The sequence below is a fragment of the Nocardioides guangzhouensis genome, from assembly GCF_004519545.1.
Classification (GTDB): Bacteria; Actinomycetota; Actinomycetes; order Propionibacteriales; family Nocardioidaceae; genus Nocardioides; species Nocardioides guangzhouensis.
Genome location: NZ_SDKM01000013.1, coordinates 57,672 through 112,381, shown reverse-complemented (window position 1 = coordinate 112,381; position 54,710 = coordinate 57,672). Strand labels below are relative to the sequence as shown.

Here is a 54,710-nt window from a genome sequence, read left to right as displayed (position 1 = left end):
ACCGCCGCGCTCGTGGGGCTGGGCACCGGGTGGACCTGGGCGCTGCTCTACCTGCTCTACCTGGTGCCGATCGGGGTCGCGCTGGCCTGGGTCGACTACCGGACCCGGCTGCTGCCGACCCGCATCATCGCGCCGTCGTACCTCGTCCTGGTCGTGCTGCTCCCGGTGTGCGCGCTGCTCGACCAGGACCTCGACGCCCTGCTGCGGGCGTTGCTCGGCTGGCTGGCGGCGGGCCTGGTGTTCTGGTTCCTGTGGCGGTTCACGCCGGGCATGGGGTACGGCGACGTCCGGCTCTCCGGGGTGCTCGGCCTGGCGCTCGGGTACCTCGGGTGGGCCGAGCTGGTCATCGGGATCTATGCCGGGTTCATCGTCGGCGTGGTCGGCTGGCTGCCGCTGCGGCTGCTGCGGATCACCGAGGACCGGCACTTCCCGTTCGGCCCGTTCATGCTGGTCGGCGCCGTCGTCGGCGTGGTGTGGGGGCCGGAGATCGCGGCCGGTCTCGGGTACGGGTCGGGCTGACGTTCGGCTGGTACGGGCGTGAAAGACTCTGCACCATGCTGCGCTGGCTCACTGCGGGCGAGTCCCACGGACCGTCCCTCGTCGCGATCCTCGAGGGTCTGCCCGCCCATGTCCGCGTGACCTCCGACGACATCGTCGAGTCCCTCGCCCGGCGCCGCCTCGGCTACGGCCGTGGTGCCCGGATGAAGTTCGAGCAGGACCAGGTCACGATCACCGGCGGTGTCCGCCACGGGGAGACCCTCGGCGGTCCGGTCGCGATCGAGGTCGGCAACACGGAGTGGCCGAAGTGGGAGAAGGTGATGTCGGCCGACCCGGTCGACCGCGCCGAGCTCGATGCGCTGGCCCGCAACGCGCCGCTCACCCGGCCCCGGCCGGGCCACGCGGACCTGGTCGGCATGCAGAAGTACGCCTTCGACGAGGCCCGGCCGATCCTCGAGCGTGCCTCGGCCCGCGAGACCGCCGCACGGGTGGCGCTCGGTCGGGTCGCCGCCAACTTCCTCGAGCAGGCGGTCGGTGCCCGCGTCGTCTCGCACGTGGTCGAGCTCGGCGGCGTGCCTGCGCCGTACGGCTCGGTCCCGGCGCCCGAGGACGTCTCGCGCCTCGACGCGGACCCGGTGCGCTGCCTGGACCCCGACGCGTCCAAGCAGATGGTCGCGGCGATCGACCAGGCGCACAAGGACGGCGACACGCTGGGCGGCGTCGTCGAGGTGGTCGTGCACGGCCTGCCGCCGGGCCTCGGCTCGCACGTGCACTGGGACCGCCGGCTCGACGCCCGGCTGGCCGGCGCGCTCATGGGCATCCAGGCGATCAAGGGCGTCGAGGTGGGCGACGGGTTCGCGCTGGCCGCCGACCCCGGCTCGAAGGCGCACGACGAGATCGTGCCGACCGAGGACGGCGTCCGCCGCACGTCGGGTCGCTCCGGCGGCACCGAGGGCGGGATGACCACCGGCGCGCTGCTCCGGGTGCGCGCGGCGATGAAGCCGATCGCGACGGTCCCGCGGGCGCTGCGCACGGTCGACGTCGCCACCGGCGAGGCCGCGGTCGCCCACCACCAGCGCTCCGACGTGTGCGCGGTCCCGGCGGCCGGCATCGTGGCCGAGGCGATGGTGGCGCTGGTGGTCGCCGACGCCGTCCTCGAGAAGTTCGGCGGCGACTCCGTGGCCGAGACCGCCCGCAACTGCGCGTCGTACCTCGCGACGCTCCACACGACATGATCACCCCGCGACGTTCCCCGGCTCCCCCGCTACGCTCCTCCGACGGACAACGCCGCGGGGGCCCCGAATGAATCCCCGCATCGTGCTGGTCGGACCGATGGGCGCCGGCAAGACCACCGTGGCCGGGCTGCTCGGCGAGGCCCTCGGCCTGGCCGTCCGCGACACCGACCGCGACGTGGAGGCGGCCGAGGGCCGCTCGATCGCCGACATCTTCGTGGACTCCGGCGAGGCGCACTTCCGCGCCCTCGAGCGGGATGCGGTGGCCGCCGCACTGGCCGGTCACGACGGCGTGCTCGCGCTGGGCGGCGGAGCGGTGCTCGACGATGACACCCGGGCCGCGCTCGCGGGCCGGCCGGTGGTGTTCCTCCGGGTCGGCCTCTCCGACGCCGTGAAGCGGGTCGGCCTCGGCTCCGCCCGGCCGCTGCTGCTCGGCAACGTCCGGGGCCGGATCAAGGCCCTTCTGGACGAGCGGACCCCGGTCTACGAGGCGGTGGCGCGGTGGACGGTGGACACCGACGGCCGGACCCCCGAGGACGTCGCTGCCGAGGTGGCGAAGGTGGTGGAGGCGTGACGACCGGAGCCTCCCCGGACACCGTGATCCCGGTCCGCGGCGCGTCGCCGTACGACGTGGTGGTGGGGCGCGGCCTGGCCGGCCGGCTGCCCGGGGCCCTGGGCGAGGGTGTCGAGCGGGTCGCGCTGCTGTTCGCCGAGGAGCTCGCGGCGCTGGCCCAGCCCGTGGTGGACCTGCTGGTCGGGCACTACGACGTGCTCGCGCTGGGGCTGCCCTCCGGCGAGTCGGCGAAGACCGCCGCGGTCGCCCACGACTGCTGGGAGGCGCTGGGGGAGCGCGGCTTCACCCGCTCCGACGCGGTGGTGACCTTCGGCGGGGGCGCGACCACCGACCTCGGCGGCTTCGTCGCCGCCACCTGGCTGCGCGGGGTGCGCGTCGTGCACGTGCCGACCACGCTGCTCGCGATGGTCGACGCCGCGGTGGGCGGCAAGACCGGCATCAACACCGGCGCCGGCAAGAACCTCGTCGGCTCCTTCCACGAGCCGGTCGGGGTGCTGTGCGACCTCGACCTGCTGGCCACCCTGCCGCCCGCGGAGCTCCGTGCCGGGCTCGGCGAGGTCGTGAAGTGCGGCTTCATCGCCGACCCGGAGATCCTGGCGCTGGTCGAGGGCGACCCGGCGGCGGCGCAGGACCCGGCCTCGCCGGTGCTGAGGGAGCTGGTCGAGCGTGCGGTGCGGGTCAAGGTCGACGTCGTGGTCGGCGACCTCCGCGAGACCGGCGGCCGCGACGGGCACCCGGGCCGGGAGGTGCTCAACTACGGGCACACGCTGGCGCACGCGGTGGAGCGGACCAGTGAGTACGCCGTGCGGCACGGCGAGGCGGTGGCGATCGGCTGCGTCTTCGTGGCCGAGCTGGCCCGCCGCTCCGGCCTGCTGTCCGACGACGTCGCCGACCGGCACGCCGCGGTGCTCGGGCTGGTCGGGCTGCCGACCACGTGGGACGGCGCGCCGTTCGACGAGCTGCTCGCGACCATGCGGGTGGACAAGAAGGCCCGCGGCTCGCAGCTGCGGTTCGTGGTGCTCAGCGGGCTGGCCGAGCCCCGGATCCTGGCCGGGCCGGACGAGGACCTGCTGCGATCGGCGTACGACGTGGTGAGGGGTGTGCGATGAAGGTGCTGGTACTGAACGGTCCGAACCTCGGCCGGCTGGGTCGCCGGCAGCCGGAGATCTACGGCCGGACCACCCACGCCGAGCTGGCCGACCTGTGCGTCGGTTGGGGCCGGGACCTCGGCCTCGAGGTGGAGGTGCGGCAGACCAACCACGAGGGCGTGCTGCTCGACTGGCTCAACGGGGCCGCCGACGACGGCAGCGCGGTGGTGCTCAACGCCGCCGCCTGGACGCACTACTCGTGGGCGATCTACGACGCCTGCGCGCAGCTGACCGCACCGCTGGTCGAGGTGCACATCTCCGACCCGACCCAGCGCCCCGAGGAGTTCCGGCACACCTCCGTGGTGACCCCGCACGCCGTCGCCGTCGTCGCCGGCAAGGGGATCGACGGGTACCGCGAGGCGCTGGAGCTCGTCGCCGCCCGCTGAGCTCACCGCGATGACCGGGCATGTCGCACGGTGTGGCTGGACCGCCCCCTTGGGCTCCAGGAACTCGACCAGAACGTGCGAAACGCCGGGACGGGTCAGGCGGGGGAGGCGGACTGGCTGCCCATCAGCGACTCGATTGCGGGGGCGCTGGCCTGCTGCGGCACGGGGACACGACGCAGCCTGGTCAGGCCGCGGTGCCGGGCGACCCGGACCGCGGTGGGGCTGATCCCGAGCGCCGTGGCGGTGGCGGTGACGTCGAGGCCCACCACCTCGGTGAGCGCGAGGACCTCGCCCTCGCGGCGGGGGAGGCGGGCGAGGGTACGGCGCACCCAGTCGGCCCCGTCGATCTCGCCGGCATGGGTCTCGAGCGTGCCCCAGAGCGGGTCCGCCTCGACCGGGTGCGGGTCGGTGGCCCGGCGACGGGCGCGACGGCGGGTGTTGCTGGCGAGGTTGCGGGCGATGCCGAACAGCCACCCGGCGAACTCGTCGGTGCCGCCGGAGAAATGGGCGACCCGCTGGGCCGCGACCAGCCAGGTCTCGGCGACCAGGTCCTCGGCGGAGACGGCGCAGTCGCCGCTGGGGCGGGTGCGGAGCCAGACCAGCAGCCGGCCGGTCAGGGACTCGTAGAGCTGACGCCAGGCGTCAGCGTCTCCGACGCGGGCACGTTCGACGAGGTCGACCTCGGCTGCCAACCGTTCACACCCCTTGCTCCGTGATGCGGCCCCCGCCGGGAGACAGTCTCACGCACGAACTGGCTCCACGTCGATGACCTGTCCAGCGTGTCGCCGGCGCGGGGTACCGCGGCCCACCACTGCAGGGTCTGCTCGCCCTCGTCCTGGTCGTCGGGGAACGGCCGGTCGGGCCCGGGAGCGGGGGTCGGCTCCTCGATCGCGGGCCCGGGCATCCGGCCGGCGTCCCCGGGGCCCTCGGACGGCTCGTCGCCCGGGGCGTCCCCGGGCGGCTGGTCGGTGGGCGGGTCGGTGGGCCGGTCGGACGGAGGACCGGTGGGGTGGTCGGTGGGGTGGTCGGTGGGCTGGCCGGTGGGGTGGCCGGTGGGGTGGCCGGTGGCGGGTTCGGCACCGCTGCGGGCCCCGTTCGACGGGGCCGACCCGGGCTCCTGCCCGGACCGGTCGCCGCGGGACCCGCCGCCGGCGGCCTCGGGGGCCGCCGGGTCGTGGTCGAGCGCCCGCTCGCCGCGACTGGCCGGGCTGTCGTCGTGGGAGGCGGACCCGTCGGTGCCGTCCCGGTCGACGAGGCGGACGGTGGCGGTGGCCGGGGCCGGCCGCTCCGCCGGGGGCGTCGCCGGCCGCGAGGGGGACGGGTCGGGAGCCACGACCTGGGCGGCGACGAACGCCCCGCCGGTGGCGATGGCGGCGACGCTGGCCGCGGCCAGCAGCATGCGCGGCGCGGACGCCGTACGCCGGCGCTCCCGCTCGGTGGCCGCACCTGCGACGGCGGCCAGACGTGCCATGAACGCCTCGTCGGACGCCACGCGCGGCGGTGCCACGCGCAGGTCCGGGTCGCGTTCGGGTGTCACGGCTCTCTCTCGTCTCGTCGTCGACCGAAGGATGCTCCGACGGGACCGCGGGGGTCGGTTCCCGCCGGAGCATCCGCTTCGGGTCGGGAGGATCGCCGCGGGGGAACAACAACCCTCCTGCCAAGCCTCATGTCACGACCCGGCCCGGGCGTTACACGGTCACCGAAACTTTCCGTCACCCGTCGATGCGGCGCCGTACCCCGCCCGGCACTAGACTCGGCCGCCGACCACGAACGACACCCACGACGAAGAGGCACGCGCGCACGATGGCTACCACCAACGACCTGAAGAACGGCATGGTTCTCAACCTCGACGGCCAGCTCTGGCAGGTCATCTGGTTCCAGCACCACAAGCCCGGCAAGGGCGGCGCGGTCGTGCGGACCAAGCTGAAGAACGTCGAGTCGGGCAAGACGGTGGACAAGACCTTCAACGCCGACGTGAAGGTCGACGTGGCGAACGTCGACAAGCGCACGATGCAGTACCTCTACAACGACGGCACGTCCTACGTCTTCATGGACACCGGCACCTACGACCAGATCGAGGTCGGGCCGGAGATCGTCGGCGACGCGAAGAACTTCATGCTGGAGAACCAGGAGGCGATCGTCGCCACCAACGACGGCCGCGTCCTCTACATCGAGCTCCCGGCGTCGGTCGAGCTCGAGATCACCTACACCGAGCCCGGCCTGCAAGGGGACCGCTCGACCGGCGGCACCAAGCCGGCCACGCTCGAGACCGGCCACACGATCAACGTGCCGCTGTTCATCACGACCGGTGAGCGGGTCAAGGTCGACACCCGCGACTCGTCGTACCTCGGCCGCGTCTCCTCCTGACGCCCCGCCGACCCGATCCGACCCCGGAGACAGCACACGACGATGGCCGCACGAACCAAGGCACGCAAGCGTGCGCTCGACCTGCTCTACGCCAGCGAGCTGCGGGGCGAGGACCCCGGGCAGGCGCTGGACCGGGCCATCGCCGAGGGCGAGGCGCCGACCAACGACTACACCGTGACCCTGGTGCGCGGCGTCGTCGCCGAGCGTGACGGCATCGACGAGCTGCTCGCGGGCGCCTCGGAGGGGTGGACGCTGGCGCGGATGCCGGCGGTCGACCGCAACGTCCTGCGGCTCGGCGTCTTCGAGATGCTGTACGTCGACGACGTGCCCGACGCGGTCGCGGTCTCGGAGGCGGTCGGCCTGGTCCGGGAGCTGTCCACCGACGAGTCGCCGGCGTTCGTCAACGGCGTGCTCGGCACCATCCTGCGCAACCGCCCGACCGCCTGAGGTCGCGCCCGCGGCGTCGGTCAGGACTGCCGGCTGTGGTCGGGGAGCTCCTGGAGCGCCCAGCGGTTGCCGTCGGGGTCCTCGAAGTAGACGAACCGGCCCCACGCCTGCTCGTCCACGCCCCGGCATTCGACGCCGCGGCCCTGGAGGTCGGCGAGCGCCGCATCGGCGTCCGCGACCACGGCCTGGACGAACTGGGACGAGCCCTCGGCCATCATCTGCAGCCCGGTGCCGAAGCAGATCGAGCAGGCGGAGCCCGGTGGGGTGACCTGGACGAAGCGGAGCTCCGAGGAGATGGTCTGGTCGTGGTCGACGTTCCAGCCGACCGTCTCGCCGTAGAACGCCTTGGCGCGGTCGACGTCGGTGACCGCCAGCGGCACGAGCTCGATCCTGAAGTCCATGACTGCATCCTCTCGGTGGGGTGTCCCCAGCGTAGGAAGCGTTGCGGTCAGATCCTGACCTCAATGACCTCGGGCCGGGGTGTGGCCGGCCGGCTGCCGACGTTCTGGAGCAGCACCAGCGCGAGGTCGTCCTCGAGCCGCCCGCGCGGGACGTGCCCGGCCACGTCCTCGAGGAGCTGGTCCAGCGCGCCGTCGAGCGTGCCCGCGTCCCGCAGGTGCGGCACCAGGGAGGTCAGCGCCATGAACCGTCCGGCCGCGTCCCGGGCCTCGCTCAGGCCGTCGGTGTACATCAGCATCCGGTCGCCGGGTCCCCAGTGGACGGTGGTCGAGGCGTACTCCGCCGGTCCGAGGCCGAGACCCAGCGGCGGCCCGGCCGGCAGCTCGACCAGCGTGCTGCCGCCTCCGGCCCGGACCAGCTGCGGCGGCGGGTGGCCGGCATCGAGCAGGGTCAGCTCGCCGGGACCGCTCACCTCCACCAGCAGGGCGGTGACGAACTCCTCGTCCCCGAAGAAGCCCGCGAGGTAGTCGTCCATCTCGTGCGCCACCTCGACCAGCGTCTCGCGCAGCGCGGCCGACTGGCGGAACGCCCGGATCACGCGGGCCGCCTGCTCGACACCGGCGATGCCCTTGCCCCGGACGTCGCCGATGAGCAGCCGGGTGTGTGCCTCGGAGTGGTAGCAGTCGTAGAGGTCCCCGCCGACCAGGGCGCCGTGCGCGGCGGAGCGGTAGCGGGAGGCGATCAGCACCTCGCCCGCCCGGTGCGGCAGGACCGGCAGGATCGCGCGCTGGGCGGCCTCGGCGATCGCCTCCACCTGCTCGAGGCGGTGCTCCCGGTGCACCCGGACCGCGGCGATGGTCACCGCGGCGGCGCTGACCAGCAGGACGTTGAGGACGCGGACGTTGTGCTGGGCTTCCCCGAAGGTGTCGTTCCACGAGCCCGACGCGACCGCCGCGGCGACAGCCAGGACCCCCACCGCTGCGGTCCCCGCCGGGGGCACCACCGCACAGGCGATCAGCGGGGCCAGCCCGTACATCGGGGTCAGGATCACCTTCTCGCCCGTCAGCGCGTCGATGCCCACGAGCAGCCCGAGCACCAGCACCGCCAGCACGGCACCGACCTCGGACGCGCGATCCCTCGTCATCACCGTCTCCCGTCTGGCAACCCGCACCCCCTGGGGAGAACCGTAGAACGAGGGCGCCGTCGGGCGCACCGATTCCGGTCATAGTCGCAGCCGCCGCTCGTGCAACGCGTCGTACGCCGGCCGGCAGGTCTCGGCGACCGCCGTGTCGTGCGGAGAGAGGTCGATCTCGCGGGGGCGCCACGGCTGGAAGCCGGTCGACTGCTGCACCGCGGCGTACCAGTACGGCGCCCACACGCCGTCGCTGTCGCGCGGCCCGGCCGGCCAGTGCAGCATCCGGTCGGTGAAGTCGATGTCGAGCCACCCGCACAGCCAGCGCAGGTGGGCCTCCGGGTCGTGCAGGAAGTCGCCGGCGTCGATGACCGGGGTGCCTTCGGGGAAGGCGTCCATCAGCCGCTCCTGCTGGAGCAGCCCGATGTCCTGGGGCTCGCACGACTCGCGGGATCGCACGTAGGAGGCGACCACCTCGGCCGGGTCCCGGATCAGCAGCACGTTGCGGAACCCGGTCACCCAGCCGAGGTCCATGTCGTCCGCGAGGTGGTGGGTCATGTGCTTGGCGTAGTGCACGGGGGAGCCCGTGGGCGCCTGCAGCGCCGCCACCACCGCCTCCGCGTCCGTCGGCTGGGAGGCGACCACCGCGTCGCGCCCGGGGTGGTCGAGACCGGTCCGGACGAGGTACGCCGCGTAGAACGGCTCGTCCACCACCGTGCAGTCCGGGCGGTTCTCCCAGGCCCGCATCATCGCCGTGGAGATGTTGCGCGGACCCGACCACATCGCCACGCGGACGGTCATGACCGGCTCCCTCCGGTGATGCCCGAGGCAGGGCTCCGCCCCGCGACGTCCGCCCGCACGTGCTCGGCGTACAGGCCCTGGAGCCGCTCCACCACCGGCCCCCGGTGACCGGTGCCGATGGTGCGCCCGTCCACCGCCCGGACCGGCACCACGCCGGCGAAGGTCCCGGTCACGAACGCCTCCGAGGCGCTGTAGACGTCGGTCAGACTGAACGTCGTCTCCCGGGCCGGGATGTCGCTGGCCCGGCACACCTCCAGCACGTTGCCGCGGGTGATCCCGCCGAGGCAGAACCGCCCGTCGGAGGTCCAGACCTCTCCGTCACGGGTGACGATGAAGAAGTGGGTGCTGTTGCAGGTCGCCACGAACCCGTGCGGGTCCAGCATCAGCGCCTCGTCCGCGCCGGCCGTGTAGGCCTGGATGCATGCGGTGATGTCGTTGAGCTTGCTGTGCGCGTTGAGCTTCGGGTCCAGGGTGTCCGGGGTGGCGCGGCGCACGTGCGTCGTGAACAGCGTGATGCCCTCGGTGACCGTGGCCGGCATCGGCTCCTTGTGCTCGGCGATGATCACCACTGTCGCGGGACCCACGGTGACCCGGGGGTCCTGGTACGGCGTGGACTTCACGCCCCGCGTGACCATCAGCCGCACGTGCACGCCGTCGGACATCCGGTTGGCCGACAGCGTGTCGTAGATCGCCGTGGTCAGCGCGTCCCGGGACATGCCGAGGTCCATCATGATCGCCCGGGCGCCCTCCTCGAGCCGGTCGAGGTGCTTCTCGAGGAACGCCGGATGACCGCCGCTGACCCGCAGCCCCTCCCAGACGCCGTCACCGAGCACGAAGCCGGAGTCGAAGACCGAGACCACCGCGCGGTCACGGGGGTGCAGCTCGCCGTTGACCCACACCAGCACCTCGGCGTTGCGGGGGTCGTCGGCGTGGTCGTGGGTTCCGTGGGCCATACCGGCAGCCTAGGGTGCCGGGCGGATTTCCCGGGGTGCTGGAATCCGCCGGAGTGGGTACGACGTCCGGTGGATTCCACGGGAGAGGGGAGGACGCGATGACCACGAACGGCATCACCGACAAGGTGCACGACATCGGCCGCCGGGCGGACGACAGCGAGTGGTTCGACAAGGCGGTGCGTTTCGGACTGGTCGTCTACGGACTGGTCTACCTGGTACTGGCCTGGCTGGCGTTCCAGCTCGCGCTCGGGGACTACGAGGGGAAGGTCACCAGCAAGGGAGCCGTGGCCCAGCTCGCGGAGCAGCCGGGAGGCAGCATCCTCATCGTGCTCGTCGCCGTCGGGATGTTCGTGCTCGTGCTGTGGCGGCTCTTCGACGTCTTCTTCGGCCACTGGGGCGAGGAGGGCGGCGAGCTCTGGCGGCATCGCGCCATGGACCTCGTCAAGGCCATCATCTACGGCGCCATCGGCTGGAGCGCGCTCAGCATCGCCTTGGGCAGTGGCGGTGGCGGTGGCAGTGGCACGAAGGGCGTCACGGCGAAGATCCTCGCGCTGCCCGGGGGACCCTTCTGGGTCGGCCTCATCGGGGTGGCGGTCATCGGGTACGGCGGCTCGCAGATCTACATGGCCTGGAACGAGAAGCACCAGAAGAAGCTGGCAACCGAGGGCAAGAGCGGCGAGGCGGGCAAGGCCTACCTGCTGTTCGGGAAGGTCGGCTACATCGCCAAGGGGATCGCGATCGGCCTGGTCGGCGTGCTGTTCGTCTACGCGGCGTTCACCCAGGACCCGGGCAAGTCCGGCAGCACCGACAAGGCGCTGCACAAGGTGCTCCAGCAGCCGTTCGGGCCCTACCTCCTGATGGCGCTGGCGGCCGGCATCGCCTGCTACGGCCTCTTCCAGTTCGCCCGCGCCCGGCACCTGTCGACGTAGCGCAGCGCCGGGGCCGGTCTTGACCGGACTGACAGGGTGGGGGCCATGACGACGCACGAGGTCGACGTGGTGGTGCTCGGGCTCGGTCCGGGAGGTGAGCACGCGGCGATCAAGCTCGGCCGGGCCGGGCTGGACGTCGTCGCGGTCGACGAGCGGCTGGTCGGCGGAGAGTGCCCGTACTTCGGGTGCGTGCCGTCCAAGATGATGATCGCCGCGGCCCGCGAGCTCGACGCCGCCCGGCGGGTCCCCGAGTTCGGCGGCACCGCGGAGGTGCACCCCGACTGGGGGCCGGTCGCCGCACGGATCCGCGACGAGGCGACCGACGACTGGGACGACACCGCGGCGGTCAAGCGGCTCGAGGACGCCGGCGCCACCTTCGTCCGCGGCCACGGGGTGCTCACCGGACCCGGGCGGGTCGAGGTCGACGGCACGACGTACGCCGCGCGGCGCGGGGTGGTGCTCAACACCGGCACCTCGCCGGCGGTGCCGCCGGTCGACGGCCTCGCGGACACGCCGTACTGGACGAACCGGGACGCGGTCCGGCTCACCGAGCTGCCCGCCTCGCTGGCGGTGCTCGGCGGCGGTCCGATCGGCGCGGAGCTCGCGCAGGTGTTCAGCCGCTTCGGGGTCCGGGTGACCGTGGTCGAGGCGGCCGACCGGCTGCTGCCGAACGACGAGCCGGAGGCGGGGGAGAAGCTCGAGGCCGCGTTCGCCGCGGAGGGCATCCAGGTGCTGACCGGGGCGGCGGTCTCCCAGGTGGCCTACGCCGACGGCGCGTTCACCCTGGCCGTCGGCGACGGCGAGGTGACCGCCGACAAGCTGCTGGTCGCCACCGGCCGGCGGACCCACGTCGAGGGCATCGGCCTCGGGGTGGTGGGTGCGACGGTCGAGCGGGGAGTGGTCGCGACCGACGAGCGGATGCGCGCCGGGGAGAGGCTGTGGGCGGTCGGCGACATCACCGGCAAGGGCGCCTTCACGCACGTGTCGATGTACCAGGCGGCCGTGGCGGTCCGGGACGTGCTCGGCCAGGACGGCCCGTGGGCCGACTACCGGTCGGTGTCCCGGGTCACCTTCACCGAGCCCGAGGTCGCCTCCGCCGGCATGTCCGAGGCGCGGGCTCACGACGAGCTCCCGAACGTGGCCGTCGCCACCGGTGACCTCGGGTCGCGGGGCTGGATCGCGAAGGCCGACGGACTGGTCAAGGTGGTGGCCGACGCCGACCGGAAGATCCTGGTCGGTGCCACCGTGGTCGGGCCGACCGGCGGCGAGGTGATCGGGCTGCTCGGCCTGGCCATCAAGCAGGAGGTGCCGGTGACCGAGCTCCTCGAGCTGCACTACGCGTACCCGACCTACTACCGGGCGGTCGAGGCGGCGCTCAAGGGCCTGCTGGACGACCTCGGGGCCTAGTCAGTACTTCTACCGACTTGCGTTGTCTGGGTCAGGGACCGCTCCCTACTGTCGACCCATCCCGACGAAGGAGGGCGGCGGTGATCCTGCGCGCACTCGCTGGCGCGGTAGTGGCCGCGCTGGTGGCGGCACCGCTGACGGTCGTGGCGCCGGCCGACGCCACCTGGTCCGGATCGAACGGGTACATCGTGTTCGTCGGGTCGAGCCCCAAGGGCCGGGACCTGTTCCGCATCCATGCCGACGGGACCGGTCGGCAGCGCCTCACCCGTCTCGGGCATGTCAGTGACCCCCGCTACAACCGTGCAGGCAGCCGGATCGCCTTCACCTACGGCGGTGTGTTGTCTCGGGACGTCTGGGTGATGCGGGCCAACGGCTCCGACCCGACACCGGTGATCACCGGCGGTGCGAACGAGAGCCAGCCCTCGTGGTCGCCCGACGGGCGCCGGATCGCCTACACGAGCGACGAGTCCGGCAAGCGGCAGATACACGTGCTCGACCTGGTCGCCGGAACGAGCACGCAGATCACCTCCGCCAGTGCGACGCTGGACTCCGCCTGGTCACCGGCATGGTCGCCGAACGGGCGGCGGATCGCGTTCGTCGGGCGCGTCCCCACGGGGCAGGACCCCGACGAGGTCGACCTCTATCACTCGCACTGGAACCTCCTCATGACGGTCGAGCCGGACGGCGCCAACCCAACGGCGATCACTGATTCCTACTGGGTGGCCCGGCCGGATTGGGTCCCCAGCGGCCGTCGGATCCTCTTCTCCTTCGCGGAGGAGAGCTACCGCAACGAGTGCTACGTGCACGCGCGCTCAATCGCGGCCAACGGGTCGGAGTCCGCTCCGACCCGCCTGGCGACGACGGGCTGCTTCGAGTACGACCCCGTGCGATCGCCGGACAACCGACGCATGGCCCTCTGGAGCACGGGTCGCGACTACTTCAGTTCCCACCCTCGGATTGGCCTGTACGTCGCCCGTGCCAGCGGAGCGGGGCAGCGTCGGATCGCGCCTGACGCCCGCAGGAACCTGGGGATCGACTGGCAGGCCCGTTGACCAGTCCGCCACGCCGCGCCGATCCGTGACCGGGCCGGATCGGGTGTTAGGGTCGGTCCCGATCGACATCCTTTAACGAGCCGTCCCGTGAGGCGGAGAAGGAGGTCCGGCACGCTGATGCCTGCCCCGAACCCGGCTGCTTCCGACGCAGCCACCCCCGACCCCTCCGAGGCCCCTCCGGGCCGGGTCGTCCTCGACTCCCGTGACATCTCCCGGGCCCTCACCCGCATCTCGCACGAGATCCTCGAGCGCAACAAGGGCTCCCAGGACCTCGTGCTGCTGGGGATCCCGACCCGGGGCGTCCACCTCGCCCGCCGGATCGCGGCCAACATCTCGCGCGTGGAGGGCGCCGACGTCCCGGTCGGCTCCGTCGACGTGACGATGTACCGCGACGACCTGCGGATGCGGCCCGCCCGCACCCTGCTGCCCACGGAGATCCCCTCCGGCGGGATCGACGGCAAGGTCGTGGTGCTGGTCGACGACGTCCTCTACTCCGGCCGCACCATCCGGGCCGCGCTGGACGCCCTCAACGACATCGGACGCCCGCAGGCGGTCCGGCTCGCCGTCCTCGTCGACCGCGGCCACCGCGAGCTGCCGATCCGCGCCGACTTCGTCGGCAAGAACCTCCCCACCTCGCTGGCCGAGAAGGTCGCGGTGCGTCTGGAGGAGCACGACGGGGAGGACGGAGTGAGCATCCGATGAAGAAGCACCTGCTGAGCGCGGCGGACCTGAGCCGCGACGACGCCGAGCTGATCCTGACCACCGCCGAGGAGCTCCGCTCGCTCGCGGACCGGCCGATCAAGAAGCTGCCGGCGCTGCGCGGCCGAACCATCGTGAACCTCTTCTTCGAGGACTCCACGCGCACCCGGATCTCGTTCGAGGCCGCTGCCAAGCGGCTCTCGGCCGACGTCATCAACTTCTCCGCCAAGGGCTCCTCGCTGAGCAAGGGCGAGTCGCTGAAGGACACCGCGCTGACGCTCGAGGCCATGGGCGCGGACGCGGTCGTGGTCCGGCACTGGGCCTCCGGCGCCCCGCACCTGCTGGCCAACGCCGGCTGGTCGAGGTCGTCGGTGATCAACGCCGGCGACGGCACCCACGAGCACCCGACCCAGGCCCTGCTCGATGCGTTCACGATGTGGCGGCACCTGGGCGACCTCGACGGTCGCCGGGTCGCGATCGTCGGCGACGTGCTGCACAGCCGGGTGGCCCGCTCCAACGCGCTGCTGCTGCAGACGCTCGGTGCCGAGGTCACCCTGGTCGCGCCGCCCACGCTGCTGCCGTACGGCGTGGACACCTGGGGCGTCTCGACGTCCTACGACCTCGACGCGGTGCTGCCCAAGAGCGACGTCGTGATGATGCTGCGCGTCCAGCGCGAGCGGATGAACGCGTCGTACTTCCCGACGGTCCGCGAGTACAGCCGCCGCTACGGCCTCGACGGCCGCCGGATGGCGAGCCTCCAGGACCACACCATCGTCATGCACCCCGGCCCGATGATCCGCGGCATGGAGATCACCGCCGACGTCGCCGACTCCGACCGGTCGGTGATCGTCGAGCAGGTGACCAACGGTGTCGCCGTCCGCATGGCCGTCCTGTACCTGCTGCTGGGCGGCTCCGAGCCGGCCGTAGGCGGAGCCGCTCATGAGCTCAGTGGAGGAGAAGAGTGAGCACCTCGTACCTCATCAAGAACGCCGCCGTCCTCGGCGGCGAACCCACCGACCTGCTGATCCGGGACGGGGTGATCGTCTCCGTCGGCGTCGGTCTCGAGGCCTCCGGCGTCGAGGTCGTCGACGCGACCGGGCTGGTCGCGCTGCCCGGTCTGGTCGACCTGCACACCCACCTGCGCGAGCCCGGCCGCGAGGACGCCGAGACCGTCGAGACCGGCACCCGGGCCGCCGCGCTGGGTGGCTTCACCGCCGTGCACGCGATGGCCAACACCGACCCGGTCGCCGACACCGCCGGGGTCGTCGAGCAGGTCTGGCGCCTGGGCCGCGAGGCCGGCCACTGCGACGTGTTCCCGGTGGGTGCGGTCACCGTCGGACTCGCCGGGGAGCGGCTCGCCGAGCTCGGTGCGATGGCCGACTCCGCCGCCCGTGTCCGGGTCTTCTCCGACGACGGCAAGTGCGTCTCCGACCCGATCGTGATGCGGCGGGCGCTGGAGTACGTCAAGGCCTTCGACGGCGTCGTCGCCCAGCACGCCCAGGAGCCGCGGCTCACCGAGGACGCCCAGATGAACGAGGGCGAGCTCTCCGGCCGGCTCGGGCTGCGCGGCTGGCCGGCGGTCGCCGAGGAGGCGATCATCGCCCGTGACTGCCTGCTCGCCGCACACGTCGGCTCCCGGCTGCACGTCTGCCACGTCTCCACCGCCGGCTCGGTCGAGATCGTCCGCTGGGCCAAGGAGAAGGGCTGGGACGTCACCGCCGAGGTGTGCCCGCACCACCTGATCCTCACCGACGAGCTGGCCGCCACCTACGACCCCATCTACAAGGTCAACCCGCCGCTGCGCTCGGCCGCCGACGTCGAGGCGCTGCGGGCGGGACTGGCCGACGGCACCATCGACATCGTCGCCACGGACCACGCCCCGCACCCGCACGAGGACAAGGACTGCGAGTGGCAGGCCGCCGCGTTCGGGATGCTCGGCCTCGAGACCGCGCTCTCGATCGTGCAGGAGACCATGGTCGACCCCGGCCTGCTCGACTGGGCCGGCGTCGCCGAGCGGATGTCCGCCGCGCCGGCGCGGATCGGACGGGTCACCTCGCACGGCCGCCCGCTCGCCGAGGGCGAGCCGGCCAACGTCGTGCTCTACGACCCGTCCGTGCGCCGCACCGTCGTGGCGAGCGAGATGGCCTCGCTCTCGCGGAACACGCCGTACGCCGGCATGGAGCTGCCCGGTCGGGTGGTCGCCACGTTCCTGCGCGGCAAGCCCACCGTCATCGACGGGAAGCTGGCAACACCCCACGAGAACACTCGCTTCGCTCCCGTTCCCGCGGGGACCCCGGCATGAGCGCCTCCGGGGGTGGTTTCGAGACGCTCGCTGGCGCTCGCTCCTCAACCACCGGGGCTGCTGGCGCTCGCTCCTCAACCACCGGGGCGCTGCTGGTGCTCGAGGACGGGCGCACCTTCCACGGCGAGGCGTACGGCGCCGAGGGCGAGACCTTCGGGGAGGCGGTGTTCTCCACCGGCATGACCGGCTACCAGGAGACCCTCACCGACCCGTCGTACCACCGCCAGGTCGTGGTGATGACCGCCCCGCACGTCGGCAACACCGGCATGAACGACGAGGACCCGGAGTCCCGGAGGATCTGGGTCAGCGGGTACGTCGTCCGCGACCCCGCCCGGGTGCCGTCGAGCTGGCGGTCGGTCCGCAGCCTCGACGACGAGCTCCGCGCCCAGGGCGTGGTCGGCATCTCCGGCATCGACACCCGGGCGCTCACCCGGCACCTGCGTGAGCGCGGCGCGATGCGGGTCGGGGTCTCCTCGACGGAGACCGACCCCGAGGCGCTGCTCGCCCGGGTGCGCGACTCCGCCCCGATGGCCGGCGCCGAGCTGGCCGGGGAGGTCTCGACGACCGAGCCGTACGTCGTCCCGGCGGTCGGCACCCGGCGGTTCACGGTCGCCGCGATCGACCTCGGGATCAAGGCGAACACCCCGCGGATGATGAGCGAGCGCGGCATCGAGGTGCACGTGCTGCCCGCGACCGCCACCCTCGACGAGGTGCTCGCCGTGCAGCCTGATGGCCTGTTCTTCTCCAACGGCCCCGGCGACCCGGCCGCGACCACCGGCCAGGTGGAGCTGCTGAAGGGGGCGCTGGAGCGCGGGCTGCCCTACTTCGGGATCTGCTTCGGCAACCAGCTGTTCGGGCGCGCGCTCGGCCTCGGCACCTACAAGCTGAAGTACGGCCACCGCGGCATCAACCAGCCGGTGATGGACCGCACGACCGGCACCGTCGAGGTCACCGCGCACAACCACGGATTCGCGGTCGACGCACCGCTCGACCGGGAGACGCAGACGCCGTACGGCGCGGTCACGGTCAGCCACGTCTGCCTCAACGACGACGTGGTCGAGGGGCTCGAGCTGCGCTCCGCGACCGGCGAGCTGACGGCGTTCTCCGTGCAGTACCACCCGGAGGCGGCGGCCGGCCCGCACGATGCGGCCTACCTCTTCGACCGGTTCTGCGAGCTGATCGCGTCGCGAGGTCGTGGTTTCGAGACGCTCGCTGGCGCTCGCTCCTCAACCACCGGTGCACCGGTGGTTGAGGAGGGCGAGGAACGAGCCCGTCTCGAAACCACCACGGACGGGGAGGATTCCTGACATGCCGAAGCGTGATGACATCTCGTCGGTCCTGGTGATCGGCAGCGGGCCGATCATCATCGGCCAGGCCTGCGAGTTCGACTACTCCGGCACCCAGGCCTGCCGGGTCCTCCGGGACGAGGGCCTGCGGGTGGTGCTGGTGAACTCCAACCCGGCGACGATCATGACCGACCCGGAGTTCGCCGACGCGACGTACGTCGAGCCGATCACGCCGGAGTTCGTCGAGAAGGTGATCGCCAAGGAGCGCCCCGACGCGCTGCTGGCGACCCTGGGCGGACAGACCGCGCTCAACTGCGCGGTCGCGCTGGACGCGAACGGCGTCCTCGAGAAGTACGGCGTCGAGCTGATCGGCGCCTCCATCGAGGCGATCGACCGCGGCGAGAACCGCCAGCAGTTCAAGAAGATCGTCGAGGACCTCGGCGGAGAGGTCGCGCGGTCCGCGATCTGCCACTCGATGGACGACTGCCTGGCCGCGGCGGGGGACCTCGGGTATCCGATGGTGGTCCGGCCGTCGTTCACGATGGGCGGCACCGGATCCGGCATGGCCTACGACGAGAGCGACCTGCGCCGGATCGCCGGCGCCGGCCTGGCCGCCAGCCCGACCACCGAGGTGCTCCTCGAGGAGTCGATCCTCGGCTGGAAGGAGTACGAGCTCGAGGTCATGCGCGACACCGCCGACAACGTGGTGATCGTCTGCTCCATCGAGAACCTCGACCCGATGGGCGTGCACACCGGCGACTCGATCACGGTGGCGCCGGCGATGACGCTCACCGACCGCGAGTACCAGCACATGCGCGACATGGCGATCGGGATCATCCGGTCGGTCGGCGTCGACACCGGCGGCTGCAACATCCAGTACGCCGTGAACCCGCGCGACGGCCGCCTGGTCGTCATCGAGATGAACCCGCGGGTCTCCCGCTCCAGCGCGCTGGCCTCGAAGGCGACCGGCTTCCCGATCGCGAAGATCGCGGCCAAGGTCGCGATCGGCTACACCCTCGACGAGATCCCGAACGACATCACGCGCGAGACGCCCGCGTCGTTCGAGCCCACCCTCGACTACGTGGTGGTGAAGGTGCCGCGGTTCGCGTTCGAGAAGTTCCCCGGCGCCGACCCCACGCTCACCACGCACATGAAGTCGGTCGGCGAGGCGATGGCGATCGGCCGCAACTTCACCGAGGCGCTGCAGAAGGCGCTGCGGTCGCTGGAGAGCCGCAACGCGCCGTTCGACTGGAGCCACGAGTGGGTGGACCTCGACAAGGACGCGATCCTCGAGGAGGTCCGCACCCCGCACGACGGCCGGCTGAAGAAGGTCATGGACGCGATCCGGGCCGGCGCGACGCCCGAGGAGATCCACGCGTCGACCGCGATCGACCCGTGGTTCGTCGACCAGCTCGCGCTCATCAACGAGGTCGCGACCGAGATCGCCATGGCGCCGGAGCTCACGCCCGCGGTGCTGCGCCGGGCCAAGCGGCACGGCTTCTCCGACCTGCAGATCGGCAAGATCCGCGACCTGCCGGCAGCCGTGGTCCGCGGTGTCCGGCACGCGCTGGGGATCCGGCCGGTCTACAAGACCGTCGACACCTGCGCCGCCGAGTTCGCCGCCCGCACGCCGTACCACTACTCCTCCTACGACGAGGAGACCGAGGTGGCGCCGCGCGAGAAGGAGGCGGTGATCATCCTCGGCTCCGGCCCGAACCGGATCGGCCAGGGCATCGAGTTCGACTACTCCTGCGTGCACGCGTCGCTGACGCTGTCCGAGGCCGGCTACGAGACCGTCATGGTCAACTGCAACCCCGAGACCGTCTCGACCGACTACGACACCTCCGACCGGCTCTACTTCGAGCCGCTCACGCTGGAGGACGTGCTCGAGATCGTGCACGCCGAGCGGCAGGCCGGCCCGATCGCCGGTGTGATCTGCCAGCTCGGCGGTCAGACCCCGCTCGGGCTCGCGCAGGGCCTCGAGGACGCCGGGGTCCCGATCGTCGGCACCACGCCCGAGGCGATCCACCTCGCCGAGGAGCGGGGTGCGTTCGGCCGGGTCCTCGCCGACGCCGGGCTGCCGGCACCCAAGCACGGGACCGCGACGTCGTTCACCGAGGCCAAGCGGATCGCCGACGAGATCGGCTACCCGGTGCTGGTCCGGCCGTCGTACGTGCTCGGCGGCCGCGGCATGGAGATCGTGTACGACGACGACGCGCTCCTCACGTACCTCGAGCGCGCCACGGACCTGAGCCCATCGGGAGGGGGCCCGGAGCACCCGGTGCTGGTCGACCGGTTCATCGACGACGCGGTCGAGATCGACGTGGACGCCGTGTTCGACGGCAAGGAGCTCTTCCTCGGCGGCGTCATGGAGCACATCGAGGAGGCCGGCATCCACTCCGGCGACTCCTCGTGCGCGCTGCCGCCGATCACGCTCGGGGCCGCCGAGATCGGCCGGATCCGCACGGCCACCGAGGCGATCGCACGCGGGGTCGGCGTCCGCGGGCTGCTCAACATCCAGTACGCCCTGGGCTCCGACGTGCTCTACGTCCTCGAGGCGAACCCGCGGGCCAGCCGCACGGTGCCGTTCGTGTCCAAGGCGACCGCGACGCCGCTCGCCAAGGCCGCCGCCCGGGTGATGCTCGGCTCGTCGATCAAGGAGCTGCGCGACGCCGGGATCCTGCCGGCGGAGGGGGACGGCGGGCTGCTGCCGGCCGACCAGCCGATCGCGGTCAAGGAGGCGGTGATGCCGTTCAACCGGTTCAAGACCCCGGACGGCCGCAACGTCGACACCGTGCTCGGCCCGGAGATGAAGTCGACCGGTGAGGTCATGGGCTTCGACGCCGACTTCGGCACCGCGTTCGCCAAGGCCCAGGCCGGGGCGTTCGGGCCGCTGCCCACCGAGGGCCGGATCTTCGTGAGCATGGCCAACCGGGACAAGCGGCACATGGTGTTCCCGATCAAGGTGCTCGCCGACCACGGCTTCGAGATCCTGGCCACCCAGGGCACCGCCGAGGTGCTGCGCCGCAACGGCGTCCGGGCGACCGTCGTGCGCAAGCACTTCGAGGGCGAGGGGCCCGCCGGCGAGAAGACCACGGTCCAGCTGATCCTCGACGGCGAGATCGACCTGGTGATCAACACCCCGCACGGGTCCACCAGCGGCGGCTCGGCGCGCGTGGACGGCTACGAGATCCGGACCGCGGCGATCATGGCCAACATCCCCTGCATCACCACGGTGCAGGGGCTCGGCGCGGCGGTCCAGGGCATGGAGGCGATGCGGCGCGGCGACATCGGCGTGCGCAGCCTCCAGGAGTGGGCGCGGACGTGACGTACCGCTTGATCTTCGACCGCCTGCTCACCCGGACCGATCCCGAGCGGGCGCACCACCGGGCGTTCCGCGCGATCCGCGCCGCCGCCCCGGCCACCCGGCCGGTGCTGCGGCGGCGGGCGGACGGCGAGCCGGTCGAGGCGATGGGGTTGCGGTTCCCCAACCGGCTCGGCCTGGCGGCCGGCTTCGACAAGAACGCGGTCGGGATCGACGCGCTGGCCGCGCTCGGGTTCGGCCATGTCGAGGTCGGCACGGTCACCGGCGAGGCGCAGCCCGGCAACCCGACGCCGCGGCTGTTCCGGCTCCCCGCGGACCGGGCCGTGGTCAACAGGATGGGGTTCAACAACGACGGCGCCGAGTTGGTCGCCCGGCGGCTCGGGGCACGCGCCGAGGCCCTGGCCCGGCGCGGCCGCAGCGGCCCGGTGCTCGGCGTCAACATCGGCAAGACCAAGGTGGTGCCCGAGGAGGAGGCGGTCCGGGACTACGAGAAGTCGGCCGGCCTGCTCGCTCCGTACGCCGACTACCTCGTGGTGAACGTCAGCTCGCCGAACACCCCGGGGCTGCGCGACCTGCAGGCGGTCGAGAAGCTCGAGCCGCTGCTGACCGCCGTACGCCGGCGCGCGGACGCGACCGTCACCGAGCACCGGGTGCCGCTGCTGGTCAAGATCGCACCCGACCTCTCCGACGAGGACGTGCTCGCGGTCGCCGACCTCGCCCGGGCGGTCGGCCTGGACGGGATCATCGCCACCAACACCACGATCAGCCGCGCCGGGCTGGCCACGCCGGTCGCCGAGGTCGAGCGGATCGGGGCAGGCGGCCTGTCCGGCGCGCCGGTCCGGGAGCGCGCCCTCGAGGTGCTCCGGCTGCTCGCCGGCCGGGTCGGCGACGACCTGACGCTCGTCGGTGTCGGCGGGATCACCACCGTCGAGGACGCCCGGGCCCGGATCGAGGCCGGCGCCACGCTGGTCCAGGGCTACACCGCCTTCGTCTACGAGGGCCCGCTGTGGCCCTCCCGGATCGCCCGGGGACTGGGCACGGGAGTGCGGGTCGGCGCATGACCCAGCAGCCGACCCGCGTCGCCCACACGCCGCTGCACGTGCGCGGCGAGGTGCTGTCGTCGAAGCGGATCGGCGCCTACCGCCACCTCACCCTGGTCGCCCCCGGCATGGCCGAGCGGCACCGGCCAGGCACCTTCGTCGCGGTCTCGGTCGGGCACACCCGGCCGCGCGCACACCTCGCCCGCCGCAGCTACTGGGTGCACCGGGTCCGGCCCACCGGCAGCCACGGCGCCACCCTCGAGGTGGTCGTCGAGCCGACCGGCACCGGCGGCACCTGGCTGGCCGGGCTCGACCAGGGCGACCCGATCGAGGTCACCGGACCGCTCGGACGGCCGTTCGCGCTGCCCAAGGAGCCGGTCACCTGCCTGCTGGTCGGCGAGGGGTACGCCGCGGCCCCGCTGTTCCCGCTCGCCGAGCGGCTCCGCGAACGCGGCTGCACGGTCACCATGCTGCTCGCCGCCCCCGACGAGGCGCACTTGCTGGGGACCCTGGACGCCCGTCGTACCGCCCGGGCGGTCACCGTGGTCACCGGCGACGGATCGGTCGGCGCGAAGGGCACGGTCGCCGAGGTCGCGCCCGAGGTGGTCGCGAAGTCCGGTGCCGACGTCGTCTACGCGACCGGCTCGCACGAGGGCCTGCACGCCGTCGCCGCGGCCGCCGAGGCCCAGGGCGCCTGGAGCCAGACCGGGGTCGCGGTCGACCAGCCGTGCGGCACCGGCCTGTGCTTCGGCTGCACGATCCCGGTCGTCGGCGAGGCCGGCAGCCCGCGCCACGTCCGCGCCTGCGTCGAGGGGCCCGTGTTCCGCGGCGACCGGGTGCGCTGGACCGACCTGCGGACGGAGCCGAGATGACCGCCACCGCCCCCGAGGTCGCGATCGCCGGGCTGGCCCTCGCCTCGCCGGTCCTGGTCGCCGCCGGCTGCGGCGGCACCGGCCGCGAGCTCGCCGCCCTCGACGGGCTGACCGGGGTCGGTGGCTTCGTCACCCGGACGATCACGCTGGACCCGCGCGAGGGACACCCCGGCCGACGGGTCCACGAGACCGACGCCGGCTTCGTGCACGCCACCGGCCTGGCCAACCCGGGGCTGCACCAGTTCCTCGCGACCGAGCTGCCCTGGCTGGCCGCCGCCGACGTGCGCACGGTCGTCTCGGTCGCCGCCAGCAGCCTGGGGGAGTACGCCGACCTGGCTCGACGGCTGGGCGACTCCCCGGGCGTGGACGGGCTCGAGCTCGACCTGGCCACGCCGGACGGGCCGGCGCTCGGACTGTTCGACACGCGTGAGCCCTTCCAGGCGGCCCGCGCGGTGGCCGCCGTACGCCGCGACCTGCCGCGCGGCACCGCCCTGCTGGCCAAGGTCGGCCACGACCCGCTCCGGGTCGTCGAGACCGCCCGCGCCGTCGCCGAGGCCGGCGCCGACGCCGTGGTCCTCGGCAACGCCCTGCCCGCGCTGCTGCCCGACGGCCGCCCCGGCGGGCTGTCCGGCCCGGCCGTTCGACCGGTCGCCCTGCGCACCGTCGCCGAGGTGCACGCCGCGCTGCCAGGCCTCCCGCTGGTCGGGGCCGGGGGAGCCGCCGGCGCCGACCACGTCCGCGCCTTCCTGGCCGCCGGCGCCACCGCCGTGCAGATCGGCGCCGCCCTGCTGCACGACCCCACCTGCGCCGCACGTGCCGCGGCCGACCTCCGAGGAGAGACATGAGCACCTTCGGTGCCCGCCTGCGCGCCGCCATGGACGACCGCGGACCGCTGTGCCCCGGGATCGACCCGCACGCCGGGCTGCTCCGCGCCTGGGGTCTCGACGACACCCCGGCCGGGCTGGAGCGGTTCGCGCTCGGCGCGGTCGAGGCGCTCGGCCCGGTGTCGTCCAGCCTCAAGCCCCAGTCGGCGTTCTTCGAACGTCACGGCAGCCGCGGGATCGCGGTGCTCGAGCGGGTGCTGGCCGAGATCCGCGCGGCCGGCGCGCTGGCGATCCTCGACGTCAAGCGTGGCGACATCGGCAGCACCGCCGAGGGGTACGCCGACGCCTACCTCGACCCGGCCAGCCCGCTGGCGGCCGACGCGATCACCGTCAGCCCCTACCTCGGCTCCTCCTCCGTGCAGCCGTTCGTCGAGGCCGCCGCCCGGCACGACCGCGGCCTGTTCGTGCTGGCGCTCACCTCCAACCCCGGTGCCGGCCAGGTCCAGCACGCCCGGGCCGGGGAGCGGACCGTCGCCGGCACCGTGCTCGCCGAGCTGGCCGCGCTCAACGCCGGCGCCGAGCCGCTCGGGTCGTACGGCGCCGTGGTCGGCGCCACCATCGGCGAGACCGCCGAGGACCTCGCGATCAACGGGCCGCTGCTCGCCCCCGGGGTCGGCGCCCAGGGCGGAACCCCGGAGGCCGTGGGCCGCATCTTCGGCGACCAGGTGCGCAACGCGGTGCCCAGTTCCTCCCGCGAGATCCTGTCCGCCGGCCCGGACCTCGGCGCGCTCCGCGATGCCGCGGCCCGCACCAACGACGCCTTCCGTACCCTCGTCGGATGACCTCACGCCGTACCCCTGCCGTGGTCGCCGCGGCGCTCGCGGCGTCGTTCCTGCTCTCCGCCACCGGCTGCGAGGAGTCCGCGGACGACCGCCGCGCGGGCTACTGCGACGCTGTGAAGCAGCAGTCCGAGCACGTGCGCAAGACCGTCGACGAGGGCGGCGCCGGCGCGTTCCTCGACGTGCTCCCCACCCTGCAGGACCTCGCCGACCAGGCGCCGAGCGACCTCAAGGACGAGTGGCGGACCCTGATCAACGCGCTCGACGGGCTCCGCGACGCCCTGGACGACACCGGTCTCGAGCCCGGCGACCTCCAGGAGGGCGGCGGACTGCCGGCCGGCCTGTCCGCGGAGGACCGGCGGACCGTGCGCGGCGCGGCCTCGGTACTGGCCAGCCCGGAGGTGGTCGCGGCCACCCAGGGCATCGAGCAGCAGGCGCTCGACGTCTGCAAGCAACCGCTGCTCTGACACGCACACCCTGCGTTGCCGTCCGCGAACCGGTGTGGCTAGATTGACCAGCATTCCGCCGACCGACAGCACCATCGACCATCAGCCGACGACGAGGATCCTGCCCGTGGCACTGCCCCCGCTCACGCCCGAACAGCGTCAGGCCGCGCTCGAGAAGGCGGCTGCATCCCGCCGGGAGCGGGCCGAGGTCAAGAACCGCCTCAAGAACTCCGGGGCCTCGATCGTCGAGGTGCTGCACGAGGGTCAGACCAACGAGGTCATCGGCAAGATGAAGGTCCTCGACCTGCTCCAGTCGATGCCGGGCCTGGGCAAGGTCCGGGCCCGCCAGCTCATGGAGCGTCTCAGCATCGCCGAGAGCCGCCGCGTGCGCGGCCTCGGCGCCAAGCAGGTCGCGGCCCTCGAGGCCGAGTTCTCGTCGCGTGACTGACCGCACCTCGGTCGACGCCTCGGCTCCGGGCACACCCGCGCCGGCACGGTCCCGGCTGGTCGTGCTGGCCGGCCCCACCGCGGTCGGGAAGGGCACCGTCGCTGCGGTGATCCGCGAGGACCACCCCGACGTGTGGATCTCGGTCTCCGCCACCACCCGCGCGCCGCGCCCGGGGGAGCAGGACGGGGTCCACTACTGGTTCGTCTCCGACGAGGAGTTCGACCGGATGGCCGCCGAGGGCGAGCTCCTCGAGTGGGCCGTCGTGCACGGCCGGCACCGCTACGGCACGCCGCGCCGGCCGGTCGAGGAGCGGCTGGCCCAGGGTCGCCCGGCGCTGCTCGAGATCGACCTCCAGGGCGCCCGCCAGGTCCGCGACACCATGCCCGACGCGCTGTTCGTCTTCCTCAAGCCACCGTCGTGGGAGGAGCTCGTACGCCGGCTCACCGGCCGCGGCACCGAGTCCGAGGAGGAGCGGGAGCGCCGGCTGGCCACCGCACGGACCGAGCTGGCCGCCGAGGCGGAGTTCGACGTCACCATCGTCAACCACGAAGTTCACGCTGCCGCGGACGAGTTGGTAAACTTGCTCAGGCTCGATCTCGAGCCCTGATCATTCCCCGACTTCTGTGAGGCTTGTGCACGTGTCTGCCCCCACCGGCGAGGGTGTCACCCACCCGTCGATCGACGACCTGCTGACCAAGACCGACTCCAAGTACAAGCTGGTCCTCTACAGCGCCAAGCGCGCTCGGCAGATCAACGCCTACTACTCCCAGCTCGGCGAGGGCCTGCTGGAGTACGTCGGCCCGCTCGTCGAGACCCATGTCCAGGAGAAGCCGCTCTCGATCGCGCTGCGCGAGATCAACGACGACCTGCTCACCTGCGAGGACGTCGACCCGGCCGAGCTCGCGGCCGAGGAGGCCGCCGCCAAGGCTGCCGCCGCCGAGCCGAACTTCAGCACCACCGAGTGACGACCCCGGTCCCATGACCGATCACGCCCCCGAGGGCTCCGACCAGGCCGCTCCCGCACCCGCGGAGCGGCCTCGTGTCGTCCTCGGGGTCAGCGGCGGGATCGCGGCGTACAAGGCCTGCGAGCTGTTGCGCCGGCTCACCGAGTCCGGCCACGACGTGACCGTGGTGCCGACCGCCTCCGCGCTGGAGTTCGTGGGCGCCCCGACCTGGTCGGCGCTGTCCGGCAAGCCGGTCGCCACCGACGTGTGGAGCAACGTGCACGAGGTGCCGCACGTCCGGATCGGCCAGCAGGCCGACCTGGTCATGGTCGCCCCGGCCACCGCCGACCTGCTGGCCAGGGCCGCGCACGGCCTGGCCGACGACCTGCTCACCAACACCCTGCTCACGGCCCGCTGCCCGGTGGTCTTCGCGCCGGCCATGCACACCGAGATGTGGGAGCACCCGGCCACCCAGGCCAACGTGGCCATCCTGCGGGAGCGGGGCGCGGTCGTCGTCGAGCCCGCCGAGGGGCGGCTCACCGGCAAGGACACCGGCAAGGGCCGGCTGCCCGAGCCCTCCGAGCTCTTCGAGCTCGCGGTCGACGTCCTCGGCCGGGGAGTGGCCACCCCCGACCTCGCCGGCCGGCACGTCGTGGTCTCCGCGGGCGGCACCCGCGAGTTCCTCGACCCGGTCCGTTTCCTCGGCAACCGCTCCTCGGGACTCCAGGGCTACGCGCTGGCCCGGGCCGCCGCCGCGCGCGGCGCCGAGGTGACCCTGGTCGCCGCGAACGTCACGCTCCCGGACCCGGCCGGGGTGAAGGTGGTGCGGGTCTCCACGACCGCCGAGCTCCGCGACGCCGTGCTCTCCTCCGCCGCGGCCGCCGACGCCGTGGTGATGGCCGCGGCCCCCGCCGACTTCCGGCCGACCGCGGTGAGCGAGGCCAAGATCAAGAAGGCCGACGACGGCTCCGCGCCGACCCTCGAGCTCACCCAGAACCCCGACATCCTGCTCGAGCTCTCCAGCCACCGCAGCCGGCCGGAGTCGGTGGTGGTGGGATTCGCCGCGGAGACCGGCGACGAGTCCGGGACCATCCTCGAGCACGCCCGCGCCAAGCTGGCCCGCAAGGGCTGCGACCTGCTCGTGGTCAACGACGTCAGCGGGGGAGCGGTCTTCGGCAGCCCCGAGAACGAGGCGGTCATCCTGGCCGCCGACGGCGAACCGGTGCCGGTGGCCCGGGGCAGCAAGACCGCGCTCGCGCACGCCATCTGGGACCAGGTCCGCGGCCGGCTCTGACGGCCGCTCCGGACCAGGTCCGGCACGGGGTGCGCGAACCACGGGGCGGACCGGTGTCCCGACCGGAAATACACGGGTTATCGTTCACTTTGCTCAACACACGCGAACGGGAGTGGGTACGACAGTGGCTGGACGCCTCTTCACGTCGGAGTCGGTGACCGAGGGTCACCCCGACAAGATTGCTGACCAGATCAGTGACTCGGTGCTGGACGAGATGCTGCGCCAGGACCCCCAGAGCCGGGTCGCGGTGGAGACGCTGCTGACCACCGGACTGGTGGTCGTGGCCGGTGAGGTGTCGACGAGCGGGTACGTCGACATCAAGGACATCGTCCGTCACCGGATCGTCGAGATCGGCTACGACAGCTCCGAGAAGGGCTTCGACGGACACTCCTGTGGCGTCATGCTCGCCATCGGCGGCCAGTCCGGCGACATCGCCCAGGGCGTGGACACCGGTCACGAGGCCCGCACCGGCTCGGTCGACGCGCTCGACAAGCAGGGCGCAGGCGACCAGGGCCTGATGTTCGGCTACGCCTGCGACGACACCCCCGAGCTGATGCCGCTGCCGATCACGCTGGCGCACCGGCTCTCCGAGCGGCTCACCGAGGTGCGCAAGAACGGCACCCTCGACTACCTCCGTCCCGACGGCAAGACCCAGGTCACCATCGAGTACGACGACGACGAGCGCGCCGTCCGCGTCGACACCGTGGTGCTCTCCACCCAGCACGCCGACGGCATCGACCTCGAGACCCAGCTCCAGCCCGACGTCCAGAAGCACGTCATCGACCCGGTGCTGGCCGACTTCGACATCCCGTCCGACGGCTACCGGCTGCTGGTCAACCCGACCGGCAAGTTCGTGGTCGGCGGCCCGATGGGCGACGCCGGCCTGACCGGCCGCAAGATCATCGTCGACACCTACGGCGGCATGGCCCGCCACGGCGGCGGCGCGTTCTCCGGCAAGGACCCGTCGAAGGTCGACCGCTCCGCGGCGTACGCCATGCGCTGGGTGGCCAAGAACATCGTGGCCGCGGGGCTGGCCCGCCGGGCCGAGGTGCAGGTCGCCTACGCGATCGGCAAGGCCCAGCCGGTCGGCGTCTTCGTGCAGACCTTCGGCACCGAGACCGTCCCGGTCGCGGCGATCCAGAAGGCGGTGGTCGAGGTCTTCGACCTGCGTCCCGCCGCGATCATCGCCGACCTCGACCTGCTCCGCCCGATCTACGCCCAGACCGCGGCGTACGGCCACTTCGGCCGGGAGCTCCCCGACTTCACCTGGGAGCGCACCGACCGGGCCGAGGCGCTGAAGGCCGAGGCGCAGAAGGCCGCCGAGAACCTCTGAGGTTGGGTGCAGGGATTCCCCGGACGTCCGGGGAATCCCTGCCCTGTCAGGGAATGCTTTCCCTGACAGGGCATCGATTTCCCTGACCAAGCGGGGTCGGCCGGCCCGTGTGGGTCGGTCCTGACAGGATGACCGCGCCATGAGCCAGCCACGCGACGAGTCCGACCCGGGGGCGCAGCAGGACGACGCGCTGCCCGGGCTCGCCCGCGCCGCGGCTCGCCGCGGCCGGCGGCCGGCGAAGAAGGCGCCGGTCGAGCCGGCCGCGGTCGACCCGGTCGCGCGGGTGCTCGTCGAGGTGCCGCTGGCCCACCTCGACCGGCCCTTCGACTACCTCGTGCCGGCCGACCTCGCCGACGACGCGGTGCCGGGTGCGCGGGTGAAGGTCCGGTTCGCGGGCCAGGACGTCGACGGGTACGTCGTCGCGCGCGCCGCCGAGAGCGACCACGAGGGTCGGCTGGCGCCCGTGCGACGCGTGGTCAGCCCCGAACCGGTGCTCCGCCCCGAGATCGCGGGGCTGGCCGCCGACGTGGCGCGCCGCTGTGCCGGGACCCGCTCCGACGTGCTCCGGCTCGCGGTCCCGCCGCGGCACGCCACCACCGAGAAGCAGCCGTCCGCACCGGCGCCGGCTCCCGACGTCGACCTGCCCGCCGCGGCCCGGGCCTGGGCCGGGCACCCGCACGGCCCGGCGTACCTCGAGGCGCTCGCGGCCGGCGGCTCCCCGCGGGCGGTCTGGGGCGCCCTGCCCGGGGCCGACTGGCCGGACCTGCTGGCCCGGGCAGCCGCCGCGACGTACGCCGGCGGCCGGGGGGCGGTGCTCTGCGTCCCCGACGGCAAGGACGTCGACCGGGTGGACGCCGCGCTGGAGCGGGTGCTCGGTCCCGGTCACCACGCCGCCCTGCGGGCCGACAGCGGCCCGGCCGCCCGCTACCGCGACTTCCTCGCGCTCTCCCGCGGCGCCCGCAGGGTCGTCGTCGGCACCCGGGCCGCCGCCTTTGCCCCGGTCCACGACCTCGGCCTGGTCGCGATCTGGGACGACGGCGACGACCTGTACGCCGAGCCCCGCGCGCCGTACCCCCACACCCGCGAGGTCCTGCTCACCCGCGCCGAGCGGCAGGGCACCGCAGTCCTGGTCGGCGGCTTCGCCCGGACCGTCGAGGCGGAGTACCTCCTCGCCACCGGCTGGGCCCACGAGCTGGCCGCTCCCCGCACGGCGGTCCGGGAGCGGGTCACGGTCGCGGTCACCGGGGCCTCCGACCGCGAGCTCGAGCGCGACCCGCTGGCCCGCGCCGAGCGCCTCCCCAAGCAGGCGTACGACGCGATCCGCGGTGCCCTCGCCCACGGGCCGGTCCTCGTCCAGACCCCACGCAGCGGCTACGCGCCGAGCCTGGCCTGCGAGCGCTGCCGCACCCCGGCCCGGTGCACCGCCTGTGCCGGTCCGCTCCGGATCGCCGGACCGACCACCCCGCCGGCCTGCCGATGGTGCGGGCACGTCGAGGAGGCGTGGGCCTGCCCGGAGTGCGGCCACCGGGGGCTGCGGGCACCGGTCCGTGGCGAGGTGCGCACCGTCGAGGAGCTCGGCCGCGCCTTCCCGGGCACGGTCGTGAGGGGTTCCGGCGGCGAGCGGGTGCTGGCCACGGTCGGTGCCGAGCCCGGGATCGTGGTGGCCACGCCCGGCGCCGAGCCGGTCGCCGACGGCGGGTACGCCGCCGTGCTGCTGCTCGACACCTGGCTGGCCCTGGCCCGGCTGGACCTCCGCACCCGCGAGGAGGCGCTGCGCCGCTGGCTCGGCGCCGCCGGGCTGGTCGCGCTGGGCGGTCGGGTGGTGGCGGTCGGCGACCCCGCCGACCCGGCCCTGCAGGCGCTGGTCCGCTGGGACCCGGCCGGGTTCGCGCGCCGCGAGATCGACGAGCGCCGCTCGGCACACCTCCCGCCGGCCAGCCGGCTGGCCACGATCACCGGGGAGCCGGGCGCCGTCGACGACGCGCTCACCCTGCTCAGCAGACCCGAGGGTGCCGAGCTGCTCGGCCCGGTCCCGGTCGAGGGCACCGGGGAGGTCCGAGCGGTGGTCCGGGTGCCGCGCGCCCACGGCACCGCGCTCAGCGACGCCCTCGGCGAGCTGCAGCGGCTGCGCTCGGCTCGCAAGCTGGACGCGGTCCGGGTGCAGGTCGATCCGGTCGCTCTCTAGGCTGGTGCCCGACACCCGCCGCACCCGACGCCGCACGACCCGAGGAGCCTCGTGGCCATCCAGCCCATCCGCCTGTTCGGCGACCCGGTCCTGCGCACCCGCGCGACCGAGGTCACGACGTACGACAAGGAGCTCCGCCGGCTCGTCGCCGACCTCACCGACACCATGCTCGACGCGCCGGGCGCCGGCCTCGCGGCGCCGCAGATCGGGGTCGGCCTGCGGGTCTTCACCTGGAACGTCGGCGGCGAGGTCGGCCACCTGATCAACCCGGTGCTGGCCCTGTCGGAGGAGGTCCAGGACGGCCCCGAGGGCTGCCTGTCCATCCCCGGCCTGAGCTGGGACTGCACGCGGGCGCTGTCGGTGGTCGCCACCGGGTTCGACATGTACGGCGAGCCGGTGCGGATCGAGGGCAGCGAGACGCTGGCCCGCGCGATCCAGCACGAGACCGACCACCTCGACGGGATCCTGTTCGTCGACCGGCTCGACACCGAGGCCCGCCGGCTGGCCATGAAGGAGATCCGCGAGGCCGACTGGTTCGCCACCGAGAAGCCCACCGTCCGGCTCTCGCCGCACCGCACCAACGGGCTGGGCTTCTGATGGGGCGCCCCTAGTGCGGGTCGTCTTCGCCGGCACCCCCGAGGTCGCGCTCCCGGCGCTCGAGGCGGTGCACGCCTCCGCGCACGACCTCGTGGGCGTGCTCACCCGCCCGGACGCGCCGTCGGGCCGCGGCCGACACCTGCACCCGTCGCCGGTGGCCCAGCGTGCCACCGAGCTCGGCGTCCCCGTGCTCAAGCCCGAGCACCCGCGCGACCCGGCCTTCCGGGCCGAGCTGACGGCGCTGGCGCCGGACTGCTGCCCGGTGGTGGCCTACGGCGCGCTGCTGCCCCAGTCCGCGCTGGACATCCCGGTCCACGGCTGGGTCAACCTGCACTTCTCGTGCCTGCCGGCCTGGCGCGGAGCGGCCCCGGTGCAGCACGCCATCTGGGCCGGCGACGAGGTCACCGGCGCCACCACGTTCCGGATCGTCAAGGAGCTCGACGCCGGCCCGACGTACGGCGTGATGACCGAGCGGATCCGCCCCACCGACACCGCCGGCGACCTGCTCGGCCGGCTGGCCGAGGGCGGGGCCGGACTGCTGGTGGCCACCCTCGACGGCATCGCGGACGGGTCGCTCGAGGCCCGGCCACAGCCCGGGGACGGCGTCACCTACGCCGCCAAGATCGAGGTCGAGGACGCCCACGTCGACTGGCGCGAGCCGGCCGTCGGCGTCGACCGGCGGATCCGTGCCTGCACGCCGGGGCCCGGCGCCTGGAGCACGCTCGCGCTCGACGGCGAGGAGCCACAGCGGGTCAAGGTCGGCCCGGTCACCGTCGACCCCGACCACGCGCCGCTCGAGCCCGGGCTGCTCGCGGTCTCGAAGAACGCCGTCCACGTCGGCACCGCCACCGCTGCGGTCCGGCTCGGCGAGGTCAAGGCGTTCGGGAAGAAGCAGATGGCCGCGGCCGACTGGGCCCGTGGCGTGCGACTCCCGCCGGGAACCCGGTTCGGGGCCCGCTGATGGCGCGCAAGGCGACCCCCGACGACGTCGACGCGATCTGCATGAGCCTGCCCGAGGTCGAGCTCGGCATCTCGTGGGGCGACCGGCCGACGTACAAGGTGCCGACCGGGCCGAAGGGCAAGGGATTCCTGCTCTACCGCATGCCGCACAAGACCGCGATCGACCCGGAGAGCGGGGAGATGTACGACGACCTGATCGTCATCATCACCCCGACCGAGCACGACAAGATCATGCTGGTCGAGGACGAGCGGACGCCGTTCTTCACGATCCCGCACTTCGACGGCTTCAACGCGGTGCTGGTGCAGCTGTCCCGGCTCGGCGAGGTCGACCGCGACGAGCTGGCCGAGATCATCACCGACGCGTGGGCCACCCGGGCACCGAAACGGCTCTCGAAGGCGTACTTCGCCGAACGGGACGGCTGATGGCCCGCCCCTCGGGCGCTCGCCCCGGCGGCCGCCGGAAGCCGGCGCCGCGCCGGCCGGTCGACCCGCCGCGCGCCGCGGCGTACGACGTGCTGACCGCGGTCCGGGCCGACGGCGCCTACACCAACCTGGTGCTGCCGCAGGTGGTCCGCCAGTACCGCCTGGCAGGCCGGGACGCCGCGTTCGCGACCGAGCTGGCCAGCGGCACCATCCGCCGACAGGGGACCTACGACGCGGTGCTGGCCGCCTGCGTCGACCGGCCGCTCGCGAAGGTGGAGGCGAAGGTCCTCGACGCGCTCCGGCTCGGCGCCCACCAGCTGCTGGCCACCCGGGTGCCCCCGCACGCCGCGATCTCGACCACCGTCGACCTGGTCCGCGGCAAGGTCGGGCAGGGGCCGGCCGGCTTCACCAACGCCGTCCTGCGCCGGGTCTCCGAGCGCGACCTCGACGCCTGGCTGCGCCGGGTCGCGCCGGCCGCCGACGCCGACCCGACCGGCTTCGCCTCGGTGGCGTACTCCCACCCGGCGTGGGTGGTCGAGGCGCTGGCCGAGGCGCTCGGCGACCGGGCCGCGGAGCTGGACGACCTGCTCGCCGCCGACAACGCCGCCCCCCGGGTGACGCTGGTGGCGCGTCCCGGGCTGGCGTCCGTGGCAGAGCTGGTCGCCGCCGGGGGAGAGCACACCCGCTGGTCGCCGTACGCCGTCGAGCTGGCCGGGGGCGACCCGGGCGCCGTCGACGCGGTGGCCGCGGGCCGGGCCGGCGTCCAGGACGAGGGCTCGCAGCTGATGGCGATCGGCCTGGCCGACGCTCCGGTGGAGGGCGACGACCGCCGCTGGCTCGACCTCTGTGCCGGGCCGGGCGGCAAGGCCGCGCTGCTGGCCGCGCTGGCCGCCGAGCGTGGCGCCGGGCTGCTCGCCTCCGAGCGACAGCCGCACCGGGCCACGCTGGTCGCCCGAACCACAGCGTCGGCGTCGGCCGGGCTGATCGGCGTGGTCGCCGCCGACGGCACCCGTCCCGCCTGGCGCGAGGGCAGCTTCGACCGGGTGCTCGTCGACGCCCCGTGCTCGGGGCTCGGGGCGCTGCGCCGGCGGCCCGAGGCCCGGTGGCGCCGTACCCCGGCCGACCTCGACGACCTGGTGCCGCTCCAGCGGGCGCTGCTCGACAGCGCCCTGGCGTCGGCGCGGCCCGGGGGAGTGGTGGCCTACGCCACCTGCTCGCCGGTGCTCGCCGAGACCGCGGGCGTGGTGGCGCCGGTGCTGGCCCGACCGGACGTGACCCAGGTGGACGCCGCCGCGGTGCTGCCCGAGGTCACCGACGCCGCCGGCCCGCTCCCCGGCACCCTCCAGCTCTGGCCGCACCGGCACGGCACCGACGCGATGTTCCTCGCCCTGCTGAAGAGGTCCTGACCGCTAGGGTCGGGACGTGGCCGGCAACCGCAACCCCGACGTCGACGCCTGGTTCGAGCGCTACGACAACCCGCAGAAGGACCTCGTGCAGGCGGTACGCGAGGTGATTCTCGGCGCGGACGAGCGGGTGACCGAGGCGGTCAAGTGGCAGGCGCCCACGTTCGTGTACCGCGGCAACCTTGCGTCGTTCTACCCGAAGTCGAAGGCGCACGTCTCGCTCATGTTCCACACCGGTGCCACCCTTCCCGACCCGTCCGGGCTGCTCGAGGGCACCGGCGAGACGTCCCGGGTGGCGAAGTTCCTCGACCCGGACGACCTCGACGCGAAGGCCGACGCGCTCCGCGGCCTGGTGGCCGCCTGGATCGAGTCGAAGGGCTGAGCGTGGCCATGAAGTCCCCGTCGGTGGAGATCGAGGTCGACGACCGCGTGATCCGGGTGAGCAACCCCGACCGCGTCTACTTCCCGGAGAGCGAGGCGACCAAGCTCGACCTGGTCGAGTACTACCTGTCGGTCGGCGACGGCATCGTCAACGCGCTGCGCGAGCGCCCGTGCATGCTGCACCGGTTCCCCAAGGGCCTGGCCGGCGACAAGGTGCACCAGAAGCGGCTGCCGGCCGGTGCCCCGCCCTGGGTGGAGACCGTCCGGTTGCACTTCCCGCGCTGGAACCGCACCGCTGACGAGCTGTGCGTCACCGAGCTCGGGTCGGTGATCTGGGCGGTGCAGATGTCGACCGTCGAGTTCCACCCCTGGAACAGCCGCCGCGACGACCCCGAGAAGCCCGACGAGTGGCGGATCGACCTCGACCCGGGCCCGCTCACCGACTTCGACACGGTCCGCCGGGCCGCGCACGTCGCTCACGAGATCCTCGACGAGCTCGGGGCGACCGGGTACCCCAAGACGAGCGGCGGCAAGGGGCTGCACGTCTACGTGCGGATCCCGCCGGAGTGGGGCCACAAGGACGTACGCCGCGGGGCCCTGGCCTTTGCCCGCGAGGTCGAGCGGCGCGCCCCGGACGACGTGACCACGGAGTGGTGGCGCAAGAACCGCGACCCGCAGCACCTGTTCGTGGACTACAACCAGAACGCTCGCGACCACACCATCGCGGCGGCGTACTCCGTGCGTGGCGTGCCGGACGCGCGCGTCTCCACGCCGGTCCGCTGGGACGAGATCGACGACGTCGACCCGCGCGACTGCACGATCTTCACCGTGCCGCAGCGATACGCCGAGATCGGCGACCTGCACGCCGACATCGACGACCACGTCTTCGCGTTCACCCCGCTGCTGGAGTGGGCCGACCGCGACGAGGCCGAGGGGAAGGCGCCCCCGGCCGACCCGGAGGTCGTGCCCTAGGTCTCCTGACTGGGCAGGGTGAGGATCTCGGCTCCGTCCTCGGTGATGGCGATGGTGTGCTCGCTGTGCGCCGTCCGGCAGCCGGTCGCGCTGCGCAGCGTCCACCCGTCCTCGTCGGTGACCAGCTCCGCGGTGTCCGCCATCACCCATGGCTCCAGCGCCAGCAGCAGCCCGGGACGCAGCGGATAGCCGCGCCCGGGCCGGCCGGTGTTCGAGACGTGCGGCTCCTGGTGCATCGTCGACCCGATGCCGTGCCCCCCGAACTCGGTGTTGATCGGGTACCCCGCCTCGCCGAGGACCGTGCCGATGGCGTGCGAGAGGTCGCCGATGCGGGCCCCCGGCCGGGCCGCGGCGATCCCCGCGGCCAGGGCGCGTTCGGTCGCGTCGATCATCGCGACGCTCTCCTGGGGCCGTGCCTCCCCGACGAGGAAGCTGATCGCCGAGTCCGAGGCCACTCCGCCCCGAGAGACGGCGAGGTCGAGCGTCAGCAGGTCCCCGTCGGCGAGCGTCCGGTCGTAGGGCCGTCCGTGCAGCACGGCGTCGTTCACCGACGTGCAGATGTGGTGGCCGAACGGGCCGAGCCCGAAGGAGGGCTCGTAGTCGACGTAGCAGGACTCGGCTCCCGCCTCCGCGATCATGGACGCGACCCACCGGTCGATGTCGAGGAGGTTCGTGCCGACCGTGGCCCGTCCCTTCAGCGTCTGCAGGATGTCGGCGACCAGGCCGCCGGTGTCCCTCGCCTGGGCCAGCCGGGTGCGGTTCAGGATCTCGATCATGCGGCGCCTTTCCTCGTCCCGCCCGAAGACTATGCGGACGCCGAGGACCTGCGGACCGCCGACCCCTAGCCTCCGCCGGCGCGCAGCGGCACGTCGACGACGATGAACTCGTTGTCGTCGGGCCGTCCCGGGTTGCGACCGGAGTTCGGCAGGTTGTTGTCGCACCCGACCACGATCCGGTGTCCGTTGACGACGTGGACCGCCTCCACCGACTCGCACGTGACCCGGAACGGGTCGCCGAGGCCGACGTCACCGGCGTGCAGCGGCGGCAGGGACACCAGGTCCGGATCGGGGATCGCGGCGAGGTCGACCACCTGGGCTTTCTCGAGGAACCCGTCGGCTGTGGTACGCCGCAGGTCGACCCGGTAGACCCGCCGGAACTGCGCGTTCAGCCCGGACCCTCCGTCGCGCTCGATGGCGATGAGGCGGTGCCGGTCGAGTGCCTGCAGGTCGGAGAGGAAGTGGCCCGGCTGCTCGGTCCGGTACTCGAAGACCCGGCCCGTGAACTCCTCACGTCGGGTGCTGAACTCGTAGACGAAGCGGCGCCTGGGGTCCGCGTCGGTCAGCAGGGCGCCCTCGAGTGCTGCGTAGAGGTACTTCCGGTCCGGGGAGATCGCCATGCCTTCGAGCCCGCGGCTGTTGGGATGGGTCGCGGGCCGTCCCCCGAGGTGCGGGTTGTTGGGCGACATGAGGTTCCCCGGTAGGGCGAACGGCGGGTCGAGCAGGCGTCCGCGCCCGTCGAAGTGGAGGATCCACGGCCCGAACTCGTCGCCCACCCAGAGGTCGTGGCGGCGTCCTCGCTGCAGGGACTCCGGGTCGATGTCCCCACCGGTCAGCAGGCGGTCGGCCGTGCCCTCCCGGACGATCGGGAAGCCGATGCGACGGTCGGGATCGCGGAACGACACGAAGTCCCCGACCTCGACCGTCCCCGGACCTCCGCCGGCCGTCTTGTACCGGGGACGGACGGAGTACGCGCGGATCAGGAAGTCCACGGAGTTGGCCTTGCCGCCGAACCCGTTGTCCGGCATCGCCACCAGGTCACCCGGCGACCCTCCGTCGACGATCGCGGAGAAGCCCTCCACGGGCTGAGCCGGGAGCGGGAACTGCACGCCGTTGACGGTGCCGGGGCCGGGCACGAGGAAGGCGCCCGCCGGTGGTGGGCCGGCGAACGTGTCCCACGGGAGGACCGCACGCCCGACCAGGACGGGATCGTGGGCCGGGTTCGGGCTCCCGGTGGCGCTCGACGAGAGGACGGCGGTGACCAGGGGCGGGACGGTGACCGCGAAGGCCGTGAGGAGAATGAGCGAACGTCGCTTGGACGGCAGGGCTGGATTCATGACTGCTCCTCGAGATCGCAGAACCAGGTCCTTCGACGCTAGGCCGGGGGAGCGCCTCGAGGAGCAGTCGCCGGGAACGGTTTCGCGCATCCGCGACCGACCGGGCTAGACCGCCTACGGGGTCGGGGTCACGACGTACGCCGCGCCTCCTCCGCGGCGCTTCGGCTCCGCCACCGAGGTCAGCAGGCCGTTCGGCCCGAACCCGATCGCGGTGGCCGCGCCGATGTCCGAGGCGCTGGTCAGCCCGTCGCCGGACGGCACCAGGTCGTGTCCGTAGGTGTTCTCCAGCGCGTCGCCGTACGCCGTGATGAAGGCCGGCTCCGCGGTGACCGTCGCGGTGTTGCGCTGCGACGCGCGCGGGGCGGCGATCGCCTCGGGCAGGGTCATGCCGCGGTCGAGGTGGTTGAACAGCATCTGCAGCACGGTGGTGATGATCGTCGAGCCGCCGGGGGAGCCGAGCGCCAGGAACGGCTTGCCGTCCTCGAGCACGATGGTCGGCGACATCGAGGACCGCGGCCGCTTGCCGGGCTGGATCCGGTTCGGGTCGTCCTCGTCGTAGACCGTCGAGAAGTCGGTCAGCTCGTTGTTGAGCAGGAAGCCGCGGCCGGGCACGACGATGCCGGAGCCGCCGGTCTGCTCGATGGTGAGGGTGTACTCGGCGACGTTGCCCCACTTGTCGGTCACGGTCAGGTTGGTGGTCGAGATGTTCTCGGTGTCCGTGGCCTCCTTCGCGCTCGGTGCCGGGTCGTCGCAGGCGCCGTCGTAGTCGTCGACGTCGACGTCGCCGGCCGCGGTCGGCTTGGCCATCGCGGTGTCACCGATCTCGCAGGCCCGCTCCTTGGCGAAGGTGTCGTCGAGCAGGTCGGCGAGCGGGACGTCGACGAACGCCGGGTCCCCGACGTACTTCCCGCGGTCGGCGAAGGCGAGCGCGCTGGCCTCGAGGTAGTGGTGCAGCGCGGCCGCGTCGTCCATCGCGGACAGGTCGTAGTTCTCGAGGATGTTCAGCGCCTCGCCGACGGTGGAGCCGCCGCTGGAGGACGGCGCCATGCCGTAGACGTCGTACCCGCGGTAGCCGACCCGGGTCGGTGCCTGGTCGAGCAGGCGGTAGCGCTTGAGGTCGTCGCGGGTCATGAAGCCGGGCGGCACCGGGAGGGTGGTCTCGTCGGTCGTCGGCGGGTCCTGCACGGCCCGGGAGATCTCGCGGGCCAGCGGGCCGCGGTAGAACGCCGCCTTGGTGCCCTTCTTCGCGATCTCGGCGAGGGTGTCGGCGAGGTCGGGGTTGCGGAACGTGGAGCCGACCTGCGGGGCGTCGCCGCCGGGGAGGTAGAGCTGGCGGGTCGAGGTGAAGGCGTCGAAGCGGGTTTTGTTGTCGAGCGTCTGCTGGCGGAACGTGTCGTCGACGACGAAGCCTGTGCGGGCCAGGTCGATGGACGGCTGCAGCGCCTCCTTCAGCGACCAGGTGCCCCAGCGGTCGAGGGCGCCCTCCCAGGTGGCGGGGGTGCCGGGCACGCCGACGGAGACGCCGCTGGTGACCAGCTCGGGCGTGAACCGGTAGGGCTGGCCGGTGGCCGGGTCGATGAACGCGTCGTTCGGCATCGCGGCCGGCGCGGTCTCACGGCCGTCGAGGGTGCTCACCTTCCGGTGCTGCGCGTCGTAGTAGACGAAGTAGCCCCCACCCCCGATGCCGGCCGAGTAGGGCTCGGTCACGCCCAGCGCCGACGCCATCGCGACCGCGGCGTCGGCGGCGTTGCCGCCCCGCTCCAACACGTCGAGCCCGACCTTGCTGGCGTACGGGTCGACGCTGCTGACCGCGCCGCCGTACCCGACGCTCGTGGGGGTCTTCGGCGGTTGCGGCTCCCCGGCCGCCGTGGCCGCGGCGCCTCCGGTGCCGAGGCCGGCCGCGGTGGCGGCGGTGAGGGTGAGGCCGAGCAGCGCGGCCAGGGGGCGGGGGCGTCGTGCAGGCATGGCTGACCTTCCGAGAGTGGTTGCCGGATCCCGTTCCCCGTCGTGGGAGGATCCATGCCGTGGGCATCCAGATCACGCCGAGCATCCTCAACGCCGACCTCTCTGCGCTGGCCTCCGAGGTGGGCCGGATCCGCAGCGCCGACTGGGTGCACGTGGACGTGATGGACAACCACTTCGTGCCCAACCTGACCCTCGGGCTGCCGGTGGTCGAGTCGCTGGCACGGTCCACGGACCTGCCGATGGACGTGCACCTGATGATCGAGGACCCCGACCGGTGGGCGCCGGCGTACGCCGAGGCCGGCTGTGGATCTGTCACCTTCCACGTCGAGGCGGCTGCGGCCCCGGTCCGGCTGGCCCGCGAGATCCGGGCGCAGGGCGCGCGCGCCAGCATGGCGCTCAAGCCGGCCACCCCCGTCGACCCCTACGAGGACCTGCTCGCCGAGCTCGACATGCTGCTGATCATGACCGTCGAGCCCGGCTTCGGCGGCCAGAAGTTCCTCGACCTCTGTCTGCCCAAGATCCGCCGGGCCCGCGAGCTCATGGACAAGCACGGCGTCGAGGCCTGGCTCCAGGTCGACGGCGGCGTGTCGCTGGAGACCATCGAGCGGTGCGCCGAGGCCGGCGCCGACACCTTCGTCGCCGGCTCCGCGGTCTACTCCGCCGACGACCCCGATGCCATGGTCGCTGACCTCCGCGCCCGTGCCGAGGCCGCCGCCCACCCCCGCTGACCCCTGTCTCGTTGAGTTGCGCTTCCCTCGCAGTTGAGTTGCGCCCGCCTGATCGTTGAGTTGCGCCTCGCGCGCGCCGATGCCAGCGAGGCGCGACTCAACCCGCAGCGGGGCGCGACTCAACGTGCAGCGAGGCGCGACTCAACGTGCAGCGAGGCGCGACTCAATGTGCAGCGGGGCGCGACTCACCCCGCCGCGAGGCGCAACTCAACGAAGGGGGAGTGCGGTCAGGGTCACATGGCTCCGGCGCGGCGGCTGTGGCAGGCTGGGCGCAGACGAGTTCTCGAACTCGCGTGCTCTGGGGTCGGTGAAATTCCGAGCCGGCGGTGACTGACCGAGCGCCCTGCGGCGCCTCGCTCAGAAGTCCGCGACCCGGTCACAGCCAGTGACCGGTTGACCAGGTGGAACTCCTGGACCGACGGTCAAAGTCCGGATGGGAAGAGCCACGCAAGGTCGGTGCCGCGCACGTCCGCGCGACCCGGCCCGGGTCTTCCCGCCACCTCTCCGTCCGCGAGCCGAGTGCCGCAGACCACGCGCTTCGCCGGCCACGCCGGGGGCGCAGCCGAGACGGACGCAGCCGAGACGGAGGAGCGAGAGGTGGCCTTCACCCCAGCCGAGGACCGCGCGATGCTGCGCGCGCTCGAGCTCGCCGCGACCCCGGGCGTACCCCTCGGACCCAACCCGCGCGTCGGCTGTGTGCTGCTCGACGCCGACGGGCAGGAGGTCGCGGAGGGATTCCACCGCGGCGCCGGGGCGCCGCACGCCGAGGTGGTCGCGCTGGCCGAGGCCGGAGACCGGGCCCGCGGCACGACCGCGGTGGTGACCCTGGAGCCGTGCAACCACACCGGGCGCACCGGACCCTGCGCGCAGGCCCTCGTCGACGCCGGCGTACGGCGCGTGGTCTTCGCCCAGCCCGACACCAACCCGGTCGCCGAGGGCGGGGGCGCCGCTCTCGCCGCGGCCGGGGTCGAGGTCGAGCACGGGCTGCGGGAGACCGAGGCCCGCGCCGTCAACCGCGTATGGACGTTCGCGGTGGACCACGGCCGTCCGTTCGTGACGTGGAAGTTCGCCACCACGCTCGACGGGCGCAGCGCCGCGGCCGACGGCACCAGCCGCTGGGTCAGCAGCCCGGAGGCCCGGCGTGACACGCACCGGCTGCGGGCGCTGGCCGACACCATGCTGGTCGGCACCAACACCATCGACGTCGACGACCCCGAGCTCACCGTCCGCGACGAGCTCGACCAGCCGGTGCCGCAGCAGCCCTTGCGCGCGGTGATGGGGCTGCGCGACCTCCCGGCGACCAAGCGGGTGTTCAACGACCGCGCCCCGTCGCTGCACCTGCGCACCCGCGACCCGCACGAGGCGCTCGCCGCGCTCTACCGCCAGGACCGCCAGCACGTCTTCCTCGAGGGCGGGCCGACGCTGGCCGCGGCGTTCCTCGAGGCCGGCCTGGTCGACGAGGTCGTGGCGTACGTCGCCCCGATGCTGCTCGGCGCCGGACGGAATGCGGTCGCCGATCTCGGCATTCACACCATGGCCGACGCGCGGCAGCTCGAGGTCACCGACGTGACCGTGCTGCCCGGCACCGACACCGCGCACCACACCAACGTCCGCATCACCATGAGACCGTCGCCGGCGGTCGAGGAGGAAGCCTGATGTTCACCGGCATCGTCGAGGAGCTCGGCACTGTCGCCGCCGTCGAGGAGCAGGGCGACGCGATCCGGCTCTCGATCCGCGCCAGCACCGTGCTGGAGGACGTCCACCTCGGTGACTCGATCTCCGTCAACGGGTGCTGCCTGACCGTCACCGACGTGGCTCCCGGCGAGGGCGGCGCGGACCACGTGTGGACCGCCGACGTCATGCAGGAGACCCTCGACAAGACCTCGCTGGCCGGCGTCGCCCCCGGCGACCGGGTCAACCTCGAGCGCGCGGTCACCGTCGACAAGCGGCTCGGCGGCCACATCGTCCAGGGCCACGTCGACGGCGTCGGCCGGGTCGTGCGCCGCGAGCCGAGCGAGCACTGGGAGGTGGTCGAGGTGGCGCTCCCTGCAGGCGCCGGGCTCGACCGCTACCTCGTCGACAAGGGCTCGATCACCGTCGACGGTGTCAGCCTGACCGTGGTCGAGGCCCGCGACGACGCGTTCACCGTGAGCCTGATCCCCGAGACGCTGGCCCGCACCACGCTCGGCTTCCGGCAGCCCGGCGATGCGGTGAACCTCGAGGCCGACGTCCTCGCCAAGCACGTGGAGAAGCTGCTGGGCGCTCACCTGGGCGCCTCGACGAAGGAGAGCCCATGACCGTCCGACTGGACCCCGTCGAGCGCGCGATCGAGGACATTGCCGCCGGCAAGGCCGTGGTCGTCGTCGACGACGAGGACCGCGAGAACGAGGGCGACATCATCTTCGCCGCCAGCAAGGCGACGCCCGAGCTGATGGCGTTCACGATCCGCCACAGCAGCGGCGTGATCTGCGTGCCGATGCCCGCGGACATGCTGGACCGGCTCGAGATCCCGCTGATGACGCCGCACAACAAGGACCGGATGCGGACGGCGTACACCATCTCCGTCGACGCGCGCGACGGCGTCAGCACCGGCATCTCGGCCGCCGACCGCGCCCACACCGCCCGGGTGCTGGCCGACTCCGCCACCGAGCCGTGGGAGATCACCCGGCCGGGGCACGTCTTCCCGCTGCGCTATCGCGAGGGCGGCGTGCTCGTACGCCGCGGCCACACCGAGGCCGCCGTCGACCTGGCCCGGCTGGCCGGGCTGACCCCCGCCGGGGTGCTGGTCGAGGTGGTCAACGACGACGGCAGCATGAAGCGCGCGCCGGAGCTGCGCGAGTTCGCCGACCAGCACGGCCTGGCGATGATCTCGATCGAGGACCTGGTGAAGTACCGCCGCCGCACCGAGCACCTGGTCACCCGGGTGGCCGAGACCCGGCTGCCGACGCAGTACGGCGACTTCACGGCGTACGGCTACACCGTCACCGTCGACGACAGCGAGCACATCGCGCTGGTCTACGGCGACGTGAGCGGGGACCAGCCGGTGCTGACCCGGGTGCACAGCGAGTGCCTGACCGGCGACGTGTTCGGCAGCCACCGTTGCGACTGCGGGCCCCAGCTCGACGAGGCGCTGGAGCGGATCGTCGAGGAGGGCCGCGGTGTCGTGGTCTACCTCCGCGGGCACGAGGGCCGGGGGATCGGCCTGGTCGCGAAGCTGCAGGCCTACCAGCTCCAAGACGGCGGCCGCGACACCGTGGACGCGAACCTCGACCTCGGGCTGCCCGCCGACGCCCGGCACTACGGCACGGCGACCCAGGTGCTGCGCGACCTCGGCATCGGCAGCGTCCGGCTGATGACGAACAACCCCGACAAGGTCACCCACCTCGAGGACTACGGTGTCCCGGTGGCCGAGCGGGTGCCGCTGACGCCGCGGCCCAACGACCACAACATCGCCTACCTGCTGACCAAGCGGGACCGGATGGGTCACGCACTGCCCGATCTCCCGCACCCAGCCCAGGACCTGCCGCCCACCACGGAAGGAATCCCCTCGTGAGCCGCTCCGGAGCGCCCGACCAGACCCCGATCGACTGCCACGACCTCCGGGTCGCCGTGGTCGCCTCCAGCTGGCACGACCAGGTGATGGACGGCCTGCTCGACGGTGCGCAGCGGGCGCTCAAGGCCTACCGCGTCGAGGCGCCGGTCGTGGTCCGGGTGCCGGGGTCCTTCGAGCTGCCGGTGGTCGCCGGGGCGCTGGCGGCGCAGGGGTACGACGCGGTGGTCGCGCTCGGCGTGGTCATCCGCGGCGGCACCCCCCACTTCGAGTACGTCTGCGCGGCGGCCACCGACGGCCTCTCCCGGGTCGCGCTCGACACCTCCACCCCGATCGGCTTCGGCCTGCTCACGTGCGACACCGAGGAACAGGCGCTCGACCGGGCCGGGCTGGCCGACTCCTCGGAGGACAAGGGCTGGGAGGCCACCGCGGCCGCGCTCGAGACCGCGCACCTGCTCAAGCAGGTCCGGCGCGGCTATCTGGACTGACGGGGCTCGACCGAAGGGGCTGGACAGAGAGATCGGCCACGCCCGCCCGGCCGGCCTGAGACCGGGGCCGGGCGTGCCCGCCGTACGCCGTAGGCTGCTGGCCGTGAAGACGTTCGAAGAGCTCTGGGCCGAGCTGAACGACAAGGCCCAGAACCGACCCGAGGGATCCGGCACCGTCGCAGCGCTCGACGCCGGCGTGCATGCCATCGGGAAGAAGCTGGTCGAGGAGGCCGCCGAGTCCTGGATGGCCGCCGAGCACGAGGGCAAGGAGGCCGCCGCCCTCGAGATCAGCCAGCTGCTCTACCACGCCCAGGTGCTCATGATCGCCTCCGGTCTCACGCTCGACGACGTCTACTCCCACCTCTGAGGACCCCATGCCACCCCTCCGCATCGCGGTGCCCAACAAGGGCTCGCTGTCCCAGTCCGCCTCCGAGATGCTGCACGAGTCCGGCTACCGGCAGCGGCACGACACCAGGGAGCTGGCGCTCGCCGACCCGGAGAACGGGGTCGAGTTCTTCTACCTGCGCCCGCGCGACATCGCCCTGTACGTCGGGGAGGGGACGCTCGACGTCGGCATCACCGGCCGTGACCTGCTGCTCGACTCCGGCGCGCACGCCCAGGAGGTGCTCTCGCTGGGCTTCGGCCGGTCGACGTTCCGGTTCGCCGGTCCCGACGGCGCCTACGACAAGATCGAGGACCTCGCCGGCCGGCGCATCGCCACGTCGTACGTCGGGATCGTCGAGCGGTTCCTCGCCGATCGGGGCATCGAGGCCACGGTCACGCGGCTCGACGGTGCTGTCGAGACCAGCGTCCAGCTCGGCGTCGCCGACGTGATCGCCGACGTCGTCGAGACCGGGAGCACCCTGCGCGCCGCCGGGCTGGCCACGTTCGGCGGCCCGATCCTCGACTCCGAGGCGGTGCTGATCACGCGCGCCGGAGCGCCGGTGCCGGACGGGTTCGAGGTGTTCAAGCGTCGGCTCGAGGGCGTCCTGGTCGCCCGGACCTACGTGATGATGGACTACGACATGCCGGCCGATCGGGTGGAGGAGGCCGTCGCGCTGACCCCCGGCATCGAGAGCCCCACCGTCTCCCCGCTTCATCGGGAGGGCTGGGTCGCCGTGCGGGCGATGGTCCCGCGTGGCGGTGCCCAGCGGCTGATGGACGAGCTCTACGAGCTCGGGGCGCGCGGCATCCTGCTCACCGACATCCACGCCTGCCGGCTCTGATGGCGGATCCCCAGCCCCGCGTGAGCCTTCCCCACACCTGGCGTCCCCTCGGCGTACGCCTCGCCGGTGGCGTCCTCGGTGCCGGTCTCCTGATCGTGTGCGCCGGTGCCTGGATCACCTTCCCGCCCGAGGTGAAGGAGACCTTCACCCTGTTCCAGCGGATCACCGCGATCGGCCTGGGCCTGATGGCGTTCGCGGCCTGGTTCGCGCTGGTGCGCTCCCGCGTCGTGGCGGACGACGGGCGGTTGGTCGTCGTCAACGGCTACAAGCGCCGGGAGTTCGAGTGGGCGCAGGTGGTGCGGATCTCCATGCCGCCCGGCGCGCCCTGGGCCACCCTCGACCTCGACGACGGCACCACCTGCCCGGTCATGGGGATCCAGGGCTCCGATGGTGCCCGCGCACGCCAGGCCGTGCGCGAGGTGCGTGCCCTGCTCGGCTGAAGTCGGTGCGGCTTGGTCCCCAGCCGCAACGATTCCCGGCAGGAGCATGCGGTTCGTGACCGGTCGATTGCGCCTGGCGGTGGACCAGGTCCGAGTCAGCGAGCGACCGGACGACCCACCGCGTCCACCACGACGTCGGCGTGGTCGCGGGTCCCCTCGGCGGCGTGCAGCACGTCCTCGTCGACCATCCACTGCTGCCAGTGCGCACGCATCTGCTCGCCGTCGCGGGCCATGCCCCGCTCGAAGCGGAGGTCGCGCGGCGCCTCGACCCACACCAGCACGGTGACCAGGTCGGCGATCCGACGCGCCCACGACCCGACCCCCTCCAGGACCAGCAGACCGCCGGGGGGCACGGGATGGCGCTCGGCCCAGTCGTCGGCCAGCCAGTCCCAGCGCCGCCAGCTGCCCGGACGTCCGGCGGCGAGCGGACGGAGGACGTCGTCGAGCGTGGCGGCCAGCCCGGGCAGGCCGCGCCAGCCCTGCAGCAGCTCGTCGGTGTGCACGACGGTCGGCGGCCCGCCCTCCTCGGCAGCGACCTCGGCGAGGGCATCGGCCAGCGTGGTCTTCCCGGAGCCGGCCGGGCCGTCCACGCACACCAGGCGCCCGCTGCCGAGCGTGGGCGCGCGCGAGCGCGCCCGGTCGAGGATCGCCCGAGCCGAGGTGACCGGTGCGGTCATCCGAATGCGAGCCCGGCGCCGCGGTAGGACGGCACGGTCTCCACGAACCGGTCGCCGGCCAGCAGGTGCACGTCGTTGGTGTGCTCGAACAGCTCGCCGGACTTCGCGTGCCGGAACCACACCAGGTCACCGATCCCGAGGCTGGCGGCGGCGGGCCCGGTCAGCGGGGTCTGCACCTCGCCGGCGCCCTCCAGGCCGGTCAGGTGCAGCGCCGGCGGCGCCCACGGCTGGGGCTGCCGATCGGCGCCGTGCGGGCCGGAGGCGACGTACCCGCCGCCGGCCACGGTGACCATGGCAGGGGTGGGCTTGCGGAGCACCGGGAGCCCGTAGAACGCGGCCGGGCGCGGCTCGAAGGACTGGTAGTGGTCGAACAGCCCCGGCACCAGCAGGCCGGAGCCGGCGGTGACCTCGGTGACCACCGGGTCCGAGGACGACGTCTCGATCGACCCGGAGCCGCCGGCGTTCCAGAACTCCAGCGGCGCCACCGGACCGAGGGCGTCGGCGATCTCGCGTCGGCGCACCTTCAGCTGCTCGACGGACGCGGACTTCAGCCGGCGCACCAGCAGCGACCTGGCCTTCTGACCGGGTACGTCGTCAGGCACCCCGGCCACCTGGCCCTCGTAGGTCATCACCCCGACCAGCGTGAACCCGCGCCGGTCCGCGACGGTGCGAGCCAGGCCGACGATGTCGGGTACGTCGTGGAGCGGGGAGCGCTTCGGCCCGATGTGCTGGCCACCGACGCGGAGCCCGGCGTCGACGTCGATCGCGACCCGGATCGACACCGCCTTGGACGAACGGACCGAGTCGACCACGTCGAGGTGCTCGGCCGCGTCGACCATGAGCGTGATCGCCGCGGCCGCAGAGGGGGAGGAGACCAGCCGCTCGAGCGCGCCGGCGTCGACGGTCGGGTAGCCGAGCACGATGTCGTCGCAGATGCCCTGCTCGTGCAGCCACAGGGCCTCGCGCAGGGAGTAGGCCATCGCCCCGGAGAAGCCGTCGGCCTCCAGAGCCCGGCGGACCAGGGCCGGCACCCGCAGCGACTTGGTGGCCACCCGCACCGGGGTGCCGGACGCGCGCTTGGCGAGGTCGCCGGCGTTCGTGTCGAAGGCGTCGAGGTCGACCACCATGGTCGGGGTGGCGCCGGCCGGCGGGTACGCCGCGACGGCCGCGTCGAGCCGGTGCCGCAGCCGGTTGCGCGCGACGAAGTCGCGGGCCAGCGGGTCGGAGGGAACCTGGCCGGTCACGTGATGCCCCGCTTCTTCAAGATGGCCTCGATGTCGGCCAGGTCGTCGTCGATGATCGGCTCCGCCTTCCGCCCGCTCGACGGCGGCAGGCCCTTCCCGGTGGCGGGTGCGGAGACCGCGCCCCCGGACTTCTTCTGCTGCTGGGCCTGCTGCCGGCCGGACATCCTGGAGGAGACGCCGAAGAGCACCACGGACAGGCCGGCCAGCACCAGGCCGAACCACATGAACGGGTTGAACACCAGGCCGGTGGCCCAGTCCACCGTCGCGGTGGTGACGTCGGTGACCAGCTCCAGGGTGCCGGTGAGGAAGGCGGCCGGGGGCAGCAGCGTGATCGCGACGCCCCGGACCGCGGCGGCCGAGCCGCGCTTGCGCCCCGCGCGCACGGTGTAGAGCGCGCCGAGCACGGTGAGGGCCGCGGTGAGGGCCAGCCAGGCGGCGTCGTCGAGCATGATCCAAGCCTGTCACACGACACCCCAACCGGCTGCGTAGGCTGGTGCGCCATGTCCGACTCCGACACCCCTCCCGGCGCCCCTGCCCGGGGCAACCCGTTCCCGAACCGGTTCGAGGGTGCCCGGCTCCAGTCCGCCGCCTTCCCCGACGACACCGGCGAGCAGCCGGCCGGCGTCGTAGCCGCCCTGGCGGCGTACGCCGGGAGCGACCGGGGCGCCGACGCCCACACCGCCGTCCTCGGCGTCCTCCAGGCCAGCCGGCTGCTGGTACCGGTGGTCGCGCTGCTCGGCGAGGTGGAGCACGACGAGCGCGGGCTGGCCCACGACAAGTCCAGTGACATGGCGGCGGTGCTCCTGACCGGCGCGGACGGCCGGCTCGCGCTGCTCGCGTTCACCGGGACCGGCCCGCTACGGGCGTGGAACCCCGAGGCCCGGCCGGTGGCGGTGCCGACCCGGGTGGCCGCGCAGTCCGCCGTGCAGGACGGGGCGGCGGCGCTGGTGGTCGACGTGGCCGGACCGGTGCCGTTCGTGGTCGAGGGCGACGACCTCACGGGCCTCGCCGCCGGGTGGACCCTGGCCCGGGTCGAGGGCCGGTCGGTCTGGCTCGCACCCGCGGACGGGAGCGACCGGGCGGGGAATGAATTGGGCAATTCGGGACGTTGACCGGTAACCTGTTCGCTGACCGATCTGCCCTGCCGTGCACCCGCACGACGGAGTGGATCTGACAAGCGGAGGCTCCGGCTTCCCACCCGCATCGACCGAGACCAGGTCGTCGGGTCCGGTCCCAGGCCCCGGCCTCGCGGCGCACGCCGTGCGGTGAGGAGCCTGAGAAGGTGTCCTCGTGCACCAGGAGACTGGCTTCCGCTTATCAGCGGAAGCCTTTTTTCGTCTATTCAGGAGGACACATCAGCACTGAGCTGCGCATCAACGACCGGATCCGGGTTCCCGAGGTCCGGCTCGTTGGACCCAATGGCGAGACGGTCGGGATCGTGCCGACGGACCAGGCGTTGAAGCTGGCCCAGGAGGCGGACCTCGACCTGGTCGAGGTGGCGCCCACCGCGCGTCCGCCCGTCTGCAAGCTCATGGACTACGGGAAGTTCAAGTACGAGAACGCCCAGAAGGCCCGTGAAGCACGTCGGAACCAGACGAACGTGATCATCAAGGAGATGAAGCTTCGTCCCAAGATCGACCAGCACGACTACGAGACCAAGAAGGGTCACGTGGTGCGGTTCCTGCGCGCCGGCGACAAGGTGAAGATCACGATCATGTTCCGCGGTCGTGAGCAGCACCGTCCCGAGCTCGGGTTCCGGCTGCTGCAGAAGCTGGCCGAGGACGTGCAGGAGCTCGGCTTCGTCGAGAGCGCGCCCAAGCAGGACGGGCGCAACATGATCATGGTCCTGGGTCCGCACAAGAAGAAGTCCGAGGCCAAGGCCGAGGTGAAGGCCGCGAAGGAGAGCCGCGCCGCCGAGCGCGCCGCCGAGCAGGCCGAGGAGCGCGCCGAGCGCGCCGCCGTCACCCCGGCGGCGGAGAAGAAGGAGCGGCGCCGCTCCGAGAACCTCGACCCCGACATCGACGTCTGAGCCTCGCCCCCAGGCCAGACCGGTAGCAACAACACAGAGAGCGAAGAGATGCCGAAGAACAAGACGCACTCCGGTGCCAAGAAGCGGTTCAGGGTGACCGGCTCGGGCAAGATCCGTCGCCAGAAGACGGGCCTGCGCCACAACCTGGAGAAGAAGCCGTCGAAGATGACTCGCCGCATGTCGGGTACCACCGAGGTCGCCAAGTCCGACGTCAAGACCGCCAAGAAGCTTCTGGGTCTCTGACCCGTCGCGCACCAACCCCAGATTTGAGCAAGGAGTAACACAGTGGCACGCGTCAAGCGGGCAGTGAACGCCCAGAAGAAGCGCCGGGTCGTCCTCGAGCGGGCGAGCGGTTACCGCGGCCAGCGGTCGCGCCTCTACCGCAAGGCCAAGGAGCAGGTCACCCACTCGCTGGTCTACAGCTACAACGACCGTCGCAAGAAGAAGGGCGACTTCCGCAAGCTGTGGATCCAGCGGATCAACGCCGCCGCTCGTGCGGAGGGCATCACCTACAACCGCTTCATCCAGGGCCTCAAGGCCGCGGGTGTCGAGGTCGACCGCAAGATCCTGGCCGACCTGGCCGTCAACGACGCCCCGGCGTTCGCTGCCCTGGTCGAGACCGCGAAGGCCGCCCTCCCCGAGGACGTGAACGCGCCTCGCGCCGAGGCGACCGCCTGACCGTCGCCGGTCCTCGAGACCACCAGACACACGACGTGGCGAGCTCCCGCGCTGACCTGACGCCGGACGGCGTCCCGCTGACGAAGACCAGCGGACGGGTCAAGACCGCGCGGAAGCTCGCCCGTCGCGCATTTCGGGCCGAGCACCGCGAGTTCCTCGCGGACGGCCCCAAGGCGGTCGAGGGCGCACTGTCGGTGCCCGGCTGCGTGGTCGAGGTGTTCGCGACACCCGCGGCCACGGCGACGTATGCCGACCTCCGGGCCGCCGCGCCGGCCTGGACGCTGGTCGACGAGGCCGCGCTGGCCTCGCTGTCCGAGGCGGTGCACCCGCAGGGCGTGGTCGGCCGGTGCCGGTTCGTGGACCGGCCCCTCGACCATCTGCTGGCCCACGGGACGCCACCCCTCGTCGTCGTCTGCGCCGACGTCCGCGACCCCGGCAACGCCGGGACCGTGATCCGCACGGCCGACGCCGCCGGAGCGGATGCCGTGGTGCTGGCCGGCTCCTCGGTCGACGCCTACAACGCGAAGACCGTCCGGGCCACCGTCGGCAGCCTGTTCCACGTGCCGCTGGCGGTCGAGCCCGACCCGGCCGCCGCGGTCGGGCGGCTCCGGGCCGCCGGCCTCACCGTGCTCGCCGCCGACGGCGCCGGCGAGGTCGACCTCGACGACGCCGCCGACGACGGGCTGCTGACCCGGCCGACTGCCTGGCTGTTCGGCAACGAGGCGTGGGGGCTGCCCGCCGAGCTGGCCGCGCTGGCCGACCACCGGGTCGCGATCCCGATCCACGGCCGTGCCGAGAGCCTCAACCTGTCGACCGCGGCCGCGGTCTGCCTCTACGCCAGCGCCCGCGCCCAGCGTTCGCGGGCCCGGACATGATGGGGACATGACCGTCCTCATCGACCCGCCCAACGCGGCGGGTCACGGCCGGCTCTGGTCGCACCTGGCCAGCGACACGTCGTACGACGAGCTGCACGCGTTCGCGCGTGGGCTCGGGGTCCCCGAGCGGGGCTTCGACCGGGACCACTACGACGTGCCCGCCGAGTGGTACGACCGGGTGGTGGCTGCGGGCGCCCTGCCGGTCTCGTCGCGCGAGCTGATCTCCCGGCTCCGGCACGCCGGGCTGCGCCGCCGCAAGAGCGAGGCGCTGCGGCCGCGCCGCCCCGGACGGTCCCTGCTCCGGCCCCGCGCGCTGCGGCGGGGGGACGTCGTCGCGCTGGTGGCGCCGGCCGGGCCGGCCGACGGCGAGCGGGTCGAGGCCGGGGCCGCGCTGCTCGCGTCGTGGGGCCTCGAGGTGCGCCCGGCCGCCGAGCCCGGCACCGCGCCGTACCCCTGGCTCGTGGACCACGACGAGGCCCGGGCCGAGGCGCTCGCGGACGCCTGGCGGGACCCGGAGGTGGCCGCGGTGTGGTGCGTGCGCGGCGGGTTCGGCGCGCACCGGATCCTCGACCTGCTCGACTGGGACGCGCTGGCCCTGGCCGCGCCCAAGACCCTGATCGGCTTCTCCGACGTCACCGCCCTGCACCAGGCGTTCGCCTCGCGGCTCGGGGTGGCCACCGTGCACGGGCCGATGGCGGCCAGCCTGGCCGACCGCGACGTGGCCACCCGGGAGGCCTTCCGGGCGCTGCTCATGGACGGCGAGGCGGTCGACGTGCGGGGGCACACCGTGGTCGACGGCGAGGCCACCGGACCCCTGGTCGGCGGCAACCTGACCGTGCTGGCGACGTCGTCGGGCACCCCGCTGACCCACCCGGCTGCCGGCTCGATCGCGGTGCTGGAAGACGTGGGGGAGGAGCCCTATCGCCTCGACCGGTCCGTGACCCAGCTGCTGCGGGCCGGCTGGTTCGACGAGGTCCGCGGCATCGTGCTCGGACAGTTCACCGACTGCCGCGACCCCGCCGCGGTGCGCGCGCTGCTCGCGGACCGGCTCGGCGGCCTCGGCGTGCCCCTGCTCGCCGACGCTGCCGTCGGGCACGAGGACACCAACCTCGCGGTGCCGCTCGGGGTGCGGTCCCGGATCGCCGACGGGGTGCTCAGCTTCCCGGGGTGACCCGCTCGAGCTCGGCCACCTCGCGCTCCACGTTGGCGCGGGCCGCGTCCTCCCACCGCTCGCGGGCGTACGGCGTGTGGAACAGCGCCTCCTTGGCCAGCAGGTCGCGCAGGATCGCAGCCCGGGCGGTGGCGAAGGCGTAGCCGGGGACGTGGGCGTACTCCCGCCGGACCTGCCCGACGTACTCCGCGTAGCGGCCGGCGGAGGCGGCCAGGATCCCGAGGTCGGCGTCGGAGAGTGCCTCGCCGTTGCGGTCGCCCGGCTCCGGGCGGTGCTGCTCGGTCATCCGCACCAGCCGGGCCACCTCCGCCACGACCGCGTCGTCGACGAGCCCCACCAGGGCCTCCGCGGCCCATCGCGCCGAGCGTTCCTCGGGGTCGGGCTGCCCGTCGTACACCGCGTCGTGGAACCAGGCCGCCAGCAGCACCGGCAGCCGGTCGTAGTGCCCGGCGCCGATCTGGTCCAGCCGGGCCAGGACCTCGGCGAGGTGCCGGGTGTCGTGGTAGCCGCGGCCCGGGTCTGCGTACGCCGCCTCGAGCGCGGCGCGCAGGTCGTCGGCGCCGGCCAGCGGCCACCAGGGACGGAGGTCCGGCGCCGCGGCTTCCTGCATGACGACCATTCAACCAGCGCGCCGTGTCCCGGCCGGCGCACGGTGTTCCAGGACGCAGAGTGTTCTAGATTGCTGGACGTGACACATCTGGGGGTCCTCGACGCGCTGCCCGACGGGGTGGTGGTCGCCGACGGCGCCGGCACCGTGGTCGAGCTGAACCGCACCGCCCGCGCCATGCTCGGCGGCGGTGCCACCGGCCAACCGCTCGACGAGGTGCTCCGGCTGCAGGACCAGGACGGCAACGACTGGTGCAGCCACAACGCGCCGTACGACGGGCTGTCGACGCGCACCGGTGTCCCCGAGCAGCCGTGGACCCTGCCCAGCGGCCAGGAGGTCCTGGTCACGGCGCGGATCCACCGTCCCACTCCACGCGACCCGGTCGAGCTGGTCGCGATCACGCTGCGCTCCGGCCGCGGCCGGGCCCGCCTCGACCGGGAGCGCTCCGACCTGGTGGCCACCGTCGCCCACGAGATCCGCTCGCCGCTGACCGGCGTGAAGGGCTTCGTCCAGGCGCTGCTGAACCGCTGGGACAAGCTCAACGACGAGCAGAAGCGGCTCATGCTCACCACCGTCCACTCCGACTCCGAGCGGCTCAGCCGGCTGATCGCCGAGCTCCTCGACGTGGCCCGGATCGACACCGGGCGGCTCTCGCTCTACCCCCGCCCGCAGGACTCGACGGTGCTGGTCGGCCGGGTGGTCGACTCGGTGGCCGCCGGAACCTCTCGCTCCGTGGAGCTGGTGGTCAACGGCGACCTGCCGACCGTGACCGTCGACCCGGACAAGTTCACGCAGGTGGTGACCAACCTCGTCGAGAACGGCGTGCGGCACGGCGAGGGGACGGTCACCGTCACCCTGGCCCCGCTGCCGGCGTACGCCGAGTTCCCGGGCGTCCTGATGACCGTGGACGACGCGGGACGCGGCATCCCGCCGGACATCCGGCGCCGGGTGTTCACGAAGTTCTGGAAGCACGGCGAGCGGGGTGGCTCCGGGCTCGGGATGTACCTCGTAAACGGGCTGG

At 73.1% G+C, this 54,710-nt stretch carries 60 protein-coding genes and 1 riboswitch (2 of these 61 cut by a window edge); of the genes, 47 read left to right on the top strand and 13 right to left on the bottom strand.

Annotated elements, in window-relative coordinates; all coding sequences use genetic code 11:
* From EKO23_RS10765 to EKO23_RS10745, 5 genes are all read left to right on the top strand, one after another.
* Positions 1–519: the 3' portion of a prepilin peptidase gene (locus EKO23_RS10765; protein ID WP_134717051.1), read on the top strand. It extends 189 nt beyond the left edge of the window; the window shows 519 of its 708 coding nt (coding positions 190–708); its start codon lies beyond the left edge, outside the window; the stop codon is at positions 517–519.
* A 35-nt stretch (positions 520–554) separates the two neighbouring features.
* Positions 555–1,733 carry a chorismate synthase gene (gene aroC, locus EKO23_RS10760; RefSeq protein WP_134717050.1) on the top strand — a complete coding sequence of 393 codons (1,179 nt, stop codon included), beginning with the start codon at positions 555–557 and terminating at the stop codon, positions 1,731–1,733.
* Positions 1,734–1,800: 67 nt separating this feature from the next.
* Entirely contained in the window at positions 1,801–2,304 is a 504-nt protein-coding gene (locus EKO23_RS10755; protein WP_134717048.1) for a shikimate kinase, read from the top strand.
* Positions 2,301–3,413, top strand: coding sequence for a 3-dehydroquinate synthase (gene aroB, locus EKO23_RS10750; RefSeq protein ID WP_134717046.1), 1,113 nt, complete (start codon positions 2,301–2,303; stop codon positions 3,411–3,413). Before EKO23_RS10755 ends, aroB begins: the two co-directional genes overlap by 4 nt.
* Positions 3,410–3,838, top strand: coding sequence for a type II 3-dehydroquinate dehydratase (locus EKO23_RS10745; protein WP_134717044.1), 429 nt, complete (start codon positions 3,410–3,412; stop codon positions 3,836–3,838). The genes aroB and EKO23_RS10745 overlap by 4 nt, the downstream gene beginning before the upstream one ends.
* A gap of 95 nt (positions 3,839–3,933) precedes the next feature.
* Here EKO23_RS10745 and EKO23_RS10740 read toward each other — a convergent pair whose 3' ends face one another.
* Positions 3,934–4,530 (bottom strand): RNA polymerase sigma factor, encoded by a 597-nt coding sequence (locus EKO23_RS10740; RefSeq protein ID WP_134717042.1) that lies wholly within the window; start codon positions 4,528–4,530, stop codon positions 3,934–3,936.
* Positions 4,452–5,375 (bottom strand): PT domain-containing protein, encoded by a 924-nt coding sequence (locus tag EKO23_RS10735; RefSeq protein WP_217702568.1) that lies wholly within the window; start codon positions 5,373–5,375, stop codon positions 4,452–4,454. Before EKO23_RS10735 ends, EKO23_RS10740 begins: the two co-directional genes overlap by 79 nt.
* 266 nt (positions 5,376–5,641) lie before the next feature.
* Here EKO23_RS10735 and efp point away from each other — a divergent pair, with 266 nt between their 5' ends.
* Complete coding sequence (efp, locus tag EKO23_RS10730; protein WP_134717040.1) at positions 5,642–6,205, top strand: elongation factor P; 564 nt, start codon at positions 5,642–5,644, stop codon at positions 6,203–6,205.
* 42 nt (positions 6,206–6,247) lie between these two features.
* Positions 6,248–6,652 carry a transcription antitermination factor NusB gene (gene nusB, locus EKO23_RS10725; protein ID WP_134717038.1) on the top strand — a complete coding sequence of 135 codons (405 nt, stop codon included), beginning with the start codon at positions 6,248–6,250 and terminating at the stop codon, positions 6,650–6,652.
* Positions 6,653–6,672: 20 nt separating this feature from the next.
* On the opposite strand, the gene EKO23_RS10720 is transcribed toward nusB, so the two are convergent.
* The 4 genes from EKO23_RS10720 to EKO23_RS10705 form a co-directional block, all read right to left on the bottom strand.
* Entirely contained in the window at positions 6,673–7,053 is a 381-nt protein-coding gene (locus EKO23_RS10720) for a VOC family protein (RefSeq protein ID WP_134717036.1), read from the bottom strand.
* Positions 7,054–7,100: 47 nt separating this feature from the next.
* Positions 7,101–8,195, bottom strand: coding sequence for a PP2C family protein-serine/threonine phosphatase (locus EKO23_RS10715; RefSeq protein ID WP_134717034.1), 1,095 nt, complete (start codon positions 8,193–8,195; stop codon positions 7,101–7,103).
* Positions 8,196–8,273: 78 nt separating this feature from the next.
* Positions 8,274–8,984 carry a sulfotransferase-like domain-containing protein gene (locus EKO23_RS10710; RefSeq protein WP_134717032.1) on the bottom strand — a complete coding sequence of 237 codons (711 nt, stop codon included), beginning with the start codon at positions 8,982–8,984 and terminating at the stop codon, positions 8,274–8,276.
* Positions 8,981–9,937 carry an aminotransferase class IV gene (locus EKO23_RS10705; protein WP_134717030.1) on the bottom strand — a complete coding sequence of 319 codons (957 nt, stop codon included), beginning with the start codon at positions 9,935–9,937 and terminating at the stop codon, positions 8,981–8,983. The genes EKO23_RS10710 and EKO23_RS10705 overlap by 4 nt, the downstream gene beginning before the upstream one ends.
* Before the next feature lie 98 nt (positions 9,938–10,035).
* Here EKO23_RS10705 and EKO23_RS10700 point away from each other — a divergent pair, with 98 nt between their 5' ends.
* The 25 genes from EKO23_RS10700 (at position 10,036) to ligD (ending at position 35,898) form a co-directional block, all read left to right on the top strand.
* Positions 10,036–10,866, top strand: a complete 831-nt coding sequence (locus EKO23_RS10700; RefSeq protein ID WP_134717028.1) for a DUF1206 domain-containing protein — start codon at positions 10,036–10,038, stop codon at positions 10,864–10,866.
* Positions 10,867–10,911: 45 nt separating this feature from the next.
* Positions 10,912–12,273, top strand: a complete 1,362-nt coding sequence (locus EKO23_RS10695; protein ID WP_134717026.1) for a dihydrolipoyl dehydrogenase family protein — start codon at positions 10,912–10,914, stop codon at positions 12,271–12,273.
* 80 nt (positions 12,274–12,353) lie between these two features.
* A complete protein-coding gene (locus tag EKO23_RS10690; RefSeq protein WP_134717024.1) occupies positions 12,354–13,325 on the top strand; it encodes a TolB family protein in 972 nt (323 codons plus the stop codon).
* Between the two features lie 117 nt (positions 13,326–13,442).
* The gene (pyrR, locus tag EKO23_RS10685) at positions 13,443–14,027 is read left to right on the top strand and encodes a bifunctional pyr operon transcriptional regulator/uracil phosphoribosyltransferase PyrR (RefSeq protein WP_134717022.1); all 585 of its coding nucleotides are present in this window, start codon (positions 13,443–13,445) and stop codon (positions 14,025–14,027) included.
* A complete protein-coding gene (locus tag EKO23_RS10680) occupies positions 14,024–14,989 on the top strand; it encodes an aspartate carbamoyltransferase catalytic subunit (RefSeq protein WP_134717020.1) in 966 nt (321 codons plus the stop codon). Before pyrR ends, EKO23_RS10680 begins: the two co-directional genes overlap by 4 nt.
* The gene (locus EKO23_RS10675) at positions 14,986–16,326 is read left to right on the top strand and encodes a dihydroorotase (protein ID WP_134717018.1); all 1,341 of its coding nucleotides are present in this window, start codon (positions 14,986–14,988) and stop codon (positions 16,324–16,326) included. The genes EKO23_RS10680 and EKO23_RS10675 overlap by 4 nt, the downstream gene beginning before the upstream one ends.
* Positions 16,323–17,633, top strand: a complete 1,311-nt coding sequence (gene carA / locus EKO23_RS10670) for a glutamine-hydrolyzing carbamoyl-phosphate synthase small subunit (RefSeq protein WP_134717016.1) — start codon at positions 16,323–16,325, stop codon at positions 17,631–17,633. The genes EKO23_RS10675 and carA overlap by 4 nt, the downstream gene beginning before the upstream one ends.
* 1 nt (position 17,634) lies before the next feature.
* Complete coding sequence (carB, locus tag EKO23_RS10665) at positions 17,635–20,940, top strand: carbamoyl-phosphate synthase large subunit (protein ID WP_134717014.1); 3,306 nt, start codon at positions 17,635–17,637, stop codon at positions 20,938–20,940.
* Positions 20,937–21,998 carry a quinone-dependent dihydroorotate dehydrogenase gene (locus EKO23_RS10660; protein ID WP_134717012.1) on the top strand — a complete coding sequence of 354 codons (1,062 nt, stop codon included), beginning with the start codon at positions 20,937–20,939 and terminating at the stop codon, positions 21,996–21,998. Before carB ends, EKO23_RS10660 begins: the two co-directional genes overlap by 4 nt.
* Positions 21,995–22,849, top strand: a complete 855-nt coding sequence (locus tag EKO23_RS10655; protein WP_134717010.1) for an iron-sulfur cluster-binding protein — start codon at positions 21,995–21,997, stop codon at positions 22,847–22,849. Before EKO23_RS10660 ends, EKO23_RS10655 begins: the two co-directional genes overlap by 4 nt.
* Positions 22,846–23,694, top strand: a complete 849-nt coding sequence (locus EKO23_RS10650; RefSeq protein WP_134717008.1) for a nitronate monooxygenase — start codon at positions 22,846–22,848, stop codon at positions 23,692–23,694. Before EKO23_RS10655 ends, EKO23_RS10650 begins: the two co-directional genes overlap by 4 nt.
* Positions 23,691–24,515 carry an orotidine-5'-phosphate decarboxylase gene (gene pyrF, locus EKO23_RS10645; RefSeq protein ID WP_134717006.1) on the top strand — a complete coding sequence of 275 codons (825 nt, stop codon included), beginning with the start codon at positions 23,691–23,693 and terminating at the stop codon, positions 24,513–24,515. Before EKO23_RS10650 ends, pyrF begins: the two co-directional genes overlap by 4 nt.
* The gene (locus EKO23_RS10640; RefSeq protein WP_134717004.1) at positions 24,512–24,979 is read left to right on the top strand and encodes a hypothetical protein; all 468 of its coding nucleotides are present in this window, start codon (positions 24,512–24,514) and stop codon (positions 24,977–24,979) included. Before pyrF ends, EKO23_RS10640 begins: the two co-directional genes overlap by 4 nt.
* A gap of 106 nt (positions 24,980–25,085) precedes the next feature.
* On the top strand, positions 25,086–25,406 hold the full coding sequence (gene mihF, locus EKO23_RS10635) for an integration host factor, actinobacterial type (RefSeq protein WP_134717002.1): 321 nt from the start codon (positions 25,086–25,088) through the stop codon (positions 25,404–25,406).
* A complete protein-coding gene (gene gmk, locus EKO23_RS10630) occupies positions 25,399–26,013 on the top strand; it encodes a guanylate kinase (protein ID WP_134717000.1) in 615 nt (204 codons plus the stop codon). The genes mihF and gmk overlap by 8 nt, the downstream gene beginning before the upstream one ends.
* A gap of 31 nt (positions 26,014–26,044) precedes the next feature.
* Positions 26,045–26,371 carry a DNA-directed RNA polymerase subunit omega gene (rpoZ, locus tag EKO23_RS10625; RefSeq protein WP_134716998.1) on the top strand — a complete coding sequence of 109 codons (327 nt, stop codon included), beginning with the start codon at positions 26,045–26,047 and terminating at the stop codon, positions 26,369–26,371.
* 13 nt (positions 26,372–26,384) lie between these two features.
* Positions 26,385–27,644, top strand: a complete 1,260-nt coding sequence (gene coaBC / locus EKO23_RS10620; protein WP_134716997.1) for a bifunctional phosphopantothenoylcysteine decarboxylase/phosphopantothenate--cysteine ligase CoaBC — start codon at positions 26,385–26,387, stop codon at positions 27,642–27,644.
* A 124-nt stretch (positions 27,645–27,768) separates the two neighbouring features.
* The gene (gene metK, locus EKO23_RS10615) at positions 27,769–28,977 is read left to right on the top strand and encodes a methionine adenosyltransferase (RefSeq protein ID WP_134716995.1); all 1,209 of its coding nucleotides are present in this window, start codon (positions 27,769–27,771) and stop codon (positions 28,975–28,977) included.
* A gap of 139 nt (positions 28,978–29,116) precedes the next feature.
* Positions 29,117–31,162, top strand: a complete 2,046-nt coding sequence (locus EKO23_RS10610; RefSeq protein ID WP_167880419.1) for a primosomal protein N' — start codon at positions 29,117–29,119, stop codon at positions 31,160–31,162.
* Positions 31,163–31,213: 51 nt separating this feature from the next.
* Positions 31,214–31,759 carry a peptide deformylase gene (gene def / locus EKO23_RS10605; protein WP_134716993.1) on the top strand — a complete coding sequence of 182 codons (546 nt, stop codon included), beginning with the start codon at positions 31,214–31,216 and terminating at the stop codon, positions 31,757–31,759.
* A 13-nt stretch (positions 31,760–31,772) separates the two neighbouring features.
* Entirely contained in the window at positions 31,773–32,720 is a 948-nt protein-coding gene (gene fmt / locus EKO23_RS10600) for a methionyl-tRNA formyltransferase (protein WP_134716991.1), read from the top strand.
* Complete coding sequence (locus EKO23_RS10595) at positions 32,720–33,142, top strand: MmcQ/YjbR family DNA-binding protein (protein ID WP_134716989.1); 423 nt, start codon at positions 32,720–32,722, stop codon at positions 33,140–33,142. The genes fmt and EKO23_RS10595 overlap by 1 nt, the downstream gene beginning before the upstream one ends.
* Positions 33,142–34,548, top strand: a complete 1,407-nt coding sequence (locus tag EKO23_RS10590) for an RsmB/NOP family class I SAM-dependent RNA methyltransferase (RefSeq protein ID WP_134716987.1) — start codon at positions 33,142–33,144, stop codon at positions 34,546–34,548. Before EKO23_RS10595 ends, EKO23_RS10590 begins: the two co-directional genes overlap by 1 nt.
* Before the next feature lie 16 nt (positions 34,549–34,564).
* Positions 34,565–34,927: a DUF1801 domain-containing protein gene (locus EKO23_RS10585; protein WP_134716985.1), complete on the top strand. Its 363-nt coding sequence runs from the start codon at positions 34,565–34,567 to the stop codon at positions 34,925–34,927.
* Positions 34,928–34,935: 8 nt separating this feature from the next.
* Positions 34,936–35,898 (top strand): non-homologous end-joining DNA ligase, encoded by a 963-nt coding sequence (gene ligD / locus EKO23_RS10580; protein WP_134716983.1) that lies wholly within the window; start codon positions 34,936–34,938, stop codon positions 35,896–35,898.
* Here the strand turns inward: ligD and map are convergent.
* From map to ggt, 3 genes are all read right to left on the bottom strand, one after another.
* Complete coding sequence (gene map / locus EKO23_RS10575) at positions 35,895–36,674, bottom strand: type I methionyl aminopeptidase (protein WP_134716981.1); 780 nt, start codon at positions 36,672–36,674, stop codon at positions 35,895–35,897. The genes ligD and map overlap by 4 nt on opposite strands.
* A gap of 65 nt (positions 36,675–36,739) precedes the next feature.
* On the bottom strand, positions 36,740–38,011 hold the full coding sequence (locus EKO23_RS10570) for an esterase-like activity of phytase family protein (protein ID WP_167880418.1): 1,272 nt from the start codon (positions 38,009–38,011) through the stop codon (positions 36,740–36,742).
* A 114-nt stretch (positions 38,012–38,125) separates the two neighbouring features.
* Positions 38,126–39,976: a gamma-glutamyltransferase gene (gene ggt, locus EKO23_RS10565; RefSeq protein WP_134716977.1), complete on the bottom strand. Its 1,851-nt coding sequence runs from the start codon at positions 39,974–39,976 to the stop codon at positions 38,126–38,128.
* Between the two features lie 59 nt (positions 39,977–40,035).
* Here ggt and rpe point away from each other — a divergent pair, with 59 nt between their 5' ends.
* The 8 genes from rpe to EKO23_RS10525 all read left to right on the top strand — a co-directional run bounded on the left by rpe (position 40,036) and on the right by EKO23_RS10525 (position 46,408).
* Positions 40,036–40,704 (top strand): ribulose-phosphate 3-epimerase, encoded by a 669-nt coding sequence (gene rpe, locus EKO23_RS10560; protein WP_134716974.1) that lies wholly within the window; start codon positions 40,036–40,038, stop codon positions 40,702–40,704.
* Between the two features lie 289 nt (positions 40,705–40,993).
* Positions 40,994–41,155, top strand: a riboswitch (FMN riboswitch).
* 176 nt (positions 41,156–41,331) lie between these two features.
* Positions 41,332–42,360, top strand: coding sequence for a bifunctional diaminohydroxyphosphoribosylaminopyrimidine deaminase/5-amino-6-(5-phosphoribosylamino)uracil reductase RibD (gene ribD / locus EKO23_RS10555; protein WP_134717107.1), 1,029 nt, complete (start codon positions 41,332–41,334; stop codon positions 42,358–42,360).
* Entirely contained in the window at positions 42,360–43,001 is a 642-nt protein-coding gene (locus EKO23_RS10550; protein ID WP_134716972.1) for a riboflavin synthase, read from the top strand. The genes ribD and EKO23_RS10550 overlap by 1 nt, the downstream gene beginning before the upstream one ends.
* Entirely contained in the window at positions 42,998–44,257 is a 1,260-nt protein-coding gene (locus EKO23_RS10545; RefSeq protein WP_134716970.1) for a bifunctional 3,4-dihydroxy-2-butanone-4-phosphate synthase/GTP cyclohydrolase II, read from the top strand. The genes EKO23_RS10550 and EKO23_RS10545 overlap by 4 nt, the downstream gene beginning before the upstream one ends.
* Entirely contained in the window at positions 44,254–44,742 is a 489-nt protein-coding gene (gene ribH, locus EKO23_RS10540) for a 6,7-dimethyl-8-ribityllumazine synthase (protein WP_134716968.1), read from the top strand. The genes EKO23_RS10545 and ribH overlap by 4 nt, the downstream gene beginning before the upstream one ends.
* A gap of 103 nt (positions 44,743–44,845) precedes the next feature.
* Positions 44,846–45,109: a phosphoribosyl-ATP diphosphatase gene (locus EKO23_RS10535; protein WP_134716966.1), complete on the top strand. Its 264-nt coding sequence runs from the start codon at positions 44,846–44,848 to the stop codon at positions 45,107–45,109.
* Between the two features lie 7 nt (positions 45,110–45,116).
* Positions 45,117–45,968, top strand: a complete 852-nt coding sequence (hisG, locus tag EKO23_RS10530; RefSeq protein WP_134716964.1) for an ATP phosphoribosyltransferase — start codon at positions 45,117–45,119, stop codon at positions 45,966–45,968.
* Between the two features lie 20 nt (positions 45,969–45,988).
* A complete protein-coding gene (locus EKO23_RS10525; protein WP_246051015.1) occupies positions 45,989–46,408 on the top strand; it encodes a PH domain-containing protein in 420 nt (139 codons plus the stop codon).
* 95 nt (positions 46,409–46,503) lie between these two features.
* Here EKO23_RS10525 and EKO23_RS10520 read toward each other — a convergent pair whose 3' ends face one another.
* The 3 genes from EKO23_RS10520 to EKO23_RS10510 are packed head-to-tail and all read right to left on the bottom strand — an operon-like array spanning position 46,504 to position 48,778.
* Positions 46,504–47,085: a uridine kinase family protein gene (locus EKO23_RS10520; protein WP_134716960.1), complete on the bottom strand. Its 582-nt coding sequence runs from the start codon at positions 47,083–47,085 to the stop codon at positions 46,504–46,506.
* Positions 47,082–48,329 (bottom strand): amino acid deaminase/aldolase, encoded by a 1,248-nt coding sequence (locus tag EKO23_RS10515; protein ID WP_246051014.1) that lies wholly within the window; start codon positions 48,327–48,329, stop codon positions 47,082–47,084. Before EKO23_RS10515 ends, EKO23_RS10520 begins: the two co-directional genes overlap by 4 nt.
* The gene (locus tag EKO23_RS10510) at positions 48,326–48,778 is read right to left on the bottom strand and encodes a cellulose synthase (protein WP_134716958.1); all 453 of its coding nucleotides are present in this window, start codon (positions 48,776–48,778) and stop codon (positions 48,326–48,328) included. Before EKO23_RS10510 ends, EKO23_RS10515 begins: the two co-directional genes overlap by 4 nt.
* Positions 48,779–48,829: 51 nt before the next feature.
* On the opposite strand from EKO23_RS10510, the gene EKO23_RS10505 reads away from it, so the two are divergent.
* From EKO23_RS10505 to EKO23_RS10480, 6 genes are all read left to right on the top strand, one after another.
* On the top strand, positions 48,830–49,441 hold the full coding sequence (locus EKO23_RS10505) for an SseB family protein (protein ID WP_134716956.1): 612 nt from the start codon (positions 48,830–48,832) through the stop codon (positions 49,439–49,441).
* A gap of 191 nt (positions 49,442–49,632) precedes the next feature.
* Positions 49,633–50,358 carry a translation initiation factor IF-3 gene (infC, locus tag EKO23_RS10500; protein WP_134717104.1) on the top strand — a complete coding sequence of 242 codons (726 nt, stop codon included), beginning with the start codon at positions 49,633–49,635 and terminating at the stop codon, positions 50,356–50,358.
* A 48-nt stretch (positions 50,359–50,406) separates the two neighbouring features.
* The gene (gene rpmI / locus EKO23_RS10495; RefSeq protein ID WP_134716954.1) at positions 50,407–50,601 is read left to right on the top strand and encodes a 50S ribosomal protein L35; all 195 of its coding nucleotides are present in this window, start codon (positions 50,407–50,409) and stop codon (positions 50,599–50,601) included.
* Between the two features lie 42 nt (positions 50,602–50,643).
* Positions 50,644–51,036, top strand: a complete 393-nt coding sequence (gene rplT, locus EKO23_RS10490) for a 50S ribosomal protein L20 (RefSeq protein ID WP_134716952.1) — start codon at positions 50,644–50,646, stop codon at positions 51,034–51,036.
* Between the two features lie 35 nt (positions 51,037–51,071).
* Positions 51,072–51,911, top strand: coding sequence for a TrmH family RNA methyltransferase (locus tag EKO23_RS10485; RefSeq protein WP_246051013.1), 840 nt, complete (start codon positions 51,072–51,074; stop codon positions 51,909–51,911).
* A gap of 7 nt (positions 51,912–51,918) precedes the next feature.
* Positions 51,919–53,082 (top strand): DUF4031 domain-containing protein, encoded by a 1,164-nt coding sequence (locus EKO23_RS10480; RefSeq protein WP_134716950.1) that lies wholly within the window; start codon positions 51,919–51,921, stop codon positions 53,080–53,082.
* On the opposite strand, the gene EKO23_RS10475 is transcribed toward EKO23_RS10480, so the two are convergent.
* Positions 53,066–53,692 carry an HD domain-containing protein gene (locus EKO23_RS10475; protein WP_134716948.1) on the bottom strand — a complete coding sequence of 209 codons (627 nt, stop codon included), beginning with the start codon at positions 53,690–53,692 and terminating at the stop codon, positions 53,066–53,068. The genes EKO23_RS10480 and EKO23_RS10475 overlap by 17 nt on opposite strands.
* A 78-nt stretch (positions 53,693–53,770) precedes the next feature.
* Between EKO23_RS10475 and EKO23_RS10470 the strand changes: the two genes are divergently transcribed.
* Positions 53,771–54,710, top strand: the 5' portion of a protein-coding gene (locus EKO23_RS10470; RefSeq protein WP_246051012.1) for a sensor histidine kinase. 98 nt of this gene lie beyond the right edge of the window; 940 of the gene's 1,038 nt are visible here — the first part of the coding sequence; it begins with the start codon at positions 53,771–53,773; the stop codon falls past the right edge of the window.

What these genes read in the sequence shown, in the direction of transcription:
- nusB (WP_134717038.1), top strand. Translation starts at nt 6,248, where the DNA reads ATGGCCGCACGAACCAAGGCACGCAAGCGTGCGCTCGACCTGCTCTAC.
- pyrF (WP_134717006.1), top strand. Translation starts at nt 23,691, where the DNA reads ATGAGCACCTTCGGTGCCCGCCTGCGCGCCGCCATGGACGACCGCGGA.
- EKO23_RS10680 (WP_134717020.1), top strand. Translation starts at nt 14,024, where the DNA reads ATGAAGAAGCACCTGCTGAGCGCGGCGGACCTGAGCCGCGACGACGCC.
- EKO23_RS10710 (WP_134717032.1), bottom strand. Translation starts at nt 8,984, where the DNA reads ATGACCGTCCGCGTGGCGATGTGGTCGGGTCCGCGCAACATCTCCACG.
- rpmI (WP_134716954.1), top strand. Translation starts at nt 50,407, where the DNA reads ATGCCGAAGAACAAGACGCACTCCGGTGCCAAGAAGCGGTTCAGGGTG.
- EKO23_RS10590 (WP_134716987.1), top strand. Translation starts at nt 33,142, where the DNA reads ATGGCCCGCCCCTCGGGCGCTCGCCCCGGCGGCCGCCGGAAGCCGGCG.
- EKO23_RS10720 (WP_134717036.1), bottom strand. Translation starts at nt 7,053, where the DNA reads ATGGACTTCAGGATCGAGCTCGTGCCGCTGGCGGTCACCGACGTCGAC.
- aroC (WP_134717050.1), top strand. Translation starts at nt 555, where the DNA reads ATGCTGCGCTGGCTCACTGCGGGCGAGTCCCACGGACCGTCCCTCGTC.
- EKO23_RS10475 (WP_134716948.1), bottom strand. Translation starts at nt 53,692, where the DNA reads ATGCAGGAAGCCGCGGCGCCGGACCTCCGTCCCTGGTGGCCGCTGGCC.
- carA (WP_134717016.1), top strand. Translation starts at nt 16,323, where the DNA reads ATGAGCGCCTCCGGGGGTGGTTTCGAGACGCTCGCTGGCGCTCGCTCC.
- EKO23_RS10595 (WP_134716989.1), top strand. Translation starts at nt 32,720, where the DNA reads ATGGCGCGCAAGGCGACCCCCGACGACGTCGACGCGATCTGCATGAGC.
- EKO23_RS10715 (WP_134717034.1), bottom strand. Translation starts at nt 8,195, where the DNA reads ATGACGAGGGATCGCGCGTCCGAGGTCGGTGCCGTGCTGGCGGTGCTG.
- EKO23_RS10745 (WP_134717044.1), top strand. Translation starts at nt 3,410, where the DNA reads ATGAAGGTGCTGGTACTGAACGGTCCGAACCTCGGCCGGCTGGGTCGC.
- EKO23_RS10550 (WP_134716972.1), top strand. Translation starts at nt 42,360, where the DNA reads ATGTTCACCGGCATCGTCGAGGAGCTCGGCACTGTCGCCGCCGTCGAG.
- hisG (WP_134716964.1), top strand. Translation starts at nt 45,117, where the DNA reads ATGCCACCCCTCCGCATCGCGGTGCCCAACAAGGGCTCGCTGTCCCAG.
- EKO23_RS10655 (WP_134717010.1), top strand. Translation starts at nt 21,995, where the DNA reads ATGACCCAGCAGCCGACCCGCGTCGCCCACACGCCGCTGCACGTGCGC.
- map (WP_134716981.1), bottom strand. Translation starts at nt 36,674, where the DNA reads ATGATCGAGATCCTGAACCGCACCCGGCTGGCCCAGGCGAGGGACACC.
- carB (WP_134717014.1), top strand. Translation starts at nt 17,635, where the DNA reads ATGCCGAAGCGTGATGACATCTCGTCGGTCCTGGTGATCGGCAGCGGG.
- EKO23_RS10695 (WP_134717026.1), top strand. Translation starts at nt 10,912, where the DNA reads ATGACGACGCACGAGGTCGACGTGGTGGTGCTCGGGCTCGGTCCGGGA.
- ligD (WP_134716983.1), top strand. Translation starts at nt 34,936, where the DNA reads ATGAAGTCCCCGTCGGTGGAGATCGAGGTCGACGACCGCGTGATCCGG.
- coaBC (WP_134716997.1), top strand. Translation starts at nt 26,385, where the DNA reads ATGACCGATCACGCCCCCGAGGGCTCCGACCAGGCCGCTCCCGCACCC.
- EKO23_RS10705 (WP_134717030.1), bottom strand. Translation starts at nt 9,937, where the DNA reads ATGGCCCACGGAACCCACGACCACGCCGACGACCCCCGCAACGCCGAG.
- ribD (WP_134717107.1), top strand. Translation starts at nt 41,332, where the DNA reads ATGCTGCGCGCGCTCGAGCTCGCCGCGACCCCGGGCGTACCCCTCGGA.
- EKO23_RS10700 (WP_134717028.1), top strand. Translation starts at nt 10,036, where the DNA reads ATGACCACGAACGGCATCACCGACAAGGTGCACGACATCGGCCGCCGG.
- EKO23_RS10755 (WP_134717048.1), top strand. Translation starts at nt 1,801, where the DNA reads ATGAATCCCCGCATCGTGCTGGTCGGACCGATGGGCGCCGGCAAGACC.
- EKO23_RS10510 (WP_134716958.1), bottom strand. Translation starts at nt 48,778, where the DNA reads ATGCTCGACGACGCCGCCTGGCTGGCCCTCACCGCGGCCCTCACCGTG.
- EKO23_RS10520 (WP_134716960.1), bottom strand. Translation starts at nt 47,085, where the DNA reads ATGACCGCACCGGTCACCTCGGCTCGGGCGATCCTCGACCGGGCGCGC.
- EKO23_RS10545 (WP_134716970.1), top strand. Translation starts at nt 42,998, where the DNA reads ATGACCGTCCGACTGGACCCCGTCGAGCGCGCGATCGAGGACATTGCC.
- EKO23_RS10640 (WP_134717004.1), top strand. Translation starts at nt 24,512, where the DNA reads ATGACCTCACGCCGTACCCCTGCCGTGGTCGCCGCGGCGCTCGCGGCG.
- ggt (WP_134716977.1), bottom strand. Translation starts at nt 39,976, where the DNA reads ATGCCTGCACGACGCCCCCGCCCCCTGGCCGCGCTGCTCGGCCTCACC.
- EKO23_RS10480 (WP_134716950.1), top strand. Translation starts at nt 51,919, where the DNA reads ATGACCGTCCTCATCGACCCGCCCAACGCGGCGGGTCACGGCCGGCTC.
- EKO23_RS10610 (WP_167880419.1), top strand. Translation starts at nt 29,117, where the DNA reads ATGAGCCAGCCACGCGACGAGTCCGACCCGGGGGCGCAGCAGGACGAC.
- pyrR (WP_134717022.1), top strand. Translation starts at nt 13,443, where the DNA reads ATGCCTGCCCCGAACCCGGCTGCTTCCGACGCAGCCACCCCCGACCCC.
- EKO23_RS10570 (WP_167880418.1), bottom strand. Translation starts at nt 38,011, where the DNA reads ATGAATCCAGCCCTGCCGTCCAAGCGACGTTCGCTCATTCTCCTCACG.
- efp (WP_134717040.1), top strand. Translation starts at nt 5,642, where the DNA reads ATGGCTACCACCAACGACCTGAAGAACGGCATGGTTCTCAACCTCGAC.
- EKO23_RS10650 (WP_134717008.1), top strand. Translation starts at nt 22,846, where the DNA reads ATGACCGCCACCGCCCCCGAGGTCGCGATCGCCGGGCTGGCCCTCGCC.
- EKO23_RS10505 (WP_134716956.1), top strand. Translation starts at nt 48,830, where the DNA reads ATGTCCGACTCCGACACCCCTCCCGGCGCCCCTGCCCGGGGCAACCCG.